The organism is Streptomyces sp. NPDC001100, from assembly GCF_053598575.1.
This window is the reverse complement of the sequence record NZ_JBSFKO010000017.1, coordinates 54,724-112,394: the sequence shown is the minus strand read 5'-3', so window position 1 is coordinate 112,394 and position 57,671 is coordinate 54,724. Positions and strand designations below refer to the sequence as shown.

The following is a 57,671-nucleotide window of genomic DNA, read 5'->3' as shown; positions in this document are numbered from 1 at the left end:
TCTGTCAGTTCACGCAGCTGGCGTGACGCTTCCTGCCTCGCGTCGGCGTTCCGGAGCGGGAGTCGGACCACGGTCACCAGTCCCCGTCTGCGGAAGGGCACCACCGCGGCCGGGACATCGTCCACCGGCACCGGGACCTTCAACGACGAGAGATTTGCGCGCAGTTGGCCAGCGGCCTCCGGGCGGCCGGGCGCGGCCTGGTCCGCCAGCCATTCGAAGTCGTCATCCCGGGCGAAGCGGAAACAGAACCCGTCGAAGGCCTTGGAGGTGGATCCCACGACGCTGTACAACTCGGGGGCGGAGCTGAGTTGCAGGACGCTCTTGAATCCGACGCCCTTGTGGCCGATGCCCTCGTCGGGGCGCTTACTCGACAGGCCAATGCTGCACAGCGCCTCGAAGTTCTTGTACCCGAGGGGCCTGCCGCCGTTCGCCACGTACAGAACGCCGTGCTCGCCCTCGTCCTCATCGAGCACGATCTCGACGCGACCCCCGCCGTCCCGGGCGGGGTGCGCGTCATGTGCGTTCTGGAGCAGTTCGACGAGCACGCGCCCCTTGTACTCGGGCGAGAGCATCCGCTCGGTGATCTCCTTGATTTCGAGAGCGGCGCGACGTCCGCGCTTCAGGTCGGCGAGACATCCCTCGGCCTCCATGACCGCCGTCGCTACAACCCGCTTACGCCTCGCCGAGCCGCCGGAGCCCGTGGACCGCCTCGCTCGCCTCTGTCCGTCGGTCACCGTTCCCCCTGGATCCCCCTGAAAGTACTGATGCCGACGATAGGGGTGACGACTGACATTCGGATGCACAACCCGAGGCACCGTGGTCGGCGAGGGCTCATCACCCCGTCGACCGGTACGGACCGCCCTCGAAGACATTCTCCTCCGCCCGATCGGCAAAGGCATCGTTCCATCCTCAAACACGTCCCGCCGAGCACTCGAATCGCCTCCCACTACGCCTACTACGCGTAGAGGTAAGAGCGCCTTCTATCGCCTTGCGGTCTTGGCGACGTCTCCGCAGTGCCCCGGTGAGGGCCCAGTCTCACTAAGGGCTGGAGGCAGGTCACCCGGCATATGGGGTGCGATGGCCGACTCATGGGTGTATATCGGTTGAATCCCTGCTGACGCGTTGTAAGGGGCGCGGTGGTTGGGTGAGGGCACTGGGGCGACTGGGCTGCCAGTCCGGACTGGTGAGGAACAGGAGCACGTGTGCACGTCGTGACCACCAAAGTGTGGGCCCAGCAGATCGTCTTCGGTCGCAATGTGGTGCGCCAACTACTGGTGCCCTCGGGCACTTTGGATGTGGTGGAGGCAGCCACCGGGCTGGAGGTAGCCAGCGTCCAGGGCAGGTGGCCTGCGATACGAGCCGGAGGCGGGGAGCCTGTGCAGCTGACGGCCGTCATACCCACCGTCAGAACGGGCGTGCGGGTGGGGTGGATTGGCGACACGGTACTTCGCTCGCCGCAGACGGTATTGGCCTCGTTTGTTGACGGCATCGGGTTCCGCGACCACGCCGAACCGCACGCCCTGCGACGTCCCCAGATCGGTGCCCTGCACTCGGTGATCGGCTACTGGGCCTCCGGGGTGACGGCTCCGGGAATCGTGGTGATGCCCACCGGAACGGGCAAAACGGAGACGATGCTCGCACTGCTTGTGGCCGCCCGTCCTGAGCGTCTGCTGGTGCTGGTGCCGACTGCGGCGCTGCGTGATCAAATTGCGGCGAAGTTCGAGTCACTCGGCATCCTGCACACGCACCAGATTGTCACTCCGAGCGTGATGCGCCCCGTGGTGGGAAAACTCCAGCACGGCTTCCACGACGCCTCCAACGCTGCAGCGTTCGCCTCTGCCTGCAACGTGGTGGTCGCAACCCCGCATGCACTTCAGGCCTGCGAGCCGGGGGCTCGCAACGCCCTGCTGGCCGCGTTCAGTCACCTGGTGGTCGATGAGGCCCACCACGCACCGGCGCCCAGCTGGTCACGCATTGTCGACGCCTTCGCCGATCGGCGTGTCCTGCTGTTCACCGCCACCCCGTTCAGAGAGGACGGGCGGCCCGTGCCCGGGCGGACGATCTTTCGGTTCCCGCTACGGGAGGCCCAACGGGACGGGTACTTCACCCCCATCAACTACCGGGCCGTGCTAAGTCTGGAGGACACTGACCGAGAGCTCTCGAAGCTGGCGGTAGGACAGCTGCGCGAGGACCGGGCTGCGGGGCTGGATCACATCGTGATGGTGAGGGCGAGGAGCATCGCGCGGGCCAAGGAACTCGGCGAGCTCTATCAGGCACTCGCGCCGGACCTGAATCCGACGGTTCTGCACGAGAGGGTGGCGGCCAGAGCGCGGCGTGCGGCGTTGGCCGCTCTGGCAGATCGGTCGTGCCGGATCGTGGTCTGCGTCGACATGCTCGGTGAGGGCTTCGACTTGCCGGCCCTGAAGATCGCCGCACTGCACGACGTGAAGAAGAGCCTGAGCCCGATGATCCAGTTTATTGGGCGGTTCACCCGGTCCACTTCCGCGGGCTCGACGATCGGAACGGCCTCGGTGTTCGTAGCCCGTGATCCGTCGGTGGCGCTGTCGCCGCTGCGTGAACTGCTGCGCGAGGATGCTGACTGGGACACGATCCTGCATGACATCACCGAACGGGCCACGGCGAGCATGGAGGAGATCAGCGGCTTCGAGGCGTCCTTCACCGATGCCCCGGAAGAGGTGTCGGTCGCGGTGCTGGAACCCAAGATGAGCGCCATCGCTCACAGAGCTCCTGGCCATGCTTGGACTCCCGAACGGGCGTTGGAGGTCTACGGCGACGATCGGGTCCTGGACAGCACCATCGCGGTCAACACGGCTTCCACCGTTGCCTGGTTCGTGGTGGAGAACCGCAGCGAAGTGCGCTGGGGAGCCCCTCAGGCCCTGGAGCAGGTCACCTACGAGCTGATCGTCATGTACTTCAGCCGTGACCGAGGCCTGCTCTACATCCATGGCTCGAACAACACCGGCGACTACCGGGAACTCGCCCAAGCCGTCCTGGGCATGGACTCCCGACCGGTCACCGGTATGCCGACCTTCAGGGTGCTGGGTCACATGGAGCGCCTGATCCCCACCAACGTGGGCCTGCTGGATTCACGGGACCACTTCAACCGGTTCTCCATGCATGTGGGTAGCGACGTCTACGAGGCGCTGACCACCGCCGACCGGCAGGGCAAGAGCCAGACCCACATTGCCGCCTCCGGATTCCGCAACGGGGAGAAGACCACCATCAGCGCCGCACTGTCGGGACGGTTCTGGTCGATGCAGACCGCCCCCAACCTCAAAGCCTGGACCGACTGGTGTGACGAGCAGGGGGCCAAGCTCACCGACTCCAGCATCGACCTGGCCACCGTCATGGACGGGTTCATCTTCCCCGAGGACCTCACCGAACGCCCCGAGGGTGTACTCATCGCGGCCGAATGGCCCTGGCCGCTGTTCACCGGCAACGGACCCGGCCCGCAGATCTCCCACGCCGGCACCGCCTACTCCGCCATCGACGTCGCTCTGGAAGTGGCAGACCACTCCCCTACCGGCCCCTTCCGGATCCGTCTGACCACTCCTGCCTGGCAGATCGCCTACGGTGCCGACTTCACCGACACCGGTCTGACCTACGCCCCCGGCGAGTTGGACGGGCGTGTCCGCTCCGGAATCCACGAGTATTCGCTTGAGGAATGGATCAATCGGAACAAGCCCACTCTGTTCCTGGCGGGCGACAAGATGATCACCGCCGAGGACCGGCTGCTCGCCCCTCGCAAAGATCTCGATCCCTTCGACCGCAGACGATTGACCGTCCTGAGCTGGGCCGGGGTGGACATCCAGAAGGAGTCTCAGACTGCCACGCGCGAACCTGACTCCATCCAGGCCTACATATCCGCCCACCTGCAGCAGTCGCAGGAGTTCGACGTCCTTATCGACGACGACCGCGCTCGCGAGGCAGCCGACCTGGTCGGAATGAAGATCGACGGTGACGAACTCGTCGTCGCCCTGGTCCACTGCAAGTACTCCTCAGAACCAACCCCTGGCGGCCGGGTGGCCGACCTGTATGAACTGTGCGGCCAGGCCGTCCGTGGCGCGAAGTGGCGGCAGAACCACCTGGGCCCGCTCCTGAACCATCTGGACCGACGCGCCAGAAGCTTCCGGGCCCGCACCGGCGTCTCGCCCTTCGAGGTCGGCAGTATCGAGGAGCTCTACCGGATCCGTGAACTCGCCCCGCAGTTGCGTCCTCGCGTCCACACCGTGCTCGCCCAGCCCGGGCTGTCCGCATCTGCGTGCACCGCGGAACACCTGCGGCTACTGGCCGGCGCCGATACGTACGTCCACGCCCTCACCCGGGGCACGTTCACCGTGTACTGCAGCACCTGAACGCATTCGACGAGCCGACACCCGTGCCGCATCCGCACCAGCGTGACCGGGACCGGCCCGTACGCCTGCACATCAACAACGTCGGCGGCGACACCGCCTACCACATAGAGCCCGGCGGCCACACGATCCTCGGATTGTCACCTCGTACCATCAGTGGCAGATTTACCGGATTCTTCCTGGGCGATGTGATTGACGAGTTGCCCCGGTTCTACATCGAGCCCTGCAGCGATGTCCAAGAGCGTCAGAACGCTGGGACTACGCTGTCCGTGCTCGATATAGATGAGGCCGCGGAAGCTCAGCCCGCTGCGTTCTGCGAGATCTTCCAGGCTGTATTCCCGCTCCTCTCTGAGGCGACGGATCTGCATACCCAGAGACAGGAGTCGTGGGTCCGGTGACGGTTCACGTGCTGGCACACAGCGACTCGACCGTCACACCTTTGCATGCACCATGAACAGCTGTGCATAACTACTGGTTGTAGCGGACAGCATCGCCCTGGCGGGCGGAGACAAGCCGACGCGCACGTCGCCAAGCCAGTGAGAAGGGGGCGGCGACAGGTCCAGCACGCAACTCCGTTTTTCAGGGCAGGCACATGAGCCAACCAATCGAGCCGTTCGATCGCTGGCACAAGAAATATCCAAAACCAGAGCGCGGTGACGTACCGTGCCGATGTGGCGCACCACGGCAGCCTCTGTACCCGTCTGCGGATCACGGCCGAGGGCATCGCTGGCAGGCCCGGTACACCGACTGCTCAGGAAAAGAGAAACGACCAGCGTTTGCCACCTGGCAGGAAGCCCGCGACTGCCTGGACAAGGTGCTCACGGAAGCCGAAAGGAAGACATCGCGCGTCAGCAATCCAGGCAGCCTGCAAGTTGCATACTTCGCAACCGAGATGATGAACAGGAGGCGCAAGCGGAAGAAGAATGCCAACACCTGCGACACCTACGAAAGCCATCTCCGCAACCACATCCTGCCTTTCGCCGGCCACCGCACCGCAGACAGCCTGCGCCGCCCCGATTCCATGGCCTTCGTCGACTACCTCCTCGACAAGCAAGGCATCGACTCGGCCTGTACCGTCGTCCAGATCTTCAAGACCTGGCGCATCCTCGTGCATTACATGCTGGACGAGGACGTCCCGCTCCCTCCCAACATCGTGGCGCGGATCGAACTCCCGGACGTTATCCCCCGCATCAAGGTCGCACTGTCTCCTGGGCAGGTCGCCGCGGTCGCAGGGGCGATGCGGAAGGTCGCGCCGCGCTATGAGGTCCTGATCTGGCTCGGGGCCTGCGCCGGGCTGCGCCAGGGCGAGGCCTTTGGGCTGAAGCGAAGTCAGGTGGCCTGGCAACACGACCTGCTTCACATTGAAGAGCAACGGCAGCGAGGCAGGGCCGTCCGCCTCAAGACCAAGGCCAGTTACGCGACCTTGCCGGTGGATCGCTTCCTGATCGAGCGGCTGATGCATCACATGTCACGGTTCTCCGAGCCGGAGCCCGTCTCGCCAGGCGCCGAACGCCGCCGCCGGGCACGAGGCTACGTCGAGCCGCCGGACGAGGGCCTGATCGTCACGAACCGTTATGGCCGGCCCGTACTGATCAGCGACTTCCATCAGAAATGGCGAAAGGCAGTGAAGCAAGCCGGGCTTCCGGACAGGACCCGCTTCCACGACCTCAAGCACTTCTACACCAGCACGCTCGGCGGCTCCGGCAGGCACGATCCGAAGACCGTGCAGGCACTCTCCCGGCACGCCAAGTTCTCCGAGACCTGGGACACTTACGCCCACCCGCCCCTCGCCGTCGAGGAGGTCACGGTCACCGTATTCGGAACCGTGTTCTCACACATCGACACACCGGCAGGCGCACTACGGAATGGGGCAACACTTGCAGCTCGGGCCTCGGACACGCCTTTCCCAAAACCTTTCCGGCGTGGGCAACTCCGAGCTTGACAGCATGCCGAAAGGGAGCGGTATGGAGATGTGGCTCAGACAACTCCGGTGATCTTGAATGCAGCCCAGAACAGCGGGTTTTCGGCGACCTGTTGGTCAAGGTGGCTTCGCCAATCCGGAAGCATCGCGTCGATTGCTGATTCGGCGGCGCACACCGGACCTGCCTCCGAGGACACTCGCCACCGGTGTTCACGTAGGTAGCGGATGGTGTCGCCGTAAGCGGTGTGGGAGTCCGCGCCGACGCCGAGGTGTGCGTGAAGCACAGCGGAGAACACGACACCTTGCAGGTCAGTGATGTCCCACAGAGTGGAGATCACCGCTCTTGCGCCGCGGGCAAGAAACGCGGACTCGATGCTGCGCAGAGTCTGCACAGTACGACCGGTGCCTTCGTGCGTGCCCGTTCTGCAAGCGTTCAGGATGACCAGGTCGACACTGGAGAAGGCCCCGTCTGCGAGGACCCCGCTGGAAGTGAGCATGGCCGTCCCCAGTGAACCGCCGTGCAGAGCGAGTCCTGCAGCCCAGCGATTCGGATGTGTGAGGCCGTGTGCCGCGACGTGGACGATCCGGGCCATGGGCATCATGTACAGAGCGCGGTCCGGGGTCGCCTCCTCCTGCATGAGAACTTCCACGCTGTCGTGGAGACCGGCGATCACGTCGGCTTCGCACAGTGGCCCGCTGATCAGCTCGATGCCGGGGAGGTGACCACCGCCGTGTGCCACCACCAACACCTCGATCACGGCCCCATGCCGCTGGGAACTCTCGATGGCGGACACGAGTCGAGCCGTAGGGGCGTAGACCACCTGCTCGAAAGCATCGGTCAAGCTTGAGGTGCGAGCGCTGTCAAGCGGAGCTGCGTGGAGAGGCAGTAGCTCCAGCGGAGCCGTGGGGCTGAGCACCAACCGACGGACTTCATGGGGCGAAACCGTCTCGATGACGGCTTGTGCCAGCCCACCGCACTCGGCGACCAACTGCTCCAGGTAGTCGTACCACACGCGTCGAGGGTGATCCGGTGCTTGCCGTGTCCATTCATCAACCGCGATGGCCAGAGGTCCGAGGGGGAACTCCTCGCACGTGACCAGATCGAAGTGCGAGCGGCCCGCACGGGTCCGGCACACCGCGAGCTGAAGTGTGCCGTACCGGTTGATGAGGTGGACGAACGCCGTTTGTTCATCCACCAAGGGCTTGCCGGAATGGCCACTCGGCCTCGCAATGCCGTTCCCTCGCCCCGTGGCGGCCCGAAGGAGTTCCAGAGCGCGCTGCCTGCTCTCGACAGCGGCCTTCAACTCAGCGCCCACCTCCAATGAACTTTCCTCGTCGAGCAGACCGGTGGCATGTCGAGCCCGTACCCGGGCGAGGTGACGTGCGGCTGTCATGAAAGATTGGTAATCAGCACCGTCGGACTCCAGGGCGAGCTCGTCATGAATGTCCTCGCCCTTCGCCGTTTCGCAGATCTGGAAGGCGACCTCTGCGGCCTGATCGTGGCCCTCAAAGGCGATCCTTTGCCTTATCGTCTGCGTCTCGTCCCCAACCAGCCGGCGGAGCGCCGCGATCGCGGCTTCCTTGGCCCTGGCGCGCACCTCTTCCGGCAGACCGAGGCGGATGCTGCCCACGGCCCTGAGCTCACCGTCGCCGACAAGCCGGACGATGCTGAGGCGGGCATAACCAACGGTCGCAAGATGCAGCAGTTCCCAAGCGTGCTCCACCCAGGAGAGGGAGTAGGTGTACGGAGCCCGGAACGGAGGGTCGGGGTCGGCCGGAAGCGTGGGGAACTCGAACCACAGCCTCAGACCGCCACCGTAGTCCTCGACTCCGATGCCATACCGTGTTGGCGGCTCCATCAACTCCCGCACGGCCGCCATATGCGTGTCCGTCTCCACTGTGGCCAGCCAGACGGGGTGAGGACCTGCCTGTCTGTGGAGGAAGCGGGTTCCGCACGTAATGATTTCCTCGGACATCCAGTCGGGCACCGAGGAGTTCCGGGCGACGGAATCCGGCTGCCACAACAAAGCGTCATCTGGAATCAGTTCGGCTCGATGCATGCCTCGGCCCGCCCGAAGGCACTCCTCTCCGTACCGTTCATCCTCCGTCGTGGGCACGACCAGCTTGAGCTCATGTGCTGTGAGGAGAGACAACAGCTGACCCATCTGGGCATCCCACGCGTCGAGGTCCTTGCGTAAACCCGTCAAGAGTTCTGGTGAGAGGTCCCTGACGCGATGCAGGGTGTCTTCCAGATCGACGCGTTGGTGCCAGCGCTTCAGGACCTCCGTGAGGTCCGGCCTGTCAGCCAGCCCCGGCCTTGTGCTCAGAAAAGCATCAGGGAGGGTGATCTTCATCAAGCCTCTGGTGACGAGGTACTGCGCGCACGCCTTCGCCGTTCCGGTGGCGGACTCGTGCAGGAGATCCGGGGGCAGGAAGGCGAAGGGATCCTCAGCGTTGTCCAGGACGGTGTCGACAAGCCTGTCGTCCTCAAGGCACCAGACCGCCGTGAGTGCGTCGCGGACCTTCTCCGGCGAGTGTGTCGACAGCTGGCGTCCCGCCCACAACTCGATCAGCACTGCATGGAGTCCGCCCACGTCCCACCACCGTTCCCACGGCACGCCATCACTGCGAACCGTGTGCAGGACAGGCATGACGAGGTCACGGGCCACCACCGATCCGGGTACCTCTGGGAGGACGAGGCCGGCTGATCGGAGCCGATCACCGATGGTCTGCGGAGATCTGCATCCGATGTCGTCCGCGGCGATGCGGGTCAGCACGGTGGCAAGCGCCAGTTGGTCATCCGCGACCCATGAAGGGAACATGCCGGAACGACATGTCTCGGGTCTGAGTTTGTGGCAGACCCGCGCTGCGAGGCCGTCGGCCCATATGGTGCGCATGCGAAGCAGATGGTCCCGCATCAGTCGTCCCGGTCTCCCCGACAGTGAGCAATCGCCACGCCAGTATGTCTGGGGTACCCGCAAGTCATCGCGGGATCAGGGGACATCAGGCCATCAGGTCGCGAGGATCCTGCACCCGCAGTTCAGAAGGGCATAAGACGATGCCGCACGCGCCCACCACGGTCACCCAGGTCGTGATCGTTCTTCTTCTGGTACTCCCCGGCGTGACCTACCAGTTCGTCCGCGAACGCGCCCGTGGTCCGGTCCCGGGCCACAGAGACCTCGGAGAGCGCATACTCCGAGCCGTGACGGCGGGTATCGCTCTCGACACCCTTTACGTCCTGCTCGCGGGCCCGTGGTTGGTGCACCTCGTCTACGACCGTCGCCGGGGCTGGCTGACCGGCGCGGCCGACAACCCTCGCATCGCCGCGCTGACAGCGACAACCCTGTTGATCGTGGTGCCGGCCGCTGCCGCCGGGCTCACCTCATGGCTGGGCTCGCGAGGAAGTCGGTCCACCTACGACCCGATCCCCACAGCATGGGACAAGGTCTTCCAGCGTCGGAGCCATTGTCTGGTACGTGCCCGGCTGAAGAGCGGTCACTGGGTGGGTGGGTATTACGGGGAGAAGTCCTATACCTCCGGCTACCCGGAAGCCGCAGACCTGTATCTGCAGACCACATGGGCCGTGTCCGGCGCCGGATCGTTCGAACGTCCGCTGCCGCATTCCGGCGGGATCTATATTCGGATGAATGATGTGGAGTTCCTCGACTTCGTCGAGGTACCTCCTGGGGCTGAAGAGGGAGACACGGCAGGTGACCGAGACACGACCGCAGTTGGACCCCAACGGGAAGAGGGGGTACCGGCCCGTCGGCAGCCGGCCCGAGCCGACGCAGGCTCCGCCGACGCCGCCCCCAGTCGCTGAGCCGGACACCGGCGTCGGCACCGGCACGGCCGACGAAGAGTGACGCGAGGCGTCCGCCCTGCGGAACGGTCACACCTTCACCCCGGCCCGGATCAGGGTTCGCCGGCGTCACCCGAGCTGAGCGGCATGCCCTTCCCCCAGGGCGTGGGCTAGCTTGGCAGGGGCTGCCTGCCCCGGTTCGACCGTGCTGAAAGTGAGGCCTCACGTGCACATCGCCCCCCTCGGTCCCGACGATCCCGCCGAGCTGGGCGGATACGAGCTGCTCGGCCGGATCGGGCAGGGCGGCATGGGCCAGGTGTACCTGGGCGAGTCACCCGGCGGGGAACCGGCCGCCGTCAAGGTGATCAAGCCGTCCCTGGTCGACTCCGAGACGCGGACCAGGTTCGCGCAGGAAGTGGAGATCCTCAAGACGATCTGGGGTGCCAGGATCGCCGCCCTCCTGGACGCCGACCCGGAGGCGGAGCGGCCGTGGCTGGCGACCGAGTACGTCGAGGGTCTCGATCTGAGCCGTCACGTGGCCGCCCACGGTCCGCTGCCCGCGCTGCTGACGGCGGCGCTGGGTGCGACGCTGGCCGAGGCGCTGGCCACGGTGCACCGACAGGGTCTGCTCCACCGCGATCTGAAGCCGGCCAACGTGCTCCTCGGGCCGAATGGACCGAAGGTGATCGACTTCGGGCTCGCGGTGTTCGCGGAGTCCAGTGTGTCGCTGACCGCGCCGCACACGGTCGTCGGCACGCCCTCGTGCATGCCGCCCGAGCAGGCGAACGGTGAGAAGCCCCTGACCCCCGCGGTCGACGTGTATGCGCTGGGCGCCGTCCTGCTGTTCGCCGCCTCGGGCCATCCGCCCTACCGGGCCGACAACATCAACCTGCTGTTCCACCACGTCGTCGACCCCGCGTTCGCACCAGATCTGTCCGGAGCCCCGGACGAGCTCGTGCCGCTGCTCACCGCCATGCTGGCCCACCGCCCGCAGGACCGGCCGGATCTCGCCGAGGTCGTAAGGCGCTGCCGCGCGCTGATCGAGGCACAGGGGCTGAAGGTCGCCCAGGCACGCCGCAGGCTCACGACGTACACGGCCACTCCGACCCACGTCCTGGACGACCTCCTCGCTGTCGGCCGTGCGTCCGGGCCAGGGGTGCGCACGGCGCCCGGGACGGCCGGAACTCCCACGGCCGAGCCGGAGGAGCGGGAGCGGGAGGCGGCGGGCCCCCGGTCGAGCCGACGAGGGCAGGACGGCGTCCCGGCCGGCCCCGAGGTGCCATCGGGCCCCGTCCAGGCGGGCACCGGGCTGCCGCCGGTCCCCGCCCCCGCCGACTCCGACGCACCACCGCTGCCCGCTCCAGCGGCGCCGCCCGCCGATCCCCGACTTCTGTTCCGCCGTGTCGACGCGCCTCCAGAGCCGTCCTCCGATGAGCATGCCGCCTCCACGTCGGCCCCCCGGGGGGCGTCCCGAGCCGGGACGGACACCACCGGTCCGAGCCAGGACCTGACCGCCGCGGAATCGGCCGCTCCGCTGTCCCCGCGCCGCGCGTCCGAGCGTGTTCGCGCGGACCGCCCTTCCCCTCGGAGTTCGGCGCAGGCCCGGATCACCGCTCGTCGGCTGCGCGAGGCGTATGCGGCCAGTACACCCTTCTGACCCGTACGCCCCGCATACCCGCGATAATGAGCGGGCCCTCACGAGGGCCCCGCCCACACACGCACGATCGAATCGCCTCAGGAGGCCACGGGTGACCGCCGTCCAGACCAGCGCGGACCAGACCGGCGCCACGAGCGGCCGGGACCAGTACCCGGCGGGTGCCCTGGTGGTCGTGCGGGACGAGGAGTGGCTGGTCAAAAGCTCGATGCCGACGTCGGACGACGGTACGCGCATCGAGGTCGTCGGGGTGTCGGAGTTCGTCCGTGACCAGGAGGCCGTGTTCTTCTCCGGCCTGGACCGTATCGAACTGCTCGACCCGGGCGCGACCATGCTCGTCAGGGACGACTCCCCGAACTACCGTCGCTCCCGGCTGTTCCTGGAGGCGGTGCTGCGCCGCACCGCGCTGCCCCAGTCGGAACAGCGCCTGGCGCTTGCCGACTCGTTCCTGATGGACCCGCTGCCCTACCAGCGGCGCCCCGCCCAGCTGGCCCTGTCCGGTGCCAATCTGCGCCCGCGGCTGCTGATCGCGGACGTGGTGGGCCTCGGCAAGACTCTGGAGATCGGCCTGACCCTGGCCGAGCTGATCCGCCGCGGCCGGGGCGAGCGGATCCTGGTGGTCACCCCGCAGCATGTGCTGGAGCAGTTCCAGCACGAGCTGTGGACGCGGTTCGCCATCCCGCTGGTGCGGCTGGACTCGGTGGGCATCGAGCGCATCCAGCGGGAGATCCCGGCCGGCCGCAACCCGTTCACCTCGTTCAAGCGGGTCATCGTCTCCATCGACACGCTCAAGAACACCGACCAGTACCAGCACCATCTGGAGCAGATCCGCTGGGACGCGGTCGTCATCGACGAGTCGCACAACCTGATCAACCGCGGTTCGCTGCGCAACCAGCTCGCGCGCACGCTCGCCCCCCGTACGGACGCCCTGATCCTCGCCTCCGCGACCCCGCACAACGGCGACGCGAAGTCCTTCGCCGAACTGATCCGGCTGTTGGACCCGGTGGCGATCCGCGACCCGGAGAACTACCGCGCGGCCGACATCGAGCACCTGTTCATCCGGCGGACGAAGATCAGCCCCGAGGTCCGCGAGCAGATGAAGGGCCAGTGGGCTGACCGGGGTCCCTCCCGCTCGGTGCACTGTCCAGCCACCCCCGCCGAGGAGAAGATCTTCGAGGAACTGGCCGCCGTCTGGCTGCCCGGTGATGGCGGCGCCTCGGTCAGCGCCGTCCCCCTCTTCCCCTACACGCTGCTGAAGTCGTTCCTGTCCTCCCACGCCGCGCTGCGGGCCACGGTCTCCGCGCGGATCAGGACGTTGGAGAAGAAAGAGGACCGGCGCGGTACCGAGGCCGAACTCGCCGCCCTGTACCGGCTGTCGGAGCTGGCCGCCGGTCTCGGTGAGACGGACTCCGCGAAGTTCGCCGCCCTGGTGCGGCAGTTGCGCGAGGAGATCGGAGTGGGACCCGGTTCCGAGGCACGGGTCGTGGTGTTCTCCGAGCGGGTCCAGACCCTGGAGTGGCTGGCCCAGGTGCTGCCCGCCGCCCTCGGCTTCCGGGGCCGCGCGGCCCTCGACTGCGTCCGCGTCATGCACGGCGGGCTCTCGGACGAGCAGCAGATGGCCCGTGTCGAGGAGTTCGGCCTGGCCGACACGCCCGTCCGGGTCCTGCTCACCGGTGACGTGGCCTCCGAGGGCGTCAACCTGCACCGGCAGTGCCACCAGCTGGTGCACTACGACGTGCCGTGGTCGCTGATCAGGATCGAGCAGCGCAACGGCCGTATCGACCGGTACGGGCAGGCCCACCCGCCGGAGTTCCGGGCGCTGATCCTGACCAGCGAGGTGGCGGGCGCCAAGGACGACACGGTGGTCGCCGAGCGGCTGCTGGAACGCGAGGACCAGGCGCACCGCTCGCTGGGCACGGCGGAGGCGGTGACCGGCCTGTACCGGGCGGAGGCGGAGGAGCGGTCCCTCATCCAGGACCTGCTGAGCGGCAGGACCGTCGACGAGTCCCTGGACACACCCCGCTCCGCCGCCGACGGCCAGGACGCCGGTCTTGAGGACTTCCTCGCGGACTTCTTCGGCTCGGTGGACGTGACCGCGGGGACGTCCGGGGCCCCGGGCGCCGACGAGCACGCCGCGCCGACTCCGGCCGGAGCGCTGCCGTCGGCCGGCGCCGACGACGCGAGCCCGGTGCTCCCCCGTCTCTTCGACTCCACCGCCCACTTCGTGGACGAGGCGCTGCGTGAGGTGTACCCGGACGCCCGCGACCGGCTGGACCTGGACCGCGACCAGCAGTCCGGGCTGCTCTCCTTCCGCCCGCCGGCTGAACTCGTCCACCGCCTCAAGGCGCTCCCCTCGGACTACCTGCGCGAGCAGCGCCTGCGGGAGCGGCTGCTGGTGACCTTCAACCGCCGTCTCGCCGAGCACTCCCTGCAACGCGCCCGCCAGTCGTCCACGTCGAGCTGGCCCGAGATCTCCCTGCTCACGGACCTGCACCCGGTCGTCGACTGGCTCACCGACAAGGTGCTCGTCGGACTCGGCCGCCAGGAGGCGCCGATGATCACGTCGAACGTGGCGGAGCCGGTCTACCTGGTCCAGGGCGTGTACTCCAACAAGCTGGGCCGGCCGACCGTCGTGAAGTGGATGGGCGTGACCTGGCGGCAGACCGCCGTTTCGACGGAGGAGGGGAGGAAGAGGTACTTCTGGGAGGGCTTGGCCGACGACGACATGGTCTCCCTGCTGCGCCGCGCCGGTGTCGGCCCGGCCATGGCGAACAAGCGGGGCTACCTCGATCCCGAGCCGCTGCGCGCCGCCCTCCCCCGGGTGCTGGAGACGGCCGAGGCATTCCTCAACGCACACCGCGACGCCTGGGACGAGCCGCTGCGTCGCCCCGTCGAGGAGTACAAGCTGCGGCTCGGCGCCTGGGAGCAGCCCTCGCTGGACGGGGAACGCACCCGGGAGCGCCTCGTCGATCTAGCCGACTCGCTGCTGACGACGGGCCAGCCCCTGCTGCGGATCCTCGCGGTGCTGGTACCCGACACCGAACCCGCCGGCGACCGCGGGAACGGCGGCGAAGCCCCGCCCGTCTCCCTCGCGATGTCGCCGTCCGCCTTCCGCTACGCGCCCCCGACCGCCGCCCCGTGACCCCGGTCTGTGACCCCCTGAGAGAAGCCTTGTCATGACGTACGACTCCCTGGTCAACCGTGGCGACTACTTCTCGGCTCACTACCTGGCCGAGGTGCTGCCGAAGGATCTCAAGTCGGGCCTGCTCCAGCGGTGGAAGGAACGCGAGGAGGCGGCGAAGCCGCCCGCCGACGACGGCGGAACCGAGGAGGAGACGTCCGCCGCGCCGACGCCCGGCCGTACCGAACTCCCGGTGACCCCGCGAGCCGGACTGCGGGCGCTGCGCCGGGGCTACTTCCGCGCGCGGTCCTCCTTCGCCCTGCCCGAGGACGAGGACGGCATCATCAGCGTCCGCGACACCGACGACGACCGCCTGACCTACCGGGAGCCGGAGTGGCGGGAGCGGGTACGGGCGCTCAACGCCGAGGTGCTGCGCGCGCTCGGCTACGACGCGAAGCCGCGCGTCCTGTCCGTCGAGCGGGCGGGCCAGCGGTACGAGGTCCCGGTCGCCCACGCCGAGAAGGGCCTGGTCGCGCTGGACTGCGGCTGGGCCGCCGAACCCGACGCGGCGCTCGACCCGAAGGGCCGTGGACGCCTGCTGGAACCGGTGCCGCTGGACGGCCCGCACCCGGTGGAGACCGGCTCCAAACTGGCCTCCTTCCTGTTCGCCTGCGAGGAACCGCACCGGTACGTGCTGCTCCTCGGCGGCGGGGTGATCGTCCTCGCCGACCGCGTGGTGTGGGGCGAGGGACGCTATCTCGGCGTCTCCCTGGACACCGCGCTCCAGCGCAACGACACCCGGGCGGGCGGCGAACTCGACACCGTGGCCGCGCTGTTCGGCGCGGACTCGCTGCGCACACCGGAGGAGGGCGGCGAGAACCCGCTGGCCGAGCTGGTCGGCAAGTCGACTAAGCACGCGGTCGGCGTCTCCAGCGACCTCCGCGACGGCCTGCGCAAGAGCGTCGAACTGATCGCGAACGAGGTGCTCCAGCGGCTGCACGGGCAGGGCGTGCGCCCCGAGGACATCGGCGAACTCCCCGACCTCGGGCGCAGGTTGACCCGAGAGTCGCTGCGCTACCTCTACCGGATCCTGTTCCTGCTGTACGCGGAGGCCCGCCCCGAGCTGGGCATCCTGCCCGCCGACTATCCCGAGTACCAGCAGGGCTACGGGCTCGGCCGGCTCGGTGAACTCGTCGCCGAGCGTGAGCCGGTGGGCGACACGGCGCGCAACGGCTTCTACCTCTACGAGTCCCTGGACCTGCTGTTCCGCAAGGTGCAGGACGGCTACCGCCCGCGCCGCACGCACGGCGTGGAGGCGGCCGACGACGACACGGCGGACGAGAAGGCCAGCGAGGACGTCGGCCTGCGCTTCGAGCCGCTGCACAGCAAGCTGTTCGAACGCGACGCGATCCGCCTGATCGGGGCGGACAGCCTCCCCGACCCGCGCCACGACTCGGACGAGGCCCTGGCACGCGGCGAGTCCGTCCGCTACCTGGACACCCGGCTGCGCAACGCCACCCTCCACCAGGTGCTGCACAGCCTGATGATCACCCAGGGGAAGCGGGGGGAACGCGGCGGCTTCATCTCGTACGCGCAGCTTGGCATCAACCAGCTCGGCGCGGTCTACGAGGGCCTGATGTCGTACAGCGGCTTCATCGCGGGCGAGGAGCTGTACGAGGTCGCCAAGCACGGTGACCCGAAGGACGGGTCCTGGCTGGTCCCCAAGTCGAAGATCGCCGACTACGACGACTCGGTGTTCGTACGACGCCGGGACCGGGTCACCGGTGAGGAACTCCGCGTGCGGTACGCGCCGGGCTCGTTCGTGTACCGCCTGTCCGGCCGCGACCGGCAGACCTCCGCGTCCTACTACACGCCCGAGTCGCTGACGCGGGTCACCGTGCAGCTGGCCCTCCAGCAGCTTCTCACCGACGCCACTGAGGCGAAGGACCTCCTGGACTGGCGGATCTGCGAACCCGCCCTCGGCTCGGGCGCGTTCCTCAACGAGGCGATCAACCAGGTCGCGGCGGAGTATCTGCGGCGCAGGCAGACCGAGCTGGGCCGCTCCATCGACACCGACCAGTACGCCGTCGAACTCCAGAAGGCCAAGGCGTACATCGCCCTGCACAACTCCTACGGCGTCGACCTCAACGAGACGGCCGTGGAGCTGGCCGAGGTGTCGTTGTGGCTCAACACCATGCACCCCGGTATGGAGGCGCCCTGGTTCGGCCTGCACCTGCGGCGCGGCAACTCGCTGATCGGCGGGCGGCGCGAGGTGTACGCGGCCGACCGGCTGAAGAAGGGCGGCTGGCTGGGCACCACCCCGGAGCGCTTCCCGTTGGCGGAGGCAGTGGAGGGGGCGCCGCTTCCGGAAGGCTCGGTGCACCACTTCCTCCTCCCGGCGAAGGAGTGGGGCGCGGTCGCCGCCGAGAAGGAGGCGAAGGCACTCGCTCCGGCCGAGTCGAAGGCGCTGGCCGCGTGGCGGAAGGCGGTCACCAAGTCCCCGACGGCGAAGCAGACGGCCCGGCTCCAGGGGCTGGCCCGCCGTGCCGAGTACCTGTGGGGGCTGGTCGTACGACGGCTGGAGCTGTCGGAGCGTGACATCTCCCGTCGCATCCGGGTATGGGGAGCGGAGGACGAGTGGCTGCGCCGGCCGGAGGTCGCCGTGCAGCGGGACGCGGTACTGGCCGAGCTCCAGGCGGAGGACACCCCCTACTGGCGCCTCAAGACGGTCATGGACGCGTGGTGCGCGCTGTGGTTCTGGCCAGTGCAGAGCGCCGCGCTGCTGGACGGTACGGACGAGCGGTACGCGCGGGCGAAGGCGCTGGCCGCACGTGCGGCGGAGTTCGAGGTGGTGAGCGTCGAGAGTGGTGACGAGAGTGACGTCGGTGATGTTCTGCTGGCTTGGGAGGCGGATGCGCTGCCCGGTTTCAGCGCCGAGCCCCAGCAGATGACGCTGACACGGGACTCGGTGTCCCGGCGCCGCACCGGCCGCCGCACCGAGCAGATCAGGGGCGAGCGCCGTGACGTCATCGCCCTCGCCGACCTGGACGACTGGATCGACTTCGCCGAGGCGCTGCTGGGCACGCAGGATGTGCCGGAGGAGTCGCTGGTGCCGACGTTCGACACGCTGGCCCGTCTGTCCGATTACGAGGACCAACTGCCCGAGTGGATGGGCATGGACCGGTTCCAGTCGCTGGAGGAGCGGTTCCTGTGGGCGGGCGCGGCGAGGGATGTGGCCAAGGCCCAGGGGTTCTTCCATTGGGAGTTGGAGTTCGCGCAGGTGTTTGCGCGGGGTGGGTTTGAGTTGCAGGTGGGGAATCCACCTTGGGTTCGGCCTACTTGGCAGGAGGATCAGGTTCTTGCAGAGTTGGAGCCTTGGTTTGTACTTGCTGACAAGCCGAGCGCAGCGGAGTGGCGGCTCCGTAAGGAAGAGGTGCTGGGTGGCCTGGGGAGCCAGGGTTTCCTACTTGCGGAACTGGCCACGCACGCGGGGTCGGCAGCGGTGCTGGGTAGTCCGACTACGTATCCGCTTCTCCTCGGCACCCGTAGCGACCTATACCGCGCGTTCATGGCTCAGGTGTGGTCGCATATTGCGCCACAAGGAGGCGCCGGCCTCATTCACCCTGACACTCACTTTGGCGGGGTACGTGAGGGAGCTATCCGCGCCGCCGCGTACCGGCATCTACGGGTGCACGCACATTTCGTGAACTCATCAAACTGGGCATTCGAAGACCTGAACCGTTCCGCCGAATTCGGGATGCATATTTACGGCACGTCCCAAGATCCTGATTTCCTGCACCTCAGCGAGCTCCGAGACGCTCAAACCTTGCCCGATTCCCTGACTCATGACGGGAAAGGACCTACACCCGGCATTAAATACAACGGCTCGTGGGACATCCGGCCACACCGTGAGCGAGTAGTGCATGTGAATACCACGCTGCTTTCGAGCTGGAAGACTCTCACAGAGTCAGCGAGTGAAGCAGCACAATCTCCCCTTCTGTACCCTGTGCTCATCGGCGAACAGGGAGCAATCGAGGCGCTGGCCACACACAACAAGAGCCTGGCCAGCTTTCGTCCCCTGATTGCCCCCGGATACAACGAAACCATCGCCAAAAAGAACGGACTTATCCGTTGGAGCAATAAAACCGTCTCCGAACTTGCAGAAGTAATTATACAGGGACCGCACTTCGCATCAGCCCTTCCATTTTCGAAGGAACCGAAGATCCCCTGCCGAAGCAACAGGGATTGGGATCTACTTGAACCATCTACGCTTCCCGATTCATACGTTCCCGTGACCAACTATGTGCGGGCCGCTGACGAAGCGAGGTACTTGGCAGATCAAGACCCCTGGCATGGGAGGCCGTACACCTCGTACTTTCGACTGGCCTGGCGGAGGATGATCCCCTTTGACAGCAGCCGTTGTCTGCACGCTGCTCTAATCCCGCCTGGCCCTGCCCACATCGACGCCGTGCGCTCGATGACTCTTGGGGACGAGTACCTGACTGCACTGAATGCAGGTTTCTGGGCATCTCTGCCACTTGACTACCTACTTCGCATCACCGGCCGCTCGGACCTCCGCGTCGCCGAGGCCCACAAGATGCCAGCTCCTGAACCAAAGCATCCCCTCGCCCCCGCTCTCCTCCTCCGCACACTCCGTCTAAACGCCCTCACCTCTCACTACGCCCCGCTCTGGAAGGAGTTGTTCGACCGGCGCTGGGCTGACTACGAGGGCTGGGCCAACTCAGACTGGCCATTCCTAAAGCCCCTGACGCTCGGGCTCAATCCGGCCTGGGAGTACGGCACTCCTCTCCGCACCGAGCACGAACGCCGTGCCGCCCTCGTGGAACTCGACGCCCTCGTCTCCGTCTGGCTCGGCATCACCGCCGACCAACTCGCCGCCATCTTCAAGTCGCGCTACCCCCAGCTCTACGACTACGAGTCGGCGACCTGGTTCGACGTGAATGGCCGCAAGATTGCGGCCGACTTCAACACCTACGGCCACGGCCAGACCAAGCAGGACTACCTCGACCTCATGTCCCACCTGGAAGACCCGGAGCACACCCCACCCCCCGAGGGCTACCAGGCGCCCTTCTACAAGGCCGACCGTGAGGCCGAGATGCGGGCGGCGCACGCGCACTTCCAGGCACGGCTGGACGCGGAGATTGCCGCTGGGCGCTGGACTCCGCCCACCCGTGAAAAGGCGAAAGCGTAATCGGCCAACACGGCTGGACATAGGTGTGCCCCCGGTGCAGTCCGGGGGCACACCTGTTGCCTACTGAGCGGCGAAGCCGACGAACGTCGTCCAAGCCTCAGCCTCGACCGCAAGGCCACGGCGAGCTACGTCCTTCGAGTCCCGCACGTGGACGGCGTGAGGGCCGACAGCGACCTCGATGCACTCCCCGCCCGAGCCCGTGCTGTAACTGCTCTTGAACCACGCCAACGCAGACGCGGTGGACTTCTCGGCGTTCATTGTTCTCCCAGCAACTTTTCGACGAAGGCCAGTGACGCGCGTGGGGTGAGCGCTTGGGCCCTGAGGATGCCGTACTGCTCCTCAAGCTCCCGGACTGCCCTGCGCTCGGTATGCAGGCGGCTGTCCTTGTACCCCTCCACGTAAGCGATCCTGCGCCCGTCGCGCGTCTCGATCAAGGTGAAGGGCCCCTCAAGTCCAGCATGCTCCTCCAACTCAGTTGGCATCACCTGGATTTCGACGTTGCGACGCTGGCCGAAGAGCAGGATCTGCTCCAGTTGCCCCCGCATGACCGGCCGACCGCCGAGCGGCCTCCTCAGCACTGACTCTTCGATGACGAAGCTGATGGTGGGCTGTGGCATGCGGGAGAAGATCTCCTGCCTGGCGAGGCGGGCCGCGACCCGCTCCTCGATAACGTCCTGCGCCAGCAACGGCCGCCACATGGTGAACACCGCACGCGCATACTCGTCGGCCTGGAGCAGCCCCGGCACAGCCTTCGTCGCGTACACGTGCAGCTCAACCGCCTCCCCCTCCAACCGAGCCGCATCCCGAAAGAACGCCGGATACTGTGCCCGAGCCACCTCCTCCTTCATCTCCTGGAGGACCCCGCCCGCGTCCAGCACCTCGTCCGCCCGGTCGATGAACCTCGGCGGAGCCACCCGGCGCCCCTGCTCGTACGCGGCGATGGTGGACACCGAATACCCCGTCAGCGAGCCGAACTCAGCCCGCTCCAGACCCGCCCGCACCCGGAACCGCTTCAACTGGCGCCCGAAGACCCGCAGAACACCTGAGCCGGCGTCGGATTCCGGCTGCCGTCCCTCTCCGTCGCCGTCGCCGCTTTCGAACGCCTCGTCCACCAGCCCCGTCGGTTCACTCATCGCCGTACCACCTCCCTCGGCCAACGCGCCCCCGCGCCCGCCGTCACGCTCCGTCCCGCCTACACGCGCGTACCGCACACCTACAGCGACTCTCCGTGTGCGCGCCGTATCTGGTCACGCTAGGACCGCACCGGCACCGTGGGCCACATGAACAGCCGAACTTCCCCCACACGGCGAACTCCCGGAGCCGAAGCCGAGACCAAAGCCGAAGTCGACGCCGAAGCCGCAGGCGAACCCGCGCCCCGGCCCGAGACCTGCCCCCGACCCCTCCACGAGTTCGCGATGGCCTTCACCTCCTCCCCGCGCGGCGCGCGCCTCGCCCGCAGGCTGGTCTCCCACCGGCTCGACACCTGGGGGCATCCCTACGACGGCCGGGTCAACGACACGCTCACCCTGATCACGGCCGAGCTGACCGCCAACGCCGTACGGCACGGGCACGTCAGCGGACGCGACTTCCACGTGCGGCTCACCGAGAACACCGACTCCCTGCGCGTCGAGGTCACCGACACGCGAACCGAACGCGTGCCGCTGCTCTCCGACCGGGAGCCGCCGGGTGACGCGGAGTCCGGCCGGGGCCTGCTGATCGTGGCGGGACTGGCGACCCGTTGGGCGGTCGCCCCGCGCGTGGGGGCGCCAGGGAAGACCGTCTGGGCGGAACTGCGGCTGACGCGGGACACGCACGCCCCGGCCATCGTCGACCGGTTTCACGCCAACGGCCGGGACGGCGGCCCCACTTGGCCGTGCGGTGTCAGTGGCGGCCACTAGTCTCGTTCGCCCGGCAAGGAGCCGGTGAATCCAGGGGGAGTACGAGACAGCCATGCCCGACAACCACACCGGATACCTGATCTCCGTCGTCGACGAGGATCCGCTGCGCGCCCGTAGGGACGCGCGCGAACTGCTCGCCGCGCTCGGCGAGGTGGACCCCACGGCCAGGCCTGACCTTCCCGAGCCCGGCAGTCTGGCGGGGGCCGGCGACAAGGGCGGCCCGTCCGCCGAGACCGTCGGGCTGCTGCTGAGCGCCGGTTCGTTCGTCGTCGCGCTGGTGCAGACGTGGCTGGCGCGGGTCCCGCAGCGCACCATCGTGGTCAAGCGGCCCGACGGGGCGACCCTGCACATCACCGGCAAGGAGGCCCGCGAGGACGACACGCTCATCGAGCGGTTCCTCGCGGACGACAACGACGGCGGCACCACGGCGACGACGGCGGGCTGAGCGGCGATGACCGACAACGACCGGCACGCACTGCTCGTCGGCGTCTCCACGTACGACAGCGAGACGTACGCCGAACTCCCGGCCGTACGCGCCGATCTGCACTACATGCGGGCGGTGCTGGAGAACACCGAGATCGGCATGTACAACGAGTGCGCGCTGGCCGCCGAACCGACGCGCGCGGAGATGCTGCACGCCGTCGAGACGTTCCTGGAGGCACGGCAGCCGAGTGAGACCGCGCTGCTCTACTTCAGCGGGCACGGCGAGTACTGCGAGCAGGACGGCCAGCTGTACTTCCTGACCCGGGACACCGACCCCGCCGACCTGCCGGGCACGGCCGTACCGGCGGAGTTCCTGGAGCGGATGCTGCAGTCGTGCCGGGCCGCCTCCAAGCTGGTCCTGCTGGACTGCTGCTCCAGCGGGTCCGTCGTCCAGGGCTGGACGGCGAAGGGCCCGTCGGGGCAACCGGACCGGCCTGCGCCGAGCACGCTGCTGCGGCCGACCGGCGTGTACTTCATCACCGCGTCCGACGCCCTCCAGGCGGCCTCCGCCATGGCGCCGCCCGGGTCGGACCTCGGCACCTCCCGGTTCACCGGGGAGATCGTCGAGGGGCTGCGGAACGGCCGGATCAAGGAGGGCGGCTGGATCACCCCGGACGACCTCTTCGACTACCTGACCGCCCAGATGACCCGCGAGGGCGTTCCGGAGGAGCAGCGGCCCACCAAGTCCACGATTCGCGCGACCCGGAGCCTTCCCTTCGCCCGGTCGGTGGCGCGGCAGGTGCGGCTCCCCGCGCTGCCCCACGACGCCGCCGGAACCGCCCGGCACTCCCCCGCGCTGCTGAAGGCCCGGGAACTGGCCGAGGCGGACGAGCGGGACGGCGTCGACCGGCAGCGGCTGCTGCGGTACTACGCGGACTGCCTCACCGCACAGGCGGCGGCCGGAATGCGGCCGGACCGGGACAGCGGCCGGAACAAGAAGTACTTCCTGCTGGCCCAGGGCGAGGAGACCATCCAGTCGGGGCGCGGACCGCACGTCGTCGCGCCCGGAGCGCTGCTCGGGTTGCAGGAGGGGCGAAGCGGCCCGGACACCGAGGAAGCGGGGAAGCAGGAGTACTGGTACGGCTATCCGGCGATCACGCTGCCCGCCCGGGACGCCGGCCGGGGACGGCGCGCGACGGTGGAGCTGGCGCCGCTGCTCATCCAGCAGATGGAGCTGGCGCCGGACGAGGAGGGCCGGGACGTGCTCAGGCCCAGCGGGGTGCCGTCCCTGCACAGCGGGGTCGTCTCGGAACTCCTGGACGCGGGTGACGCGGCCGACCTGGTCGCGCGCTGGCAGCCGGCCTGGCAGGAGGGCAACGACGCGCAGATGCTGCGCGCGATAAGGGAGTTGCTGGACGAGCTGGGGCTGCCGGAACTCGAACCGCTGGACCCGTCCGCGCTGAGCGAGCGCACGGTGATGCAGGCGCTGCGGCCCGGCGCGCACAACGCGGCCGTGCTGCTGGTGCCTTCGGGCGCGGAGGCCATGGCCACCCAGGCGCTGGTGGAGAACCTGCTCCAGATTTCGACACGGACCGCGCAGATCGCGGGCACCGCCCTGGACGCGCTGCTGAACGGTGGGGCCCGGCAGGTTCCGGCCCCGGCCGCCGTCGCGGCGAACCCGGTGACGCCCGTCGCTCCGGGGCCGTGCAACGAGAGCCAGGAGCTGGTGATCTCGTCGGCGATGACCCAGCCGCTGACGGTGGCGACCGGACCGCCCGGCACGGGCAAGAGCGAGGTCGTCACAGCGGTCGTCACCACCTGCGTCGCCGCGGGGCAGTCGGTGCTGGTCGCCTCCACGAACAACGAGGCCGTGAACGTCGTCGCCCAGCGCTGCGACGACATCGCGCCCGGCCTGCTGATGCGGACGGGCAACGCGGAGGCGCTGGAGCGGGAGGCGGCCAAACTGGAAGGGCTGCTCGCCGAACCGGCCGGCGCGTCGCGGTGCGGGTCGGCCACCGTGGGCGGCGAACTGCGCAACACGCGGGGGACGGCCAACCGGCTGCGGGCACAGGCGGCACACCGCGTCGGCGAGGAAGGGCAGCTGCTGGAACTGCTCCGCGACCGGGAGGAGCGGGCCGCGGCCCTGGAGCTGCCCCTGTCCCTGCTCGAAGGGGTCTGGGCGGCGGACGTCGACGGCGTGGCATCGCTGGGCCGGTGGGCGGAGCGGGCGCGGAAGACGGCCGGGGCCCGCTGGTGGCAGCTGGGGGCATGGCGGCGCGGGCGTGCGCTCGCCGCGCTGGTCTCGGCGGGGGCCGAGCGCCCGGACGGTGCCGGACCGGCATGGCCGGAGTGGGCGACCCGGCGACCCGTGCCGCCCGAACTGCTGGAGTCCCTGGCCGGGATCGTGTCCGTGGAGCGGGAGGTACGGGAACTCGTCCACCGGCACGGGGAATGGGACGAGGAAGGGCTCAGGCAAGCCCGGTTCGCGACGGCGGAGGCGCTGTCCGGGCTGTCGGCGGAACTGTCCCGCGCGCTGTCCGCCGAGGCCCTGGACCGGGCGACCGGGCTCATGAACCAGCGGCTCCAGGCGCTCCGCCGCCGCTCCGGCTACCAGCGCAGCCAGAAGAACCTGATGACGCACATCAAGGGGTGGGCCGTCAGCACCCACTCGGTGCGGCAACTGGAGCTCGCCCCGAAGCTGTTCGACCTCGTGGTCATCGACGAGGCCAGCCAGTGTTCCATCCCGTCGGTGCTGCCGCTGCTGTTCCGGGCCCGCCGGGCACTGGTCATCGGTGACCCCATGCAGCTCGGGCACATCCCCGGGGTGTCCCCGCAGCAGGAGCGTCAGGCGCGGGTACGGGCCGGGCTGAGCGCCGCGCAACTGGAGCACCACCGCCTCACCTACCACGTGTACTCCTCGTATCACGCGGCCGAACAGCACGGCGACAGCGCGCTGCTCCTCGACGAGCACTACCGCTGCCACCCTCGGATCGCGGACGTCGTCAACGGGCACTGCTACGGCGGCCGGTTGCGGGTGCTGACCGACGTGCGCCGGCAGGTGCCGTCGTACGACCCGGTAGGAGCGGCCGACCCGGCACCGGTGCTCGGCTGGGTCGACGTACCGTCCGGGGAGTCGGCGCGCGGCGGCGACGGGCAGTCCTGGCGGAACGCGGAGGAGGCGGCGGCCGTCCGGCGCGTGGTCGACGGACTGCTGGCGGGGCTTCCGCCGGACGCGACGGTGGGAGTGGTCACGCCGTTCCGGGCGCAGAAGGAGACACTGGCACGGATCTGGCGGGACGACGACCGCGTCCGGGTCGGCACCGTCCACACCTTCCAGGGCGGACAGCGGGACGTGATGGTGCTCAGCCCAGTGGCGGCGCACAACACACCGCCCCGGACGACGCACTGGGTCGCGAGCCAGGTCAACCTGTGGAACGTGGCGGTCACCCGGGCCAAGTCGCAGCTGATCACGGTGGGCGGCCGTGCCTTTTGGCAGGACCAGAGCGGCCTGCCCGCCCTCCTCGCCGCGCGTTCGGCACCACTGGGAGCGGGCGACGACGGCACGACGGCCGAGGCCGGCACACCGGGCCCGGTGACCGAGGCCCGCTCGGACCTCGCCGACCGCCTGCAGCGGTACCTGGCCGGACGGGGCATCACCGATCTGGAGCGGGCCGTGCTGGTGGGCGGCCACCCGGTGGACCTGCTGTTCACCGACTCCGGCGAGAACACGGCGGTGCTGATCGACCCCGGCCCGGGGCCCGGCGCGGACCCCGCCCGGCATCTCCGGCTGACCCACGCGCGAGGCGACCTGCTCACCGGGCTGCCCTCCGGTGGCCACGGGGCCAAGCCCTGCCCGGTGAGCCGGACGGTGCGGGTGCCCGCCTGGCGGATCATCGCGGGCGACCCCGCGCTGGCACCGCTGTTCGACTGAGCGCCGGGCTCGCTGCTGGACCGGGGCGGCCAAGCCCGGCGGCCGCTCAGCCGCCGGGCAGGCTCCGCACGAGATGCGTCATGTGCTGGACATTGCCCTCCCGCAACCACTCTGTGGGCCCGCCCACGCCCTCGCTGGTCGAGAGCGGGCCGTGTGCGCAGTCGCTCAGCCATTCCTCGCCCTGTCCGGCCCCCGCCCCCCTGAACTCAGGCAGTTCGACGATCCGGCGGGCCGCGCTACGGTTGACGGCGATCCGGTCGGGCCCCCGGGTCAGCGTCTTGAACATGAGGTACGAGCTGTCGGTGGTGTAGCGGAGCACGCCCCAGGGCGGGCCCCCCTTCCTCCCGGGTGCCGGGGCCTGCGCGAGGGCACTCGGGGGCTGCACCCCGTAGTCGCCGTAACCGAGCAGCGGAGCATAGGCACTGCCAGTGGCGCGCACCTCGTGCCACATGCGCCACTCCGCCCGCGACCCCTCACACCAGCCTTCCTCCAGTATGTCGGCGGTGACCCGGGGAAATCCCCCTCCGAGCAGAGCGGCGCTCCGCCAGTCGGTCATGGGCATCAGAGCGGCGAGGGCGCGCAGCGCCTCCTTGCCCGCGTCGGGCCGGTCGTCGAGGACCGCGCCCATGTCGAGCAGCAGACCCACGGGCACCTCAGGACCGGTTCGGGCCAGGAGGTCCCGGACGCCCTCCCCGAGTCCGTCGTCCCACTCCCCCGGGACCCGCACCCGAACGCCCAGTCCGCGCAGACCGCGGCGGGCCGTCTCCACGGCTCCCGTCCACTGCGCCTCGGTCCGCTCCGGACCGGTCACCGGACGGAGCCGTCCCAACTCGCAGTAGACGGACAGCGCTTCGGCAAGGGCGTCGGTCTGCGCGTCCTCGCCGAAGGGAGCGTCGATCCATCCGCCGTGACGGCTTACGGCGCTCACCGGGTCGACGTACTTGCCGACCAGCGTGGCCAGTGACTCCGGGGTTGCTCCGGGCAGTGGCGGCAGGTTCCACAGCGGCCTGATCGCGGCCCGCACGTCCGGCCACAGCAGTCGGAGCGCCGCGGCGGCGTGCGGCCGCGTCGGCAGAACGGGAACATAGAGCGGTCCGGACATCGCGGCTCCCCCTCGGCACCGTCCGTGCGCATCCCTTCCCACCAGAGTCCGTTCGCCTCGAAGCACTTGAAAAGAGAGGGTTTTCGGCCCGCATGGCCGATGTGTTCAAGTACCTGGTGACGGTGTGACGTAAGTTGTACGCTTCGTGATGCTCGGTGGTCGGACGCGCCAAGTGGACGATGCACATGGGGAACTGAGCGGCACTCAGCGGCATGCCTCGGGACCGTCCGCCGTGCGCCGACCAGTCAGCTGACCGGGTGTCACGGCCCGGCCGTTCCACGATGGGCGCGAGGCGTGAACCACCGGATACTCGGTCTGACCGTGCGGAACTTCCGCACTCTGACCGACACGAAACTGCCGCTCGGGCCACTGACCGTCATGGTCGGCCCGAACGCGGCGGGCAAGTCGAATGTGCTGCACGCCCTGGAGTTTCTGGGGGATGTGACCCGCAAGGGGATAGAGCCGGCGTTCGAAGAACGTGGCGGGTTCGGCGTCCTCGCGTTCCGGGGCGGCTCGAAGCCGGTTTCACGCATCTCCGTCGGCGTCGAGGGCATCTGGTCCGACTTCGCCTCGGAGGAGACTCCGGACCGCTATGAACTGAGCATCTCCCGGCGACGGCTGGCCTCGACCGAACGCGGCCGGGCGCGGTACACGACGTATCGACAGGAGCGGTTCACCCAGCATCCCGTGGCGGGCGCGGAGACGTCCGTGGAGCTGACCGGCGGATCCCTGACGGTCGACAGCCCACTGGCGGCGGAACAGGCCTGGGGACCCGTCGGCGTCGAGCCGATGACGTCCGCTCTACACCGGTCCCACGCTCTGCCGACGAGCCTCCCCTCAACCCACGCCATGGAGAACGTCCGGCGCCATCTCTCACAGATCCGGGTGTTCGACCCCGACGTGCGGGAAGCCCGCAAGCCTTGGGGCATCAGCGAGTCGGGCCGCTACCTGGAGAACGACGCGTCGAACCTCGCCGACTTCCTCAGAGCCCTCCAGGAAGACGGTGACGCCTGGGAATTCCTCCTTGAGGACGTCCGGAAGGTGGTGCCTCAGATCCGCGACATCCACCTGGTGACCCCTCCTGACGTCGCGGCCCACCGGACCGCGGTGGAACTGGAGGAGGAAGGTCTGCGCGGTCGCACCCGGCTGACGGAGGCATCCTGGGGCACCGTCCGCATCCTGTGCATGCTCGCGATCTTCCACGACCCCGAACCTCCTCTGTTGACCTGCATCGAGGAGATCGACCACGGGATCCACCCTCACGCGCTCAGCCTCATGGCCCAACGACTCCGTGAGGCCAGTGAGCGCAGCCAGTACCTGGTCACCACGCACTCCCCGGTCTTCGTCAACGAACTCGAACCCGAGGAGTTCGTCCCTTGCGAACGCCGTCCCAGCGGCGCTTCCGTGATCCCCGCGCGGAAGCCAGCCGACACCCGCCGAGTGCTCGAGGTCTCCGAGTACGAACCGATGGGGAACCTCTGGTTCTCGGGTTCAGTGGGCGGGACCCTGTGAGCGCCGCCCCGCGCCGCGGACGGCGCTCGGTCATCGTCGTCGCGGGTGAGAGCGACAACGACCGCGAAGTCCTCCAGCACCTGATACCGGCCCTTTACCCTCGATGCCCCAAAGTCGTCACGATCAACGACAAGATCCGGCTCGCGCCCGCACTGCTCCAGCTCAGCCCACGGATCGAGACACTGCGGGACAACGCCCTGCGCAAGGCGGCGGGATGCGATGCCGAACTGGCCGGTGTCGTGGTTCACGCCGACCTGGACAAGGTCTCGGACCAGACGTACGACCAGGTGAGAGAACGAATCACGGCCCAGCTACGCAAGACCCTCCGTTGCCCCAGCGCGCTGGCCCTTTCCGCCGTCGAGATGGAGTCGTGGCTGATGCTCTTCCCCGAGGCGTTCCCGAAGGTGAGACGCGGCTGGGCAATGCGGCCGGAGGACTGCCGCAAAGACCTCACCAAAGTCGCGAACCCCAAGGAACACCTCAAGAAGTACCTGGGCAAGCCTCCGTACCGGGAATCGGACTCCCCGAAGATCATGGCGGCGGCCGTGGAACTCGGCCAGGTCAGTGCGCGCCCGCCGGGCAACAACAGATCGTTCCGGGATTTCGCGGACCAGCTGGCCGCCTGGCGGAACGGATAGGGCGCCACCGCTCGTCTGGGGAGCCCGGTGCCCCGGTCCACTGCAGACCGGACCTGTCAGCCGGTCCCGATACGGTGGTACCGATCACCAGGGCACCGGCAACGCAAGGGGGACCGTCGTGAAGCCCACCATGGCCGCCGCGCAGCTCCGCGCCAGTCTGACGCAGTACCTCACGACGACGTACGCCCTCGCCGACGAGACCACCCGAGGTGCCCTCGAACGCTTCCTCGGGCACCCGGAGACCGGCATCTTCCGCGGGCCCTACCTGCGAATCCGGACACCGTTCCATGTCGCCGACGACGGCTGGCGGCGCGACCTGGAGTGGTCGGCGGGATTCCCCGGGTTCGCTCCGTGGCGGCACCAGGCGAAGGCGTGGGCCCGGCTGTCCACGCTGCATGGACCCGCCCGGCCGACCCTGGTGACCACCGGCACCGGCTCCGGCAAGACCGAGTCCTTCCTGATCCCCGTACTGGACCACTGCCGGCGCCAGAAGGCTGAGGGCGTGCGCGGGATCAAGGCAGTACTGCTCTACCCCATGAACGCGCTCGCCACCGACCAGGCGGGACGTATCGCCGATTACCTGGCGCGTCCGGAGCTGGCGCAGGTCACGGCGGGTCTGTACATCGGCGACCGGCCCGACACCGACTTCCGCCGGGTGATGACACGGCGCGAGGAGATGCGGCTGACGCCCCCCGATGTGCTGATCACCAACTACAAGATGCTCGACCTGCTGCTCCAGCGCGGCGAGGACCGGGCTCTGTGGGAGGGCGCCGAGCCCGCGTACGTCGTACTGGACGAGTTCCACACGTACGACGGCGCACAGGGCACCGACGTGGCGATGCTGCTGCGCAGGCTCGCCGCCGCCACCGGCGCGGCCCGGCCGGGCCGGCCCCTGGGGTCGATCTGCCCGGTGGCGACCTCGGCGACCCTCGGCGAGGGAGCGCCCGGGAAGGAGGCCGGGGGCATCCTCGACGTGGCGGCCAGGGTGTTCGGCATGCCGTTCGCGGCGGACGCGGTCATCGGCGAGGAGCGGATGACCGCCGAGGAGTTCACCGGCGCCGTCGACTACGAGCTACCGGAGCCGCCGACCCCGCAGGAGGTCGTCGCGGTGTCCGGCGGACCGGACGTCGAGGCCCGGCCCGACCTGCTGGACCTGAACGCGCTCGCCACCCTGCTGCTGGGCCGGTCCGGCCTGGACGCCTTCCGCGTCGGACGGCTGCTGAAGCGGCACGACTTCACCCTCGGCGTCCTGTCGCTGCTCGACGGCGAACCGCTGGACGAGTGGACGCTGCGGGACCGGCTGGGCCGGTTCGGCTACTCCTGGGGCCGCACCGCGCGCGAGAACCCCCGGCTGGCGCTCCAGGCGCTGTCCCGGTTCGTGGCGCTGCTGTCCGCCGCCCGCGACCCGGACTCCGACGAGCGCAGGCCCCGGCCGCTGCTGCACATCGAGGCGCACTTGTGGGTGCGGCCCGTGACACGCGTGCTGCGCGGCGTGGGACCGACCCCCGAGTTCCGCTGGTACGAGGACGACCGGACCGCGGCGCGCCGGGCCGCGCTCAACGCCGCGCCGCCCGGCGAGGACGACTCGGAGGCCTCCTCGGGGAGCATGCCGTCGTACTCGTCCAGCCGCCGCCCGGAGCCCCTCCCGGGCTCCGACACAGCGCCGCGCCCCGCGCAAGTGCACCTTCCGGCCGTGTACTGCCGCAACTGCGGGCGCTCCGGATGGGCGGCCCTGTCCCCCGAGGCCGACCCGCAGCAGCTCGTGACCGCGCAGGACCGCATCTGGCGGGCCGGCGTCGGCCGGGACAAGCGGCGGCTGCGCTACTTCATCGCCGCCACCCCCGGCGAGCGACGGCGGACACTCGACGCGCTGACCGGCGCCCGGCCCTCGGACGGCGGCGTGGACCCGCTGTCCGTCGTCGTCCTGGACGGCGGACGGGGCACCTACCGGCTGCCCACCACCGCGGACGACGGGGAGTTGGTCGACGCCTGGTTCGCGCTGGCCCTGCTCGACCGGAAGAGCGCCGACAAGGCCGCGAAGGACGACCGATGCCCGGCCTGCCAGACCGACAACAGCATCCGCTTCCTCGGTACCGCCCAGGCGGCCCTCGCCTCGGCCACGGTCACCCAGCTGTTCACCGGCGGCGACATCGCGCTCGTCCCGGAGGAACGCAAGACGCTGCTGTTCAACGACTCCACCCAGGACGCCGCGCACCGGGCGGGATACGTCGCGAACGCCTCGTACAAGTTCTCACTGCGCTCGCTGCTCGCGCACAACCTGGACGAATCAGGGGCACCGACCGCGCTCAACGACCTGATCGGCTTCGTCCTGGAGTCGGTGGACGACCCCGAGGCGCTGGCCGCCGTGGTGCCTCCCGACCTCCACGACGAGCCGGGGGTCGACCGGCTGCTGTCCGGCCGGGGCACGGGCGACGCGCGGACCTGGCGGCTGATCGGCGAGCGTCTGGCCTTCGCGACGGTCATGGAGTTCGGGCTGCGCAGCCGCATGGGCCGCACCCTGGAACTGACCCGGACCGCGGCGGCCGAGGTGATGCTGGCCGACCCCGACGGCGTCACCGACCTGGCCCGGGACGTGCACCTGGCGCTGCCCGGCCAGCTGCTGGCCGTGGGCGGGCTGCCCACCCCCGAACGCTACCTCGCCTATGTCCGGGGCCTGCTGGAACGGCTGCGGCTGCGCGGCGCGGTGCGGCACCACTGGCTCGACACCTGGATCAGGGAAGCCGGCACCAACCGCTATCTCATCTCCGGTCGCAGGCCCGACGGTATGCCCGCCTTCCCCGAGGGCGTCGCTCCGCCACGGTTCCTGCTCGACGGGCAGAAGGACGGATCCGAGTTCGACGCGGTCACCGGAAGGCTGGGCTGGTACCAGGACTGGACCCGCAGATGCCTGGACCTGGACGCCGCCGGGGCGACCGAGTACCTGCGCAGACTGCTGCCCCACCTCGCGGACGCGGGCGTCCTGTCGGCGCGGACCACCCGCGACCGGCAGACCCGGGTGTACGGGATCCAGCCAGGTCACATCCAGGTCCGTCTGCTCGACGACGCCGTCGTCAACAAGGCCTTCGTTGCCTGCGAGGACTGCGGCTGGCAGCAGGTCGTCGTCCCCGAGCGGCGCACCCGCTGGTACGGCCATCCCTGCCCCCGCTACCGGTGCAAGGGACGGCTCACCGCGCCCCAAGGCGACATGTCCTACGCCGGAGCAGAAGGCATCCGCCCCGACAGGCCCGTGCGGGAGCGGGACTACCGGCGGGACTACTACCGTCGCCTCTACCTGACGGGCGGCACGTTCCGCGTGGTGACGGCCGAGCACACCGGCATGCTCACCCGCCCCGAACGCGAGCGCGTGGAGCGCGCCTTCAAGGCGGGCACGCACTACACCGACCCCAACGTCCTGTCGTGCACCCCGACCCTGGAACTCGGCATCGACATCGGCGACCTGTCGGCCGTCCTGCTCGGCTCGCTGCCCGCCGGACCGGCCAACTACGTGCAGCGGGCCGGGCGCGCCGGACGACGCACGGGCAACGCGCTGGTGGTCGCGTTCGGCGGACGCAGGGCGCGCGACCTGTACTACCTGGACGAGCCGCGGGAAATGATCGCCGGGACCATCCTGCCGCCGGGCTGCTATCTCTCGGCCGTGGAGATCCTGCGCCGCCAGTACACAGCCCGGCTGCTGGACCTGGCGGCTCGCGGGGAACTGCGGACCTCGGACGGCGAGACCCTCGCGCCCGTGCCCCGGCTGTCGTCCGCCCTGTTCGGCGCCAGCGGATGGTGCCAGGATCTCGCGGACGCCGCGCAGACACACGGGGCGCGCCTTGTGGAGGAGTTCCTCGCGTTGTTCCCCGCCGACGGCGGCCAGGACACCGACACGGATGGCGTCTCCGAGCACGCGGCGGACGAACTGCGCGCGTACGCGGCGGATGGAATCGTCCGGGTGCTCCAGGAGGCCGAGGAGGACTGGACCGGCCGGCGCGAGGAGGTGCGCCGCAGAATCGCGGCGATCGACGAGGCGGCCGGGCAGCTGGCCCGCTCCGACGACTCACAGGACCGGGAGCGGCGCGAGCTGCTGGCCGAGCGTCGTGCCGCCGGGGACCTGCTGCGGGAGCTGAGTCAGTCCGCCGCGCACGCCACGCTGGTGGACCTCGGGCTGCTGCCGAACTACAGCCTGACGGACACCACCACCATGCTGGAAGCGACGCTGTACTGGTCGGAGACCCCCGACGAGGAGGACGCGCCGCAGGAGGAGGGAGCCCGGCCGCCCGGTGCCAAGGTGTACCGCAGTGAGACCCGGGACTACGAACGGTCCAGCGCGCTCGCCCTGACCGAACTCGCCCCCGGCAACAGCTTCTACGTCAACGGCTACCGGCACGTGGTGCGCGCCCTCGACATCGGCGGTCCCGACCGGCGTGCCTGGTCGGTGTGGCGGCTCTGTCCCGCCTGCGGTTACGTGCGGACCGAGAACGCCGAGCGTGACACGACGCCGTGCCCGCGCTGCCGTGGCCGGGAGATCGCCGACGCGGGTTGCGTCCAGTACGTCCTGCGCCCCCGGCGCGTGCTGTCCCGCGACAAGCGCGAGGACGCCAGGGTGCGCGACGACCGGGACGAGCGCGACCGCAGGCACTACGCGACCCTCACCACCGTCGACATCGACCCCGGCCGCCTCGTTCCCGGATCCTGGCGGCACGACGAGGCCGTGTTCGGCGTGGACTTCACCCGCCACGCCGTGATCCGGACCCTGAACCTCGGTCTCGACCGCGAGGACGGCAGCAGCACGGTACCCCTCGCCGGGGAGGACGTCCGACTCAACCCGTTCTACGTCTGCACCTCGTGCGGCGGTGCGACCGCGGACGGCAGGCCCGTGGTGGATGTGTCCCAGCATGCGCTGACCGAGTCGGGGGCGACGAGTGTCCCGGCTTCCGCGCACCATCTGCTGTGGTGTCCGCGCCGTCGGGTCCGCGGCGCCGCGGCGGGCACGGCCGGAGTGCAGGGCACGGGCCAGGACGTGCCCCTGCTGCTGGCCCACGAACTGACCACCGAGGCCGTCCGCATCCTGCTGCCCGCCTCGGTGGCCCGCGTCAAGGAGCGCCTCGCGTCGTTCACCGCCGCTCTGTTCGCGGGGATCGCGGCCCGCTACGGCGGCGATCCCGACCACATCGACATCGCCGAGGCCACCATGCCGGACGACGCGGGCGACCCGGATGCCGACTGGCCCCGGCGGTTCCTGGTCGTGTACGACCGGCTGCCCGGCGGCACGGGGTACCTGCACCGGCTGGCCTCCTCGGACGGCTTCCGGGAGGTGCTGCTCAGGGCTCGCGACGTCATCGAGCACTGCGCGTGCCGGGAGAAGGGCCTGGACGGCTGTCACCAGTGCCTGCTGCGCCGGGTGCCGGCCTCCGACTACGACAAGGTCAGCCGCAACGAGGTCCGGCAGATGCTGGACGAGCTGCTCGGTGCCAACGGAGAACGCTGGCGCACCTCACGGGTGACGACCACCCAGGACATCCCGCTCCAGCGGCAGGCAGAGAGCGACCTTGAGATCCTGTTCGTGGAGACGCTGCGGGACTGGGCGAAGCTGCCGGAGTCGAAGGCCACGGCGGACGCCTACACCACCTCGGCCGGCACCTACGCCCTGGACCTCAGGCTCACGGCACCGGATGGGTCCACCGTGAGCTGGCGTGTCTCCCAGCAGCGTGCGCTGGAGGACACCCGGCCCGACATACTCCTGGAGCGGCTGGACTCCCCCGGTCCCCGCGTCGCCCTGTACCTCGACGGCTACGCGTACCACGCCACCCGTGAACACGACCGGCTCGCGGACGACGCCAGGAAGCGCACCAGGCTCCGCGCCGAGGGGCTGCGGGTGTTCCAACTCACCTACCACGACGTGATCGCATGGCGGCGCCGGATCAACGACCCCGGATACACCGGAACCGACACGGACACCGCCGTCTGGACGCCCTACGGCAACGCCGGACAGCAACGCGCCCGCGACTACTACGACCGGGTGGGCCGCGGGCTGCCCGGCGAGCTGGCCGAGGCGATGTGGGTCAACCCGGCGCGGACACTCCTGGCCTACCTGCGCTCGCCCGATCCCGAATGCTGGCGGCGGCGGGCCGAGGCGGTGGCAGCAGGCATGAGCGGGGCGGACGGGACCCGCGGTGCCGCCCTCAGCGGTGCCGAGGCCGCGACCGGCATCAGGGAGGCGCTGCGCGGGGGCCCGCCCGCCGGGACCACGGGGCCGGTGCGGATGCTGTACGGCTCCGATGCGTCGGGCTGCCGTCTGGTGCTGGCCGCCGACGGCAGGCGGACACCACCCGTGTGGACTGGTCTGGCCGTCCTCGACGACGGGGTCGCGGCCATGGAGGAGGGGCCGGCGCACAAGCGGCGCTGGCGCGCCTGGCTCTGGTGGAGCAATGTGCTGCAGTTCCTGGAACACGGCGGCGGTGACAGCGCGCAGCTGACGTCGGGCATGGTCGACGGCTTCCGTCCCGAGGTCCTCACCGTGACCGGCGGAGAGGGCTGGCTGACGTCCATGCGTGTCCCGGTCGACCGGGCCGAGCAGGAGCCCTCCGTCGTGGAAGTGGCCGCCGTGTCGGCCGTCCCCGCCGTACCGGCCGTCCCCGCCGTCATCGGGGACGAGAAGACGTCCGCACGCGAGCTGGAGGTGGCCGAGCAGCCCGGCGGCACCGGGCCCGCATTGGATCCCCGCTGGGACCGGGTCATCGAGTTGCTGGACCCGGAGGAGCCGGAACTCACCGCCCTCGCGCACACGCTGGCGTCGGCGGCGGCGCCGGTCCCCCGAGACGGCTACGAACTGGACGGTCAGGGCTGGCAGGCTGAACTCGCCTGGCCGGACGTCAGGATCGGCGTGGTCAGGGCCCCCCGCCCGACCGGCGACGAGCCGGACTACGAGGCCGAGGACCAGAAGCACGCCTTCGCGGCGGCCGGCTGGACGGTCCGTACGGCGGACGAGTGGGACGGCACGGAACTGATCGCCCGGCTCGGCGGCCGGGGCCGGAACGAGAACAGCACCAGCGACGGGGAGCCGAAGCGATGACCACCACCGGCGTCACACTGCGCCTGCTCGACAGGGCCGACAAGGAGATCCTGAAGCTGCCGCGCACGGTCAAGGGCGCCTTCTTCGACTTCCAGCACAAGTTCAGGACCAACCCGCACACCACCGGTCTCAAGCTCCAGCAGCTCAAGGGCGACCACCGGCTCTGGTCGGCACGCGTCAACGACGAGTACCGTGCCCTGCTGCTGCGGCTCGCCGACGACGACTGGCTGATCGTCTCCGTCAAGCACCGCAAGGACGTCTACAACCGGCTCTCGTACGGCGTCAACCAGGTCACCGGCGGCATCGAGTACGTCGATCTGGAGGTCGTGGAGGACAGCGTCCTGGGCAGGCTGCCTGGCGCGACCGCTCAGCCGCAGCCCACTCCCGAACCGCGGCCGTCGGCGCCCCTCCCGGAACTGCTGTTCACCGCCTGGTCCGACCGTCAGCTGACCGAACTCGGTGTCGCGGAACCCCTGTTGCCCGTCATCCGTACGCTCACGACGGAGGACCAGCTGCTCGGGCTCGTCGAGTACGCGCCGCAGCTGACCGGCGAGGTGCTGATCGCGCTGTTCGACGGCGCGTCGTACGAGGACGTACTCGACCAGGTGACCAGGCCGGTGGCCGCCACCGAGCCGGTCGACCCGGACGACCTCGCGGCAGCCGCCGAGCGGCCGGCGACGGTCGTCACCACCACGGACGAGGACCTCCGGGGAGCGCTGGAGAGCGGTGACTTCGGCCGGTGGAAGAGCTTCCTGCACCCCACACAGGCCAAGCTCGTCGAGCGCCGCTACAGCGGTCCTGCCCGAGTCGGAGGCGGGCCCGGGACGGGCAAGACGGTCGTCGCGCTGCACCGGGTGCGCCACCTCGTCCGGCAGCTCTCCCCCGGGCACGACAAGCCCGTCCTCCTCACCACCTTCAACAAGAACCTCGCCGCGGACCTGCGCTCCCGGCTGCTGGAGCTGGGCGGCGACGAACTGCTCAGCCGGGTCGAGGTCAGCCACGTCGACCAGCTGGCGCTGCGCGTCGTCCGCGAGGCCGAACCCGGCAACGGCAAGCAGGCCATCGACGACGGACAGGCCGTACGCGAGTGGCGCGCGCTGCTCGACGAACTGGGCGAGGACACCTGGGACCCGGAGTTCCTGCACGAGGAGTGGACCCAGGTCATCCTCGGTCAGGCCGTCGGCAGCCGCACCGATTACTTCCGGGCCCGGCGGGCCGGGCGGGGCAAGAGCATCGGCCGCGCCGAACGGGCCGAGATCTGGCAGCTCGCCGAACGCTTCACCCAGCGGCTCGACCGGCTCGGACGGCAGACCTGGGACCAGATCGCGGAGCGCGCGGCACGCCTGGAGATGGGCCGCGAGCAACGCATCCAGAACATCGCGCGGCAGCGGGAGGAAGCGGGTGGCCTCGACAACATCCACCTCCAGGACGGCTCCGGGGGCTGGCTGCGCCACCGCTACCGCCACATCGTGGTGGACGAGGCCCAGGACCTGCGCCCCGCCCACTGGAAGATGCTGCGCGCCATGGCCCCCCGTACGTCGGACGACCTGTTCCTGGTGGGCGACACCCACCAGCGCATCTACAAGAACCAGGTGACGCTCGGCAGTCTGGGCGTCAACATCCGCGGCCGATCAGCGAAGCTGACCCTCAGCTACCGCACCACACGGCAGATCCTGCGCTCGGCCCTCGGAGTCCTGGGCGAGACGACCTACGACGATCTCGACGGCGGCACGGATACCCTCGCCGGTTACCGGTCCGTGCTCAACGGCGGGCTCCCCGCCGGGCACGCCTTCCCTGACTGGGACGCCGAGCGGGAGGGCGTGGCCGCTCTGATCACAGGGTGGGACGCGGACACGGACACGGCTGTCCCGCACGAGCAGATCGCGGTGTGCGTCCCGACCAACCAGATGGCGACCGAGATGGGGTACACGCTGAAGCTGCACGGCATCGACGCGGTGGAGATCCGCTCCGACGGACCCAACGGCTCCACCGGCGTGCACATCGGCACGATGTTCCGGTTCAAGGGGCTGGAGTACCAGCGGATGATCATCGCGGGCGTGACCGACGGGCTCGTCCCGCGTGCGGACGTGAGCCGACTGCGTGACGTCGAACCCACGCGCTACCGGCACGAGATCCAGCGGGCCAGGTCTCTGCTCTTCGTGGCCGCGACCCGGGCCCGCGACAGCGTGGACGTCTTCTGGCACGGCAGGCCCAGCCCATTCCTGGACAGCTCGTGGGTGGAGACGGAGCACGGGGGCAGGTGACACCCGGCTCAGGGCGAGTCCCGCCTTGTGCCACCTGCGCTCCGACTACCGCGACGCTGGCGCGGTTGCGTCGCTGTTGAGAGGGCGTACTTCGCAGCACCGTCGACGTGCCGTTCACGGACGGTGGCACCTACACGACCATCCCTCACTTCACTGCGGAGTATCACGCAGCAAACCAGGTTCTCGTGGAACACGTCGCCGCACTCACCCAGAGCACGGGCGGCACGCCCGGGTAGGTCGCCCTCGCCTAACTCCTCGCCCATCACCCACAGCGCGCGGGCCATTGTGGGTTCAAGCTGATCAGCGAGGAGGCCGGGAAGGCGGACCGGACTGGCCCTAAGGACGCTCATCCCCAGTGTTCCTCCTGATAGCGCAGGAGGTCATCGCCATGGAGTTGCCTGGTGGCGTTGCCGACCCGGACCCAGAAGTCGGTGGCGCCGTTGCCGCCCTTGGCGGGCTTGGCGAACACCGGCCTACCTGCTGCGGCAACGCTGATCTGACAGACGACGTTGCCAGAAATTTCGGGGAAGTGTACGCGGACGGTGGTCGCTGTCGGGGTCGACAGGCTGCTGTCGAGGAGTTGGCGTACGAAGAGCTCGTACCCGTCGACGCTGGCCTGCGACTCCAGAGTGGCGAGGTCGTTCTCGATACCGAGGACAGTCCCGTCGTCAGCGACGCCGATATACAGGTTTCCGCCCTCGCCGTTCAGGAAGCCGCAGACGGCCTTGACGATGTTGTGCCGGAGGGACTTGTCGGCCTGCCGGGTGTGCACGTTCCAGCGGGCGCTTGCCTTGAACTCGGTGCCCTGGGACTCGCCGGCGGCGATCATGTCGGCCGGGGTGGTTGGGACGTACGTAGGGCGTTCTCCCGTGAGGGTTTCGAACGCTTCCCGCACGACCTTGGCGATTAGCTGGCGCCGCCGTTCCAGGAAGGTGAAATAGTCGAGCTGCTCCCAGCCGACCGGGAGCGCGTGCCACCGTACCTGCCGCTTGAGCGCCTCCGGGTCCATCGCGTCCGTGATTCTCGGCCAGTAGTCATGTGGTGCGTCGGTGTTGGACTGCTCGTCTGCTGGCCACGTCACGTAGGCCATGTTGGCGATGGCATTGACTTGGCGCCGGTCGGTGATACCCAGTCCGGCGAGTGTCTTGCGGTGGAACAGGTTGTCCCTGTCGACAGCCTTGGCTGGTTTGACTGAGGGGTCCAGCAGATCACGGATTCGTTGGTCGCCGAGGAGCATTTCGGCGTCAAGGATGTTGAGCGCCGCCTGGTAGGCGAACAGCACCGGTGAACGCGACGAGGATGTGTCCAACCGGTTCGGCAGGGAGATGTCCCAATAGTCGCCGGTGAAGTTCGCTGCGATGATCCGGTCGAGTTCCGCGGTGAAGGCTCGGCCGTCGCCTGACGGCAGACTGCCAATGCGTCCCAGGTCGAACTCCATCTGTGACTCCGGTGAGTTGGAGTACCGGCCGGTGGTGTGCGCCATGAAGAACCACCGGCCGATCACGGGACGGAGTTCATCGGCCGTCAGCCCGAAATCGTGGCGTCCGATCAGCCAGATCGTGTAGCTGTACAGCAGGGCGTTGTCGGAGGTGATCATCTTGCGGCTGCGGAAGCCAGCCGCCGTGACGCACTGGAAGAACTCGTGCCAGCTGGTCAGGTCCAGGACCTTCATGTGTGCTTGGGCGAGCCGGTCGAACTGCTCCTGCCGTCGAACGGCAGTGACCTTGCCGGTTTCGAGGTCCTTTCCTCGTAGGACGCTATAGACGTGCTGCAGCCGGGCGCGCCGGAAGGCGACGGCGACGGCTACACGCAGCAGTTGGTCCGGGCTGGGATCCAGAAAGGCGTTCCGAGGACTCGGACCGGGAAGTCCTACGATCACCGCGCTGCGGCTGAAGTCTTCGAGCTGGCGGCGCCCCTTCTCCCAATGCACTGACATCAGGGTGAGGATGAAGTCGGACTGGTTGAGCTTCACGCCTTCGGAGTTGATGCGCACGAAGATGTCGGCGACCTGCTCCTCGTTGGCCGAAGCGCCCAGCTCCACAACCTGGAAGCGAAACTCGTGCAGGTCCCGGACCCTGTCTATGCGTTCTTCGAGCTCATCCTTGGCAGCATCCGACAAAGGCTGTCCGCTGGCCTGTTCGAGCCGTTGAAAGAACTGCCGGACGGTGGGCTTGTAACCGCCTCGGGCCCAGAGCGCGGTGATGTCCGGTATGAAGTGAGCGTCACGCTCGATCGCCGCGTCCGCGACCTCGAACGTCTGGTCCTCCGGGTGGAACGCGATGCGAACGTTGATCTCGTCGAAGGACTTGGTGACGATCTTGCGCCCGGTGAGGACGGCGAACAGGGCAGTGAGCCGCTGCTGCCCGTCAACGACCAACAGCTGGGGTGTTCGATCGCCGGCTTCCGTTCCGATCTGCCGCGTCCCCACCTCAGCGCCGGTCTCCCAGAACATTAGGGTGCCGATCGGGTAACCCCGATACATCGAATCGAAGAGATCGCGGGTCTTCGCCGCGGACCAGACGAACGGGCGCTGAATGTCGGGGAGTCCGATGCGACCGCCTTCGATGTTCTCGATCAAGTGCCGGAGCGTGTAACCAGTGTCTCGATACAAAGTAGGTGGCACAGCCGAGGGCTCCTGACGTTCGAGGGCAGCTGGTCGGCGGAAGCGGTCAGAGCGTGGGAACAGCATCAGGTTTCTACCACGCGGACACGCTGCAGCGCAGGGCCAATGGCACTCGCCACAAGGAGGAATGCACAGCGGCGGCACCCAACTAGCCTCGCCCTTTCACGAGGCGGGCTGTCCGGCTGGTGAAAGCCCGAGGCTAGAACAGCAAACACACTCAACATGCGATGTCATCGGAAACAAGTCCGTTGAGCAGCACCGGATCCGACTCGCCCCTGCCCCATGACACCAGCCCTCTACACATGGGACGCGCCGGACAATACTGCTGAGTGCGCTCGACGCTTCCCATCCCGCCGTCCGCCGCCTTCTGAGCCCCCTTGCACCCCCAAGATGTTCGAAATGACCCGTCTGCCCCTCGGCGGGTTGGACGCGCCGGACAATACGCGACGGCGAATTCGACCCGGATTCGACCCGAAGAGTTTGTTCAAGTGCTAAACATGGCCTCTGACCTGCGGAAACGCGAAGCGGCAGACGAGTCAGGCTGTACGCCGGGTTCTGTGTCCGGAGAGACCTCACGATCCCCCCGGCGACGGCCATCCATCTAGGACCGGTGTTGCCACCGGCCTCGTGCGGTCTACCCGCGGACTCGGGCGGGCAGCCCTCGAACGTCCGCGCAGAGCCGCGCCTCTTTCGAAGCGGTGGCTCCTTTTGACCTTGCTCCGGGTGGGGTTTACCTAGCTGCCCAGGTCACCCTGGGCACTGGTGGTCTCTTACACCACCGTTTCACCCTTACCGAGGAGCGCCCTCTTTCAAGAGCGCAGCCCCGGCGGTCTGTTTTCTGTGGCACTGTCCCGCGGGTCACCCCGGGTGGCCGTTAGCCATCACCCTGCCCTGTGGAGCCCGGACGTTCCTCGGGGAGTTCCCGCTAGGGGCACTCCACGCGGCCGTCCGCCCGGCTCGTCTGCCGTGTCGACCATGCTACCGGGCGGGCGCGGCCCCGCCGACCGACGTCCGGTCCGCCCCCACCCGGCCCCGCCGTCGCCAGCACCGACCCCGCCAGAATCAACGTGAACGCCACCCCGATGCCGACCGTCAGGTCCTCGCCCAGGAACAGCGCCCCCGCCGCCACCGCGACCGCCGGGTTGACGTACGTGATCACTGTCGAGCGGGTCGGGCCGACCTCCTTGATCAGCTCCAGGAAGGCCACGAACGCCACCGCCGTGCAGATCACACCCAGGCCGGCGAGGGAGGTCAGCACCTGAGCCGAGGGCACGGTGGACGGCCAGGTCAGCGCCGCCGCCGGGGCGTACACGACCGCCGCCAACGCCAGGCACGGCGCCGTCAGTTGGAGCGTCGGGACGTCCTTCAGGTAGCGGGCCGCTATCAGCGGTGCCGTCGCGTAGCCGAGCACCGTCAGCAGCACCTCGGCCAGCGAGCGCGCGTCGCCGCCCGTCAGATGCGGGACCGTGAGGACCGTGACCCCGGACAGGCCAAGCGCCAGACCCGCCACCCGCCTGGCGCCCAACCGTTCCGCGTCGCCGAAGAAGCGCGCCATCAGCACGCCCACGATCGGTACGCCCGCGATCAGCAGCCCGGCGGTGGAGCTGGACAGGTGCCGTTCCGCGTCCGTCAGTGTGAACCACGGGCCGATGATCTCTATGCACGCGAAGGCCAGCATCGGGCGCCAGTGCGACCGGACCACACGAGTCAGGCCGCCCTGTCGTAGGGCGAAGGGGAGCAGGAGTACCGCGCCCAGGGCGCAGCGTGTGAAGACGACCATGGACGGGGAGAGCGGGGCGTCCACCGCCACCTTGATCATCAGGTAGGGGATGCCCCACACCACTCCCATCAGGGAGAACAGGAACCAGCCGCGTGCAGTCATACGGCGAGGATGCGCCGCCCCCTCATCGCGCGTCTTGAACGCTGTTGCGGTACGCCGCCGGGGTCACCCCCAGCACCCGCCGGAACCAGCGGGTCAGATGCGCCTGGTCGGCGAAGCCCACCTGGGCCGCGACCTCGGCGGGGCGCCCGCCCGCCTCCAGCAGTCCGCGTGCCCGGGTGACCCGGTACTGGGCGAGCCAGGCGTACGGCGGTATGCCCATCGTCGTACGGAAGGCGCGGAGGAGCTGGTAGCGGGACAGGCCGAAGTCCGTGGCCAGGGCCGAGAGCGACGGCGGGGTCAGCAGGTCGTCGGCCAGGCGGTCCCTCACCGCGTGGGCCACCCAGGCCGCGCCCGGGATCTCGTCCGGTGCCGGGCGGGATGTCGAGTGGCGGCGGGCCAGGGCCGCCAGCAGCCACGGGAGGCGGGACTCGGCCTCCAACGGGTCGGGGCAGAGGCTGAGTTCGGTGTGCGCGAGGCGGAACGCGCGGGCGAGTTCGGCGTCGTCGAGGAGCGGTTCGCGGAAGTGCGGGACGCCGCCGAGGGTGCCGTCGGTCAGCAGTGCCGGGTCGGCGTAGAGGGCACGGTAGGCGTAGCCGTCGGTGGTGTTGGCGGGGCCGCCGGTGTGCATTTCGCCGGGGGCGAGGACGACGATGGAGCCGGGGGCCGTACGGATGTGGCCGCCGCGGTAGTCGATGAGTTCGGAGCCGTCGACGCAGACGCCGATCGTGAACTCCTCGTGGGCGTGCGGGGCGTAGACGTGCCGGTCGAAGCGGGCGGTGAGGAGGTCGAGCGGCGGGCCGCAGTGGCCCAGTCTCGCCCTCGTCCACAGGGCCTGTTCGCGTGCGTTCACCAGTGGGACCCCCTTTCCTCAAGAGTGCAACGCGGCGGGGACGCACGCTATGCCCAGGTCAGCGCCCGCTCCAGGACGTCGAAGGCCGCGTTCATCCGGGCCCGGTGGTCCTCGGCCGTAGCTTCCCCGCGTTCGCCGGCGAGCAGGCGGCGCGCGGTGGTGACGTACACCGATCGGTACGCGGCGACGATCAGGGCCGCGGTCAGGGCGGGGTCGGGGGTGCCGGGGGTGCCGGGGGCGGTCTCGGCGAGGGCGTCGGACAGGGCGTTCTCGATCTCCTCCAGGCCTTCGCGGGCCCGGGCGCGCAGGGCGGGCGAGTCGATCACGACCTGCCAGAAGGCCGGGAAGTTGTCGTTGGGGCCGGCCAACGGGTGGTGCTGGTCGCGGAGTTCGAGTGTGAGGCGGCGCAGCGCGGCGAGCGGGGTCTCGCCCGGGGCGCGGTGGCGTACCGCGCCGCTGAGCACCTCGACCGCCTCGGGGATGCGGTCGAGGAACAGGTCCTCCTTGCGCGGGAAGTAGTTGAAGACGGTCATCGTCGACACCTCGGCGGCGCGTGCGACCTCCGCGACCGACACCCCGTCGAAGCCGCGCGCCTTGAACAGGTCCGTGGCCACGTTCGAGATCCGCTGCCGGGTCGCCCGCTTCTTGCGCTCCCTCAGAGAGAGCTCGCCCTCACCATCGCTCATGAGAATAGTGTAGCGAACATAATTTTTTAGTGACTACACTCTTGGCCATGGACACTGACACGAACACCGAGAAGAACACCGACTACGACGTCGTCGTCTCCGGCGCCGGCCCCGTAGGCCTGCTCCTGGCCGCCGAGCTGACCCTCGGCGGGGCCCGGGTGCTGGTCGTGGAGCGGCTGGCCGAGGTCGACGAGACCATCAAGGCCGGCGGCCTCAACTCCACGACCACCGTGGCCCTTTACCGGCGCGGGCTGCTCCCCGAGCTGACCGGGATACACCAGGAGGCGATGAACCGCTTCAAGGAGTTCACGCGGACGCACGGCGACGGCGACACCGACAGCGGCAACAACCCCGTGCCGCCGCCCAAGTTCGCCGGGCACTTCTCCGGGATCATGCTGCGGGCCGATCTGCTCGACGAGTCGGACCCGGCCTTCGCGGGTCTCGGCCCGGCCGACCGCGTCGGGCTCGTCCCGCAGGCCCCGCTGGAGCGGCTGCTCGGCCGGCACGCCGACGCACTCGGCGTCGAGGTGCGCAGGCAGGTCGAGTTGACCGGCTTCGACACCGACGAGGACGGGGTGACGGTCCGCCTCGCTCCCACGGACGGTTCCGCGCCGTACGCCGTCCGGGCCGGCTGGCTGGTCGGCTGCGACGGTGGCCGCAGTCTCGTGCGCAAGCTCACCGGGATCCAATTCCCGGGCACCGCACCGGAGATCACCGGCTACCAGGCCATCGCCGACATGACCGGCACCGAGCCGCTCAGCGGCGGCTGGAACACCACCGACGTGGGGACGTACGCCTTCGGTCCGTTGCCGGGACGGATCCTGACCGTCGAGTTCGACGGGCCGCCCGAGGACCGCCAATCCCCCGTCACCGTCGATGAGTTGCAGGCGAGTGTGCGCCGGGTGACCGGTGTCGATGTCACCGTGCACAAGGTCCACTCCTCGACCCGGTTCACCGACAACTGTCGTCAGGCGGACACCTATCGGGCGGGCCGGGTGCTGCTCGCGGGCGACGCGGCGCACGTCCACTCGCCGTTCGGCGGGCAGGGGCTCAACCTCGGTGTCGGGGACGCGATGAACCTCGGCTGGAAGCTCGCCCTGGTGGTGAGCGGCAGGGCACCGGTCGAGCTGCTCGACAGCTACACCGCGGAACGGCACCCGATCGGCGCCTGGGTGCTCGACTGGACGCGTGCCCAGATCGCGGTGATGCGCCCCGAGCCGCACTCCCGGGCCCTGCGCTCGGTGGTCACCGACCTCGCGGGGACGGTGGACGGGACGACGTATCTCGTGAAGCGGATCTCCGGCGTCTGGCAGCACTACGACCTCCCCGGCGACCACCCGTTGACCGGCCGCAGCGCCCCCGACCTCGAACTCGCCGACGGCACCCGCCTCGCCGACCACCTCCACCACGGCCGCGCCCTCCTCCTCGACCTCGCCGACGACCCGAAACTCCGGGCCCGCGCGGACGGCTACGAGGGTGTGGTGGACGTCCTCACCGCCTCCTGCCCCGGGCGGCCGGAGCTCGCCGGGCTGCTGGTGCGGCCCGACGGATTCACCGCCTGGGCGGCGGACACGGACGGCGGCGAGGGCGATCCGGCCGACGCGCTGCGGCTGTGGTTCGGCGCGCCGGTCGGTGCTTGACCCTGCCGTAACGTCAGCGTTTCCACGTCCTGCTGCGGAACTTTCCGGCGGTTCACCGCGTCGTGCTCGCCCTGGACGTCTACACCATCGTGTTCGTCGTCGGCATGCACGCGGCCTTCACGGTCCGCCCGCACGTCCTGACGGCGGACTCGCTCCGGATCCGCCGGGGCGTCCGTGTCGACCTGCGCATACCGCTGGAGCAAGTTGCCTCCGTACGGCGGGAGTTGCGGATGACCCACCAGCCGACCGACGGCGAACTGAACCTCCCCGTCGGCTCGCAGACCACCGTCACACTCCAACTCACCGAGCCCGTAACCCACTTCACCTTCCTCGGGCGCCAACGGGAGGTCGCCACCGTCCGCTTCCACGCCGACGGCGCCGACACCCTCGTAGCGGCGGTCAAGCAGGCGCGAACCGTACCTTCGACGTCCCCGGGTCCGCCTGTGTGAGCCGGACCCGCAGCCGCTCCCCCAGCGGCAGCGGAGTCGTACCGCCGTCGAGGCGGGCGACGACGGCCGGGGAGTCCAACTGCACCTTTCCCACGGCGGGTTGGTGTTCGTCCACGTCGACGACATAGCCGTCGAAGAGGTCGCCGACGCGGTCCTTCAGCAGTGCGGCCTCGACGATGTCGACGCACTCGCGCTCGACCGTGCCCGCGAGGCGGGTGCCGTCGGCCATCTGTTTGGGGAGGGCGTCGAGGCCGGCCAGGACCCAGGCGGGCGGGGACGCGGGAGAGAGGCAGATCTCGGCGGCGTAGCGGTCGACGAGGCGTCGTAGCGGGGCAGTGCAGTGGGTGTAAGGGGCGGCCACCGCCGCATGGGTGGTGATGGCGGGGAGGTTCCCGTCCCTGAAAACCGTGTAGCCCGCGCCGCGCAGCAGGGTCGTGCACTCCTGGAGGAAGGCCGCGTGGTGCGGGAGGCGCGGGTCGAGGGAGCGGATGAGTGCGGCGTACGACATGTGGTGCGGCCAGTCGATGTGCAGGGCGTGCGCGGTGCGGTGCAGGCGGCCGACCGCGCCGTCCGGGGCGGCGGGCAGGGTGCGCAGGACGCCCGTGCCGTGCGCGAGCATCAGGCCGGCCGCGGCCATGCCGGTGAGCAGGGAGATCTGGGCGTTCCAGCCGTCGGCGGGGAGCGGGGCGCGGTAGGCGAGTTCGTAGGTGCCGTCGCGCTCGACGATCTCCTGTTCGGGCACGTTGAGGGAGATGCCGCCGCGCTCCACCTCCAGGCGTTCGCGCGCCTCGCCGATGTCCTTGAGCAGCGCGACCGGTTCCTCGGCGGTGCCCGCTTCGATCCGTCGCTGCACGGTCGCGTAGTCGAGCTTGGCCCGGCTGCGGACCAGCGCACGGTGGACGTCGACGGCGACGGTACGGCCGTCCGCGTCCAGGTCGATCGTCCACAGCACCGCCGGCCGGGTCGTGTCCGGCAGCAGACTCGCGGCGCCCTCGCTGAGCAGGGGCGGGTGCAGCGGGGTCTTCTCGTCGGGGAAGTAGAGGGTGGTGACGCGGCGGTGGGCCTCCGCGTCGAGCGCCCCGCCGGGCACGACGAAGGAGGCGACGTCGGCGATGGCGTACCGGACGCGGAAGCCGCCGGTCACTCGGCGGGAGAGGTGCATCGCCTGGTCGAGGTCCATGGACGTGGGCGGGTCGACGGTGAAGAAGGGGATGTCGGTCGCGTCCAGGACCGGGGGCAGCGGGGCCGCGGCCGCCCGTTCCGCCTCGGCCAGTACCTCCGGCGGGAAGCTCTCGGGTACGCCGAGTTCGGTGCGGAGCGCGGCGAGGGCGGCACGGAGCGGGGCTTCGGGGGTGCCGGTCACCCGGATACGGCGGCGGGGCATGACACGAGCGTAGGCACAATCCGCCCGGCCGCACCCTTTACGCTGGCGCAGCACCCACCGTAAGGAGAAACCCACCGTGCTCGTCCTGCTGCCGCCCTCCGAAGGCAAGGCCTCCTCCGGCCGCGGTGCCCCGCTCAAGCCGGAATCGCTGTCGCTGCCGGGACTCGCCGACGCCCGCGCAGCCGTGCTCGACGAACTCGTCGAGTTGTGCGCGGCCGACGAGGACAAGGCGCGCGAGGTGCTCGGGCTGAGCGAAGGGCTGCGCGGCGAGATCGCGAAGAACGTCGGCCTGCGGACCGCCGGCGCGCGGCCCGCCGGGGAGATCTACACGGGTGTCCTCTACGACGCCCTCGACCTGGCTTCGCTGGACACGGCCGCGAAGAAGCGTGCCGCGCGCTCGCTGCTCGTCTTCTCCGGGCTGTGGGGCGCGGTGCGGGTGACGGACCGGATTCCGTCGTACCGCTGCTCGATGGGGGTACGACTGCCGGGGCTCGGGGCGCTGGGCGCGCACTGGCGGGCACCGATGGCGGCCGTGCTGCCCGAGGCCGCCGGGAACGGGCTCGTGCTCGACCTGCGGTCCTCGGCGTACGCGGCGGCGTGGAAGCCGAAGGGCGAGGTCGCGGAGCGCACGGCGACCGTACGGGTGCTGCACGCGCCGACCCGGAAGGTCGTCAGCCACTTCAACAAGGCGACGAAGGGGCGGATCGTACGGAGTCTGCTGAGCGCGTCGGTCGCGCCTGGGACGCCGGCCGAACTGGTGGACGCGTTGCGCGGGCTGGGGTACGAGGTGGAGGCGGAGGCGCCCGGGCAGGCGGGGCGGGCCTGGTCGCTGGATGTGCTGGTGGACGAGATTCACTGAGCGTTTCTTCCCGGCGCGGATGCGCGTTGCATTCTGCGCAATGACCTTTGCGCAGAATGCTTGAGCTCGGCAGGATGAGGCCATGGCCTCCTCCTCGCTGCTCGATCTCGCTCCCGTGCTGCCCGTCGTCGTCATCGAGGACGCGGCCGACGCCGTACCGCTCGCTCGGGCGCTGGTCGCCGGGGGGCTGCCGGCGATCGAGGTGACCTTGCGGACGCCGGCCGCGCTGGAGGCGCTGCGGGCGATCGCGGACGAGGTGTCGGGGGCGGTCGTCGGGGTCGGGACCGTACTGACTCCGGGGCAGGTGAAGGAGTCGGTGGCGGCGGGGGCCGGTTTCCTGGTGAGCCCCGGGTGGACCGAGCTGCTGCTGGAGGCGATGCAGGGGTCCGGAGTGCCGTTCCTGCCGGGGGTGTCGACCACGTCGGAGGTCGTGGCGCTGCTGGAGCGCGGGGTGCGGGAGATGAAGTTCTTCCCGGCCGCGGCGGCGGGCGGTACGGCCTATCTCGGGTCGCTGGCCGGGCCGTTGCCGCAGGCGCGGTTCTGCCCCACGGGTGGGATAGGGATCGACTCGGCGCCTGAATACCTGGCGTTGCCCAACGTCGGCTGTGTGGGCGGGAGTTGGATGATCCCGGCGGACGCGGTGGCCGCGCGGGACTGGGGGCGGATCGAGGCGCTGGCCCGCGAGGCGGCGACGCTCAGCGCAGGTGGGACGTGTCGTTGAACAGCCGTACGCTCGCGTTGCCGTCCGCGTAGTACGCCACCGCGGAGAGCGAGGCCGCCGAGAGTTCCATGCGGAACAGGGACTCCGGCGGGGCGCCCAGGGCGAGTTGGACGAAGGTCTTGATCGGCGTGACGTGCGTAACGAGCAGGACCGTGCGGCCCGCGTAGGCCGCGATCAGCTTGTCGCGGGTGGCGGCGATACGGGTCGCCGTCGCCGCGAAACTCTCGCCGCCGCCGGTGGGTTGGGCCGTGGGGTCGGCCAGCCAGGTCGTCAGGTCGTCCGGGTAGCGCTCCCTGACCTCGCCGAAGGTGAGGCCCTCCCACGCGCCGAAGTCCGTTTCGCGCAGGCCCTCTTCGATCGTCACGTCCAGGCCGAGACGGTCGGCCACGGCCGCGGCGGTCTCGCGGGTGCGGGTGAGGGGGGACGCGAGGATGTGCTGGATGGTGCCGCGGGCCGCCAACGCCGTTGCCGCGCGGGCGGCTTGGTCCTGGCCGACGGGTGAGAGGGAGGGGTTGGTGCCGCCGCTGCCGGAGAAGCGCTTTTGGGGTGTCAGGGGGGTTTCTCCGTGGCGGAGTAGGACGAATGTTGCGGGGGCGGTCATGTCTGCGGGGGCCCAACCCGGGCTGGGGGCGGCCACGTTGAGGGCGGCTCGGACGTCAGTTTTGTCGGTTGTCGTCACAGTTGCGGCCGGTGGGGGCTGGTCGCGCCCGCGCGGCGGAGCCGCAAATGTCTCAGCCCCGCGCCCCTGGACGGGCTTCGCCCCATCGTCCATCGCCTTGTTCGCCAGTCTGTCCGCGTGTTTGTTCTTCTCCCGGGGGATCCACTCGTACGTCACCCGGTCCGCCGGAAACACCGAACCCGCCTCCGCCGCCAAAGGCTTCATATCAGGGTGCTTGATCTTCCAGCGGCCCGACATCTGTTCCACGACGAGCTTGGAGTCCATGCGGACGTGGATCCGGGCAGCGGGGTCCAGGGCGTGGGCGGCGCGCAGGCCCGCGATCAGGCCTCGGTACTCGGCGACGTTGTTCGTGGCGACGCCGATGTACTCGGCCTCCTCCACCAGGGTCTCCCCCGTCGTCGCGTCGACGACCACGCTGCCGTAGCCCGCGGGCCCCGGGTTGCCCCGGGAACCGCCGTCGGCCTCGACGATGAACTCCCGCACCGTGAACGCTCCTTGAAAGACCTACAGACCCGACTCGGACGTGCGCACCAGGATGCGGCGGCAGTTCTCGCAGCGGACCACCGTGTCGGGGGCCGCCGCGCGGATCTCGTTGATGTCGGTGATGGCGAGCTCCTGGCGGCAGCCCTGGCAGGTGCGCTGGTAGAGCTTGGCCGCGCCGATGCCGCCCTGCTGCTGGCGGAGCTTGTCGTAGAGCTTGAGGAGGTCGGCGGGGATGGTGGCCGCGATGACCTCGCGCTCCTTCTCGGCCTTGGCCTCGTCGGCGTCGAGGGTCTCGGCGGCGGCGTCACGGCGGGCGGTCGCGTCGTCGATCTTGCCCTGGACGGAGCCGACCCGCTCGGTCAGTTCGGCGGTGCGCTCCTGCGCGGACTCACGGCGCTCCATGACCTCCAGGACGATGTCCTCCAGGTCGCCCTGGCGCTTGGCGAGGGAGACGATCTCGCGCTGGAGGTTCTCCAGGTCCTTGGGCGAGGTGACGGCGCCGGAGTCGAGGCGCTGCTGGTCGCGGGTGGCGCGCTGGCGGACCTGGTCGACGTCCTGCTCGGCCTTGGTCTGCTCGCGGGCGCAGTCGCTCTCCTCGGTCTGCACGGCCACGAGCAGGTCGCGCAGCTGCGTGAGGTCCTTGGTCAGCGCGTCGATCTCGGCGTGCTCGGGCAGTGAGTTGCGCTTGTGCGCGAGCTGCTGGAGGCGTACGTCGAGGGCCTGGACGTCGAGAAGTCGGATCTGGTCGGCGGGCGCGGCGTTCAGTTGGGGGCTCCCAGTGGGTCAGGTGTGGTGGCGGACGCCGCGTGGGCGGTCCAGGGGTCGGTGACCGTCTTGGAGACGTGGACCCTGAGGTCCCATCCCTCGCGGTCGGAGATCTCGTCGAGCTGGGCGGCGGCCAGCTCGCACCAGGGCCACTCGGTGGCCCAGTGCGCCGCGTCGAGCAGCGCGAGAGGACTGTGGGCGCGGGCCTCGGACACCGGGTGGTGGCGGAGGTCCGCGGTGAGGAAGGCGTCGACGCCGGCCGCCCGTACGTCGTCGAAGAGGCTGTCGCCGGAGCCGCCGCTGACGGCGACCGTGCGGACCAGGGCGTCGGGGTCGCCGGCGACGCGGATGCCCTGGGCGGTGGCGGGCAGGCGCTCGGCGGCGCGGGCCGCGAGTTCACGGACGGTGAGCGGGTGGTCCAGCTCGCAGACGCGGCCGAGGCCCCGGCGGCCGTCGGGGTCGGTGGGGTCCGGCACGAGGGGGCGTACGACACGGAGGTCGAGCGCGCCCGCGAGGGCGTCGGAGACTCCCGGGTCGGCGCGGTCGGCGTTGGTGTGGGCGACGTGCAGCGCGATGTCGTGCTTGATCAGGGTGTGCACCACGCGGCCCTTGAAGGTGGAGGCCGCGACCGTGGTCGTACCGCGCAGGTAGAGGGGGTGGTGGGTGACCAGCAGGTCGGCGCCCAGTTTCACGGCCTCGTCGACGATCTCCTGGACCGGGTCGACGGCGAACAGCACGCGCGTGACGCCCTGATCCGGGTCGCCCGTGACGGTGCCGACCGCGTCCCAGGACTCGGCCCGTTCGGCGGGCCACAGGTTCTCCAGCGCGGCGACGACTTCGGACAGGCGTGGTGCGGACTGACGGGATACGGGCTGACGGGGCACGGGCAAAGGCTACCTGGCCGCACTGTGGGGCTGAACCGCTGAAGCGGTCGTAGACGGGCTACGGCCACGTTCAGCACACCGGTCCCGGTTTCCTCAGGCGAATCGTTACTTGGCCACCCTTATGTGTGATGAGGCTGCTCATCGGTCCCACGTCCGTACGTACGAAAACTAGTTTCGTCGCCGGAGGTGACCGAACCATGACGGCCTGTGCGATCGAGCCCACGGCGGCGGACGAGGACGGGGACGAGTGCGGGGAGACGCGGACTGACGGTGCCGGGGGCACCGTGTGCGCGATCACCGCGGACGGGGCGTACGCGGCCCGCCTCGCGCCGGCCGGCGACTGCCTGTTCCCGGAGCGGTGGACCCTGGACGGCCCCGAGCCGTACGCGGTGCCGCTGCCCGGCAACCAGCCCGAGGAGCCCGGCAGCGAGGTGCAGCCGATGGGCGACGGGCGGGTGCTCATCCGGCGGCTGGTGGATGGGAGGCACACGTTCTCGCTGCTCTACCCGACCGGCCCGGGCACCGGTGAGCTGCCGCTCGGCGCGGTCGAGTGCCCGGACCCGGACACCCGGCTGCGGCTGCTCCCGCCCGCGCCGGGGGGCGAGAAGGCGTACGCCCTCGCCGTGGGCCGGCGGTCGACGGCCGTGTGGCTGGTGGCGGGGGGTGCCTTCGGGCCCGAGCATCTCGCGATGGTGCCGGGGCGCTGTTCGGGCGGGGTGTGGCTCGACCGGGCGGGGCGGATGCTGGCGCTGGACCGGGAGGTCGGCGGGCGGACCAAGGCGATCGTGGTCGACCTGGAGCGGGACGGGGAGGTGTCGCCGCTGCTGCAGATCGCCGCGGACAGCGACGACCGGCTGCTCGCGGCCGACCCCGACAGCGGGCTGCTCCTCATCCGCTCGGACGCGCCCTCGCCGGGGCGGGGGGACCGGCTGGGCTGGGGGGTGATCGGCTCCACGCTGCCGGTGCGGTTCCCGGAGTGCCTGCGGGTGGCGGACTGCACGGTGACGCCGTTCGCGATCCAGCCGGGGCAGGTGCTGATGCCGGAGAACTGCGGGGTGGCGCTGCGTATCGACGGGCCGGGCGGCAGTTGGCTCGGCGTGTGGCGGCCCACGGACCGGCAGCTGCTCCAACTCCCGGCGCCCGAGGGGTGGTTGGCGGGCGCCGGGCTGTGGAGCGAGGACGGGGTGCTGCAACTGCCGTACGCCACACGGGAAGTGCCGTGCGGTGTGGCGCGGTTCGCGGTGCCCAGGGGGGCGGGGGACAACGGGGGCCCGGGGGCCGGGGGGACCCCTGGGGTAACGGGGGGAAAGGGGGGTACGGGGGATACACGCCCGGGGGATCCGGTTCGGGACGGGACGGTGGGTGCGCCTGGGGAGGCCGCGCCCGAGCCGTCTCAACCGTCCGAACCGGATCCTCCGGTGCCGGTCGCACCGCGTCCGGTGCCGTTGCGGGAGGCGCCGCTCAAAGGCCGGGTGGCCGTCGGGTAACAAAGTGGTGCGGCTCGGTAACGAAGTCGTTCCGGACGGCGGTCCGCCTCGCGTCGGCCCCGGAACGGCTGGATAAGATCGCCGAGCTGCATGAAGGATCTTGTTACTACGGGGTGAAGTTTCCGATGAACGACACGAGCACCGCACAGACGATGTCCGCCGACACGCAGGACACCTCCGGCCACGGCAAGCACCGGGGCCCGGTCTCGGCGCAGGACGGCGATTCGGCCGCCCACGGCCGTCACCGCAAGCCGTCGGAGCAGTCCGAGTACGCGAACGCCTGACGGCACGTCGGGCACCTTGCACCACACGGCCCCGCCCGTCCTCGGACGGGCGGGGCCGTCGCGTTCCCTACGCTCCGCCCGGCTCCCGCTTGAGCCCGAGCACCTCGGCCGCGGCGAACGTCTCCTCCGCCGGCCGCCGGGCGTAGTGCGGAGTGAGTACGGCGTCCAGCTCGTCGTAGGTGAAGGTGTCCTGCTTGCTGTCGAACTTGGCCTGCACGTGCGGGCGTTCGACGATCGCGACCATGCCGCCGTGCACGACGAGCAGCTGTCCGTTGATCCGGGCGGCGGCGGGCGAGGCCAAGTAGCCGACGAGCGGGGCGACATGCTCGGGGGCAAGGGGGTCGAGGCCTTCGTCGGGCTCCTGGAAACCGGCGAAGACGTCCTCGGTCATCCGGGTGCGGGCGCGCGGGCAGATGGCGTTCGCGGTGACGCCGTACTTGGCCAGCGCGAGCGCGGTGGAGGTGGTCAGGCCGACGATTCCGCCTTTAGCCGCCGCGTAGTTGGGCTGACCGGCGGAACCGGCGAGGAACGCCTCGGAGGAGGTGTTCACGATCCGCCCGTACACCGGGGCTCCCGTCTCCTTGGACCGCCTGCGCCAGTGCGCGGACGCGAAGTGGGTGGTGTTGAAGTGGCCCTTGAGGTGGACCCGGATCACCGAGTCCCACTCTCCCTCCGTCATGGAGAAGACCATGCGGTCGCGGAGGATGCCCGCGTTGTTGACGAGGATGTCGAGGCCGCCGAGCTCGTCGATCGCCAGCTCGACGAGCTCGCCGGCCTGTTGGGTGTCGGCCACGTCCCCGGTGTGGGCGACGGCCCGGCCGCCCGCCTCGCGGATCTCGGCGGCGACCCGTTCGGCGGGGCCCGCGGAGGCCTCGCCGGAGCCGTCCCGGCCCGGTTGTCCGTAGTCGTTGACGACCACGGCCGCGCCGAGCCGGGCGAGTTCGAGCGCCTCGGCCCGGCCGAGCCCGCGTCCGGCGCCGGTGACGATCGCGACCAGGCCCTGAAGTGGCTGTGTCATGACCGGCCTTCAGATCTCGATGCAGGTGCGCAGGGCGGTCCCCGAACGCATCTGGTCCAGGGCCTCGTTGATGTCGGCGAGCGGCACCCGGTGGGTGATCAGGCCCTCCAGGTCGACGCGGCCCGCCCGCCACAGGGCGATCGTGCGCTCGTAGGAACGCAGCACGTCTCCCCCGCCGTACATCGAGGGCAGGATGCGCTTCTCGTCGAAGAACAGCTCGAACATGTTGAGTTGGAGGAAGTCGTCGAGGGCGCCCGCGCCGACGATGACGAGGGTGCCGCCGCGCCGGGTGTTCTCGTAGGCGGTGCGGGCGGTGGCGGAGCGGCCGACGACCTCGAAGACGTAGTCGAAGCCCTCGCCCGCGGTGACCTCCTGCTTGGCGGCGGCCAGCTCGTCCGGTGAGACCGCCCTGGTGGCACCGAACCTGAGCGCGGCCTCGCGGCGCGAGGCGACCGGGTCGACGGCGACGATCTCGGCGGCGCCCTTGAGGCGGGCACCCTGGATCGCGGAGATGCCGACACCGCCGCAGCCGATCACGGCCACCGACGAACCGGCCTCGACGTCCGCGGTGTTGAGGGCGGCGCCGAGTCCGGTGGTGACGCCGCAGCCGATGAGGGCCGCGATGTCGAAGGGCACGTCGTCGGGGATCGGTACGGCGCAACCGGCGTCGACGACGACCTCCTCGGCGAAGGTGCCGGTGCCCGCGAAGCCGAACACATCGCCGCCGGGGCGCTTGAAGTTGGGGGTGCCCGCGTTCATGAACCCGGCCAGACACAGCTGGGTCTGGCCGCGCTTGCAGGCGGCGCACACACCGCAGGCCGGCAGCCAGCAGACCACGACCCGGTCGCCGGGCTTCAAGTGGCTTACGCCCTCGCCGACTTCGAGGATCTCCCCCGCGCCCTCGTGCCCTGGTACGAAGGGAGCGGGCTGCGGCAGTACGCCGGCCATAGCGGACAGGTCCGAGTGGCACAGCCCCGTGGCGCGCACCCGGATCCTGACCCGGCCGGGCCCGAATCCCGTCGCCTCGACGTCGTCGAGGACTTCCAGCTTGTCCTGGCCTATCTCGTGCAGTACGGCTGCGCGCATGGGGCGCTCCCCTCGACTCTGCTCAACTCGGGCCTGGTTCAGGAGTGTTCGACGGTCGTGTCGGCGAGGACGGGAGCGTCCTCGCGCTCCACGGCGCTCACCGCGACCCGCACTTCGGTGTCGCCCTGCCGCCACATGCGGATGCGCAGCGTCTCGCCGGGGAAGACGACTCCGGCGAACCGGGTGTCGTAGCCGCGCACCCGGGTCACATCGCCGTCGAGCAGGGTGTCGACGACGGCCTTGAGCGTCATGCCGTACGTGCACAGCCCGTGCAGGATGGGCCGGTCGAACCCGGCGACCTTGGCGAACTCGGGGTCGGCGTGCAGCGGGTTCCAGTCGCCGGAGAGGCGGTACAGGAGTGCCTGGTCCTCGCGGATGTGCCGCTCGACCACCTTGTCGGGGGCGCCTGTCGGCGGTTCGAGGCGGGTGGAGGGGCCGCGGTCGCCGCCCCATCCCCCCTCCCCCCGTACGAAGATCTGCGCGTCGTTGGTCCACAACGGGCCGTCGGCGTCGGCGACTTCGGTGCGCATGACGAGGACGGCGGCCTTGCCCTTGTCGTACACGGCGGCGATGTTGCCGGTGCTGGTCGCGGTGCCCTTCGCCGGGATGGGCCGGTGCAGGCGCAGGGACTGGCCGCCGTGCAGGACGCGGGCGAGGTCGACCTCGATGCCGGGCATGGACAGGCCGCTGATCACGCCGGGTGAGCCGTTGCCCGCGACGGTGGCGAAGCTCGGCAGGACGTGCAGCCGGGACTCCAGGGTGTAGCGCAGCTCGTCGGGGTCGGTCGCCGGGGTGCCCGCGCCGAGGCCGAGGTGGTAGAGCTGGACGTCCTTGGTGGTCCAGGAGATCTCGCCGGTCCGGGGTTCGGCCGCGAGGGCCAGGGCTGCGTCGATGGGCATGGGGCTCCTGATCGCCGGTGGTCGAAGACCTCGGTGCGGCCGTCCGCACCGTCGGCCGCACCGAGGTCGTCA

35 protein-coding genes, 1 other RNA gene and 1 pseudogene (1 of these 37 running past the window's edge) are annotated in these 57,671 nt (G+C 69.8%); 19 read left to right on the top strand and 18 right to left on the bottom strand.

Features of this window, described 5'->3' with window-relative positions; all coding sequences use genetic code 11:
• Positions 1-650 carry the start of a sacsin N-terminal ATP-binding-like domain-containing protein gene (locus ACWDEW_RS25050; protein ID WP_450515156.1) on the bottom strand. The gene continues 4,567 nt to the left of window position 1, outside the view, so 650 of the gene's 5,217 nt are visible here — the first part of the coding sequence; the start codon lies at positions 648-650; its stop codon lies beyond the left edge, outside the window.
• Between the two features lie 561 nt (positions 651-1,211).
• Between ACWDEW_RS25050 and ACWDEW_RS25045 the strand changes: the two genes are divergently transcribed.
• Positions 1,212-4,376 carry a DEAD/DEAH box helicase gene (locus tag ACWDEW_RS25045; protein WP_450515155.1) on the top strand — a complete coding sequence of 1,055 codons (3,165 nt, stop codon included), beginning with the start codon at positions 1,212-1,214 and terminating at the stop codon, positions 4,374-4,376.
• Between the two features lie 137 nt (positions 4,377-4,513).
• On the opposite strand, the gene ACWDEW_RS25040 is transcribed toward ACWDEW_RS25045, so the two are convergent.
• A complete protein-coding gene (locus ACWDEW_RS25040) occupies positions 4,514-4,741 on the bottom strand; it encodes a helix-turn-helix domain-containing protein (protein WP_387687980.1) in 228 nt (75 codons plus the stop codon).
• A 224-nt stretch (positions 4,742-4,965) separates the two neighbouring features.
• Here ACWDEW_RS25040 and ACWDEW_RS25035 point away from each other — a divergent pair, with 224 nt between their 5' ends.
• The gene (locus ACWDEW_RS25035; RefSeq protein ID WP_450515154.1) at positions 4,966-6,315 is read left to right on the top strand and encodes a tyrosine-type recombinase/integrase; all 1,350 of its coding nucleotides are present in this window, start codon (positions 4,966-4,968) and stop codon (positions 6,313-6,315) included.
• Positions 6,316-6,350: 35 nt separating this feature from the next.
• Here ACWDEW_RS25035 and ACWDEW_RS25030 read toward each other — a convergent pair whose 3' ends face one another.
• Positions 6,351-9,191: a CHAT domain-containing protein gene (locus ACWDEW_RS25030; RefSeq protein ID WP_450515153.1), complete on the bottom strand. Its 2,841-nt coding sequence runs from the start codon at positions 9,189-9,191 to the stop codon at positions 6,351-6,353.
• Positions 9,192-9,352: 161 nt separating this feature from the next.
• On the opposite strand from ACWDEW_RS25030, the gene ACWDEW_RS25025 reads away from it, so the two are divergent.
• From ACWDEW_RS25025 to ACWDEW_RS25010, 4 genes are all read left to right on the top strand, one after another.
• Positions 9,353-10,114, top strand: coding sequence for a DUF6338 family protein (locus tag ACWDEW_RS25025; RefSeq protein WP_450515152.1), 762 nt, complete (start codon positions 9,353-9,355; stop codon positions 10,112-10,114).
• A gap of 205 nt (positions 10,115-10,319) precedes the next feature.
• A complete protein-coding gene (locus ACWDEW_RS25020; RefSeq protein WP_450515151.1) occupies positions 10,320-11,750 on the top strand; it encodes a protein kinase domain-containing protein in 1,431 nt (476 codons plus the stop codon).
• Positions 11,751-11,841: 91 nt separating this feature from the next.
• Complete coding sequence (locus ACWDEW_RS25015) at positions 11,842-14,889, top strand: SNF2-related protein (protein WP_450515150.1); 3,048 nt, start codon at positions 11,842-11,844, stop codon at positions 14,887-14,889.
• Between the two features lie 34 nt (positions 14,890-14,923).
• Positions 14,924-20,080 carry a class I SAM-dependent DNA methyltransferase gene (locus tag ACWDEW_RS25010; protein ID WP_450515149.1) on the top strand — a complete coding sequence of 1,719 codons (5,157 nt, stop codon included), beginning with the start codon at positions 14,924-14,926 and terminating at the stop codon, positions 20,078-20,080.
• A gap of 60 nt (positions 20,081-20,140) precedes the next feature.
• On the opposite strand, the gene ACWDEW_RS25005 is transcribed toward ACWDEW_RS25010, so the two are convergent.
• Both ACWDEW_RS25005 and ACWDEW_RS25000 read right to left on the bottom strand, forming a co-directional pair.
• Positions 20,141-20,338 carry a DUF397 domain-containing protein gene (locus ACWDEW_RS25005; RefSeq protein ID WP_450515148.1) on the bottom strand — a complete coding sequence of 66 codons (198 nt, stop codon included), beginning with the start codon at positions 20,336-20,338 and terminating at the stop codon, positions 20,141-20,143.
• The gene (locus ACWDEW_RS25000; protein ID WP_450515147.1) at positions 20,335-21,213 is read right to left on the bottom strand and encodes a helix-turn-helix domain-containing protein; all 879 of its coding nucleotides are present in this window, start codon (positions 21,211-21,213) and stop codon (positions 20,335-20,337) included. Before ACWDEW_RS25000 ends, ACWDEW_RS25005 begins: the two co-directional genes overlap by 4 nt.
• Before the next feature lie 282 nt (positions 21,214-21,495).
• Here ACWDEW_RS25000 and ACWDEW_RS24995 point away from each other — a divergent pair, with 282 nt between their 5' ends.
• The 3 genes from ACWDEW_RS24995 to ACWDEW_RS24985 are packed head-to-tail and all read left to right on the top strand — an operon-like array spanning position 21,496 to position 26,332.
• A complete protein-coding gene (locus tag ACWDEW_RS24995) occupies positions 21,496-21,978 on the top strand; it encodes an ATP-binding protein (RefSeq protein WP_450515277.1) in 483 nt (160 codons plus the stop codon).
• 52 nt (positions 21,979-22,030) lie between these two features.
• A complete protein-coding gene (locus ACWDEW_RS24990) occupies positions 22,031-22,423 on the top strand; it encodes an effector-associated constant component EACC1 (protein WP_450515146.1) in 393 nt (130 codons plus the stop codon).
• Positions 22,424-22,429: 6 nt separating this feature from the next.
• Positions 22,430-26,332, top strand: coding sequence for a caspase, EACC1-associated type (locus ACWDEW_RS24985; RefSeq protein ID WP_450515145.1), 3,903 nt, complete (start codon positions 22,430-22,432; stop codon positions 26,330-26,332).
• A 46-nt stretch (positions 26,333-26,378) separates the two neighbouring features.
• Here the strand turns inward: ACWDEW_RS24985 and ACWDEW_RS24980 are convergent, their stop codons facing one another.
• Complete coding sequence (locus tag ACWDEW_RS24980) at positions 26,379-27,434, bottom strand: beta family protein (protein ID WP_450515144.1); 1,056 nt, start codon at positions 27,432-27,434, stop codon at positions 26,379-26,381.
• A 294-nt stretch (positions 27,435-27,728) separates the two neighbouring features.
• Here ACWDEW_RS24980 and ACWDEW_RS24975 point away from each other — a divergent pair, with 294 nt between their 5' ends.
• The 4 genes from ACWDEW_RS24975 to ACWDEW_RS24960 all read left to right on the top strand — a co-directional run bounded on the left by ACWDEW_RS24975 (position 27,729) and on the right by ACWDEW_RS24960 (position 38,920).
• Positions 27,729-28,946 (top strand): AAA family ATPase, encoded by a 1,218-nt coding sequence (locus ACWDEW_RS24975; protein WP_450515143.1) that lies wholly within the window; start codon positions 27,729-27,731, stop codon positions 28,944-28,946.
• Positions 28,943-29,584: a hypothetical protein gene (locus ACWDEW_RS24970; RefSeq protein WP_450515142.1), complete on the top strand. Its 642-nt coding sequence runs from the start codon at positions 28,943-28,945 to the stop codon at positions 29,582-29,584. The genes ACWDEW_RS24975 and ACWDEW_RS24970 overlap by 4 nt, the downstream gene beginning before the upstream one ends.
• 118 nt (positions 29,585-29,702) lie before the next feature.
• The gene (locus tag ACWDEW_RS24965; protein WP_450515141.1) at positions 29,703-36,656 is read left to right on the top strand and encodes a DEAD/DEAH box helicase; all 6,954 of its coding nucleotides are present in this window, start codon (positions 29,703-29,705) and stop codon (positions 36,654-36,656) included.
• Positions 36,653-38,920 (top strand): UvrD-helicase domain-containing protein, encoded by a 2,268-nt coding sequence (locus tag ACWDEW_RS24960; protein ID WP_450515140.1) that lies wholly within the window; start codon positions 36,653-36,655, stop codon positions 38,918-38,920. The genes ACWDEW_RS24965 and ACWDEW_RS24960 overlap by 4 nt, the downstream gene beginning before the upstream one ends.
• Before the next feature lie 346 nt (positions 38,921-39,266).
• Here ACWDEW_RS24960 and ACWDEW_RS24955 read toward each other — a convergent pair whose 3' ends face one another.
• From ACWDEW_RS24955 to ACWDEW_RS24935, 5 genes and pseudogenes are all read right to left on the bottom strand, one after another.
• On the bottom strand, positions 39,267-41,498 hold the full coding sequence (locus ACWDEW_RS24955) for a GmrSD restriction endonuclease domain-containing protein (RefSeq protein ID WP_387688011.1): 2,232 nt from the start codon (positions 41,496-41,498) through the stop codon (positions 39,267-39,269).
• 573 nt (positions 41,499-42,071) lie between these two features.
• Positions 42,072-42,503: RNase P RNA component class A (gene rnpB / locus ACWDEW_RS24950), an RNA gene on the bottom strand.
• Positions 42,504-42,642: 139 nt separating this feature from the next.
• Positions 42,643-43,425, bottom strand: a pseudogene (locus tag ACWDEW_RS24945) (DMT family transporter); the annotation flags it as partial.
• Between the two features lie 22 nt (positions 43,426-43,447).
• Complete coding sequence (locus ACWDEW_RS24940; protein ID WP_450515139.1) at positions 43,448-44,275, bottom strand: helix-turn-helix domain-containing protein; 828 nt, start codon at positions 44,273-44,275, stop codon at positions 43,448-43,450.
• Between the two features lie 47 nt (positions 44,276-44,322).
• Positions 44,323-44,961 (bottom strand): TetR/AcrR family transcriptional regulator, encoded by a 639-nt coding sequence (locus tag ACWDEW_RS24935; RefSeq protein ID WP_450515138.1) that lies wholly within the window; start codon positions 44,959-44,961, stop codon positions 44,323-44,325.
• 47 nt (positions 44,962-45,008) lie between these two features.
• On the opposite strand from ACWDEW_RS24935, the gene ACWDEW_RS24930 reads away from it, so the two are divergent.
• Both ACWDEW_RS24930 and ACWDEW_RS24925 read left to right on the top strand, forming a co-directional pair.
• The gene (locus ACWDEW_RS24930; RefSeq protein ID WP_450515137.1) at positions 45,009-46,601 is read left to right on the top strand and encodes an FAD-dependent monooxygenase; all 1,593 of its coding nucleotides are present in this window, start codon (positions 45,009-45,011) and stop codon (positions 46,599-46,601) included.
• Positions 46,602-46,630: 29 nt separating this feature from the next.
• Entirely contained in the window at positions 46,631-47,050 is a 420-nt protein-coding gene (locus ACWDEW_RS24925; RefSeq protein WP_450515275.1) for a hypothetical protein, read from the top strand.
• On the opposite strand, the gene ACWDEW_RS24920 is transcribed toward ACWDEW_RS24925, so the two are convergent.
• Entirely contained in the window at positions 47,001-48,434 is a 1,434-nt protein-coding gene (locus tag ACWDEW_RS24920; RefSeq protein WP_450515136.1) for an RNB domain-containing ribonuclease, read from the bottom strand. The genes ACWDEW_RS24925 and ACWDEW_RS24920 overlap by 50 nt on opposite strands.
• 76 nt (positions 48,435-48,510) lie before the next feature.
• Here ACWDEW_RS24920 and yaaA point away from each other — a divergent pair, with 76 nt between their 5' ends.
• A complete protein-coding gene (gene yaaA / locus ACWDEW_RS24915; protein WP_450515135.1) occupies positions 48,511-49,293 on the top strand; it encodes a peroxide stress protein YaaA in 783 nt (260 codons plus the stop codon).
• Between the two features lie 82 nt (positions 49,294-49,375).
• Complete coding sequence (gene eda / locus ACWDEW_RS24910; protein ID WP_450515134.1) at positions 49,376-50,014, top strand: bifunctional 4-hydroxy-2-oxoglutarate aldolase/2-dehydro-3-deoxy-phosphogluconate aldolase; 639 nt, start codon at positions 49,376-49,378, stop codon at positions 50,012-50,014.
• Here the strand turns inward: eda and ACWDEW_RS24905 are convergent.
• The 3 genes from ACWDEW_RS24905 to ACWDEW_RS24895 are packed head-to-tail and all read right to left on the bottom strand — an operon-like array spanning position 49,989 to position 52,825.
• On the bottom strand, positions 49,989-51,176 hold the full coding sequence (locus ACWDEW_RS24905) for a bifunctional RNase H/acid phosphatase (protein ID WP_450515133.1): 1,188 nt from the start codon (positions 51,174-51,176) through the stop codon (positions 49,989-49,991). The two genes, eda and ACWDEW_RS24905, sit on opposite strands and share 26 nt — an antisense overlap.
• Positions 51,177-51,197: 21 nt before the next feature.
• Positions 51,198-51,941 (bottom strand): zinc ribbon domain-containing protein, encoded by a 744-nt coding sequence (locus ACWDEW_RS24900; RefSeq protein WP_359613916.1) that lies wholly within the window; start codon positions 51,939-51,941, stop codon positions 51,198-51,200.
• Positions 51,938-52,825 carry a Nif3-like dinuclear metal center hexameric protein gene (locus ACWDEW_RS24895; protein ID WP_450515132.1) on the bottom strand — a complete coding sequence of 296 codons (888 nt, stop codon included), beginning with the start codon at positions 52,823-52,825 and terminating at the stop codon, positions 51,938-51,940. The genes ACWDEW_RS24900 and ACWDEW_RS24895 overlap by 4 nt, the downstream gene beginning before the upstream one ends.
• Positions 52,826-53,022: 197 nt before the next feature.
• On the opposite strand from ACWDEW_RS24895, the gene ACWDEW_RS24890 reads away from it, so the two are divergent.
• Positions 53,023-54,312: a hypothetical protein gene (locus tag ACWDEW_RS24890; protein ID WP_450515131.1), complete on the top strand. Its 1,290-nt coding sequence runs from the start codon at positions 53,023-53,025 to the stop codon at positions 54,310-54,312.
• 125 nt (positions 54,313-54,437) lie between these two features.
• Positions 54,438-54,596 (top strand): hypothetical protein, encoded by a 159-nt coding sequence (locus ACWDEW_RS24885; RefSeq protein WP_450515130.1) that lies wholly within the window; start codon positions 54,438-54,440, stop codon positions 54,594-54,596.
• A 67-nt stretch (positions 54,597-54,663) separates the two neighbouring features.
• Here the strand turns inward: ACWDEW_RS24885 and ACWDEW_RS24880 are convergent, their stop codons facing one another.
• Genes ACWDEW_RS24880 through ACWDEW_RS24870 form a run of 3 tightly spaced genes read right to left on the bottom strand, consistent with a single transcriptional unit; the run spans position 54,664 to position 57,599 of the window.
• Positions 54,664-55,614, bottom strand: a complete 951-nt coding sequence (locus ACWDEW_RS24880; protein WP_450515129.1) for a 3-oxoacyl-ACP reductase — start codon at positions 55,612-55,614, stop codon at positions 54,664-54,666.
• Between the two features lie 9 nt (positions 55,615-55,623).
• Positions 55,624-56,700, bottom strand: a complete 1,077-nt coding sequence (locus tag ACWDEW_RS24875; protein WP_450515128.1) for a Zn-dependent alcohol dehydrogenase — start codon at positions 56,698-56,700, stop codon at positions 55,624-55,626.
• A 38-nt stretch (positions 56,701-56,738) separates the two neighbouring features.
• A complete protein-coding gene (locus ACWDEW_RS24870) occupies positions 56,739-57,599 on the bottom strand; it encodes a MaoC/PaaZ C-terminal domain-containing protein (protein WP_450515127.1) in 861 nt (286 codons plus the stop codon).
• Positions 57,600-57,671 lie beyond the last annotated feature (72 nt).

Coding starts and splice junctions, on each gene's coding strand:
- ACWDEW_RS25040 (WP_387687980.1), bottom strand. CDS start 4,741: ATGCAGATCCGTCGCCTCAGAGAGGAGCGGGAATACAGCCTGGAAGAT.
- ACWDEW_RS25035 (WP_450515154.1), top strand. CDS start 4,966: ATGAGCCAACCAATCGAGCCGTTCGATCGCTGGCACAAGAAATATCCA.
- ACWDEW_RS25030 (WP_450515153.1), bottom strand. CDS start 9,191: ATGCGCACCATATGGGCCGACGGCCTCGCAGCGCGGGTCTGCCACAAA.
- ACWDEW_RS25025 (WP_450515152.1), top strand. CDS start 9,353: ATGCCGCACGCGCCCACCACGGTCACCCAGGTCGTGATCGTTCTTCTT.
- ACWDEW_RS25010 (WP_450515149.1), top strand. CDS start 14,924: ATGACGTACGACTCCCTGGTCAACCGTGGCGACTACTTCTCGGCTCAC.
- ACWDEW_RS25005 (WP_450515148.1), bottom strand. CDS start 20,338: ATGAACGCCGAGAAGTCCACCGCGTCTGCGTTGGCGTGGTTCAAGAGC.
- ACWDEW_RS25000 (WP_450515147.1), bottom strand. CDS start 21,213: ATGAGTGAACCGACGGGGCTGGTGGACGAGGCGTTCGAAAGCGGCGAC.
- ACWDEW_RS24995 (WP_450515277.1), top strand. CDS start 21,496: ATGGCCTTCACCTCCTCCCCGCGCGGCGCGCGCCTCGCCCGCAGGCTG.
- ACWDEW_RS24990 (WP_450515146.1), top strand. CDS start 22,031: ATGCCCGACAACCACACCGGATACCTGATCTCCGTCGTCGACGAGGAT.
- ACWDEW_RS24985 (WP_450515145.1), top strand. CDS start 22,430: ATGACCGACAACGACCGGCACGCACTGCTCGTCGGCGTCTCCACGTAC.
- ACWDEW_RS24980 (WP_450515144.1), bottom strand. CDS start 27,434: ATGTCCGGACCGCTCTATGTTCCCGTTCTGCCGACGCGGCCGCACGCC.
- ACWDEW_RS24960 (WP_450515140.1), top strand. CDS start 36,653: ATGACCACCACCGGCGTCACACTGCGCCTGCTCGACAGGGCCGACAAG.
- ACWDEW_RS24935 (WP_450515138.1), bottom strand. CDS start 44,961: ATGAGCGATGGTGAGGGCGAGCTCTCTCTGAGGGAGCGCAAGAAGCGG.
- ACWDEW_RS24930 (WP_450515137.1), top strand. CDS start 45,009: ATGGACACTGACACGAACACCGAGAAGAACACCGACTACGACGTCGTC.
- ACWDEW_RS24920 (WP_450515136.1), bottom strand. CDS start 48,434: ATGCCCCGCCGCCGTATCCGGGTGACCGGCACCCCCGAAGCCCCGCTC.
- eda (WP_450515134.1), top strand. CDS start 49,376: ATGGCCTCCTCCTCGCTGCTCGATCTCGCTCCCGTGCTGCCCGTCGTC.
- ACWDEW_RS24890 (WP_450515131.1), top strand. CDS start 53,023: ATGACGGCCTGTGCGATCGAGCCCACGGCGGCGGACGAGGACGGGGAC.
- ACWDEW_RS24885 (WP_450515130.1), top strand. CDS start 54,438: ATGAACGACACGAGCACCGCACAGACGATGTCCGCCGACACGCAGGAC.
- ACWDEW_RS24880 (WP_450515129.1), bottom strand. CDS start 55,614: ATGACACAGCCACTTCAGGGCCTGGTCGCGATCGTCACCGGCGCCGGA.
- ACWDEW_RS24875 (WP_450515128.1), bottom strand. CDS start 56,700: ATGCGCGCAGCCGTACTGCACGAGATAGGCCAGGACAAGCTGGAAGTC.
- ACWDEW_RS24870 (WP_450515127.1), bottom strand. CDS start 57,599: ATGCCCATCGACGCAGCCCTGGCCCTCGCGGCCGAACCCCGGACCGGC.